Origin of the sequence: Clostridium tyrobutyricum (assembly GCF_019144085.1) — a bacterium.
GTDB classification, from domain to species: Bacteria; Bacillota; Clostridia; order Clostridiales; family Clostridiaceae; genus Clostridium_B; species Clostridium_B tyrobutyricum_A.
In genome coordinates, this window is the sequence record NZ_JAHHUY010000007.1 from 57,672 (window position 1) to 115,342 (window position 57,671).

Annotated in this window: 55 protein-coding genes and 1 other annotated feature (2 of these 56 cut by a window edge); of the genes, 54 read left to right on the forward strand and 1 reads right to left on the reverse strand. The window is 30.0% G+C overall.

Annotation, left to right across the window (positions count from 1 at the left end):
• The 29 genes from KM800_RS04935 to KM800_RS05075 form a co-directional block, all read left to right on the forward strand.
• Positions 1 to 161, forward strand: the end of a protein-coding gene (locus KM800_RS04935) for a histidinol phosphate phosphatase (protein WP_217812125.1). It extends 604 nt beyond the left edge of the window; only the last 161 of its 765 coding nucleotides appear in the window; the start codon falls outside the window, past its left edge; it ends in the stop codon at positions 159 to 161.
• Between the two features lie 85 nt (positions 162 to 246).
• Positions 247 to 1,527, forward strand: coding sequence for a replication-associated recombination protein A (locus KM800_RS04940; protein ID WP_217812067.1), 1,281 nt, complete (start codon positions 247 to 249; stop codon positions 1,525 to 1,527).
• A gap of 101 nt (positions 1,528 to 1,628) precedes the next feature.
• Positions 1,629 to 2,072: an RrF2 family transcriptional regulator gene (locus KM800_RS04945; protein ID WP_217812068.1), complete on the forward strand. Its 444-nt coding sequence runs from the start codon at positions 1,629 to 1,631 to the stop codon at positions 2,070 to 2,072.
• Positions 2,073 to 2,182: 110 nt separating this feature from the next.
• Positions 2,183 to 2,629, forward strand: a complete 447-nt coding sequence (locus KM800_RS04950; RefSeq protein ID WP_217812069.1) for a PRC-barrel domain-containing protein — start codon at positions 2,183 to 2,185, stop codon at positions 2,627 to 2,629.
• A 12-nt stretch (positions 2,630 to 2,641) separates the two neighbouring features.
• Positions 2,642 to 3,685 carry an AI-2E family transporter gene (locus KM800_RS04955; protein ID WP_217812070.1) on the forward strand — a complete coding sequence of 348 codons (1,044 nt, stop codon included), beginning with the start codon at positions 2,642 to 2,644 and terminating at the stop codon, positions 3,683 to 3,685.
• A 51-nt stretch (positions 3,686 to 3,736) separates the two neighbouring features.
• Positions 3,737 to 3,920: a binding site (T-box leader), on the forward strand.
• A 57-nt stretch (positions 3,921 to 3,977) separates the two neighbouring features.
• A complete protein-coding gene (gene alaS, locus KM800_RS04960) occupies positions 3,978 to 6,617 on the forward strand; it encodes an alanine--tRNA ligase (protein WP_217812071.1) in 2,640 nt (879 codons plus the stop codon).
• 62 nt (positions 6,618 to 6,679) lie between these two features.
• Entirely contained in the window at positions 6,680 to 6,931 is a 252-nt protein-coding gene (locus tag KM800_RS04965) for an IreB family regulatory phosphoprotein (RefSeq protein ID WP_217812072.1), read from the forward strand.
• Between the two features lie 146 nt (positions 6,932 to 7,077).
• Positions 7,078 to 7,485 carry a Holliday junction resolvase RuvX gene (ruvX, locus tag KM800_RS04970; RefSeq protein WP_217812073.1) on the forward strand — a complete coding sequence of 136 codons (408 nt, stop codon included), beginning with the start codon at positions 7,078 to 7,080 and terminating at the stop codon, positions 7,483 to 7,485.
• 53 nt (positions 7,486 to 7,538) lie between these two features.
• Positions 7,539 to 7,805, forward strand: a complete 267-nt coding sequence (locus KM800_RS04975; protein WP_217812074.1) for a DUF1292 domain-containing protein — start codon at positions 7,539 to 7,541, stop codon at positions 7,803 to 7,805.
• Between the two features lie 193 nt (positions 7,806 to 7,998).
• The gene (locus KM800_RS04980; protein ID WP_217812075.1) at positions 7,999 to 8,463 is read left to right on the forward strand and encodes a Fur family transcriptional regulator; all 465 of its coding nucleotides are present in this window, start codon (positions 7,999 to 8,001) and stop codon (positions 8,461 to 8,463) included.
• A 21-nt stretch (positions 8,464 to 8,484) separates the two neighbouring features.
• Positions 8,485 to 10,152, forward strand: coding sequence for a ribonuclease J (locus tag KM800_RS04985; protein WP_217812076.1), 1,668 nt, complete (start codon positions 8,485 to 8,487; stop codon positions 10,150 to 10,152).
• Between the two features lie 30 nt (positions 10,153 to 10,182).
• Positions 10,183 to 10,536, forward strand: a complete 354-nt coding sequence (locus KM800_RS04990; RefSeq protein WP_217812077.1) for a YlbF family regulator — start codon at positions 10,183 to 10,185, stop codon at positions 10,534 to 10,536.
• A 170-nt stretch (positions 10,537 to 10,706) separates the two neighbouring features.
• Positions 10,707 to 12,530 carry a translational GTPase TypA gene (typA, locus tag KM800_RS04995; protein ID WP_217812078.1) on the forward strand — a complete coding sequence of 608 codons (1,824 nt, stop codon included), beginning with the start codon at positions 10,707 to 10,709 and terminating at the stop codon, positions 12,528 to 12,530.
• Between the two features lie 37 nt (positions 12,531 to 12,567).
• Positions 12,568 to 13,218 carry an O-methyltransferase gene (locus KM800_RS05000; RefSeq protein WP_217812079.1) on the forward strand — a complete coding sequence of 217 codons (651 nt, stop codon included), beginning with the start codon at positions 12,568 to 12,570 and terminating at the stop codon, positions 13,216 to 13,218.
• Between the two features lies 1 nt (position 13,219).
• Positions 13,220 to 14,449, forward strand: a complete 1,230-nt coding sequence (locus tag KM800_RS05005; protein ID WP_217812080.1) for a peptidase U32 family protein — start codon at positions 13,220 to 13,222, stop codon at positions 14,447 to 14,449.
• Positions 14,450 to 14,510: 61 nt separating this feature from the next.
• The gene (locus KM800_RS05010) at positions 14,511 to 16,181 is read left to right on the forward strand and encodes a penicillin-binding transpeptidase domain-containing protein (RefSeq protein WP_217812081.1); all 1,671 of its coding nucleotides are present in this window, start codon (positions 14,511 to 14,513) and stop codon (positions 16,179 to 16,181) included.
• 70 nt (positions 16,182 to 16,251) lie between these two features.
• The gene (sigK, locus tag KM800_RS05015) at positions 16,252 to 16,959 is read left to right on the forward strand and encodes an RNA polymerase sporulation sigma factor SigK (RefSeq protein ID WP_217812082.1); all 708 of its coding nucleotides are present in this window, start codon (positions 16,252 to 16,254) and stop codon (positions 16,957 to 16,959) included.
• A gap of 123 nt (positions 16,960 to 17,082) precedes the next feature.
• Positions 17,083 to 18,132 carry a type IV pilus twitching motility protein PilT gene (locus tag KM800_RS05020; protein WP_017750702.1) on the forward strand — a complete coding sequence of 350 codons (1,050 nt, stop codon included), beginning with the start codon at positions 17,083 to 17,085 and terminating at the stop codon, positions 18,130 to 18,132.
• Positions 18,133 to 18,227: 95 nt separating this feature from the next.
• Positions 18,228 to 19,502, forward strand: coding sequence for a glycosyltransferase family 2 protein (locus KM800_RS05025; RefSeq protein WP_217812083.1), 1,275 nt, complete (start codon positions 18,228 to 18,230; stop codon positions 19,500 to 19,502).
• A 174-nt stretch (positions 19,503 to 19,676) separates the two neighbouring features.
• A complete protein-coding gene (gene ftsA, locus KM800_RS05030) occupies positions 19,677 to 20,945 on the forward strand; it encodes a cell division protein FtsA (protein ID WP_217812084.1) in 1,269 nt (422 codons plus the stop codon).
• Between the two features lie 16 nt (positions 20,946 to 20,961).
• Complete coding sequence (gene ftsZ / locus KM800_RS05035; protein WP_217812085.1) at positions 20,962 to 22,095, forward strand: cell division protein FtsZ; 1,134 nt, start codon at positions 20,962 to 20,964, stop codon at positions 22,093 to 22,095.
• Between the two features lie 202 nt (positions 22,096 to 22,297).
• Positions 22,298 to 23,083, forward strand: a complete 786-nt coding sequence (gene spoIIGA / locus KM800_RS05040) for a sigma-E processing peptidase SpoIIGA (protein ID WP_217812086.1) — start codon at positions 22,298 to 22,300, stop codon at positions 23,081 to 23,083.
• Between the two features lie 75 nt (positions 23,084 to 23,158).
• Positions 23,159 to 23,866 (forward strand): RNA polymerase sporulation sigma factor SigE, encoded by a 708-nt coding sequence (gene sigE / locus KM800_RS05045; protein ID WP_217812087.1) that lies wholly within the window; start codon positions 23,159 to 23,161, stop codon positions 23,864 to 23,866.
• Between the two features lie 73 nt (positions 23,867 to 23,939).
• Positions 23,940 to 24,713, forward strand: a complete 774-nt coding sequence (gene sigG, locus KM800_RS05050; RefSeq protein ID WP_017750696.1) for an RNA polymerase sporulation sigma factor SigG — start codon at positions 23,940 to 23,942, stop codon at positions 24,711 to 24,713.
• A 43-nt stretch (positions 24,714 to 24,756) separates the two neighbouring features.
• Entirely contained in the window at positions 24,757 to 25,047 is a 291-nt protein-coding gene (locus tag KM800_RS05055) for a YlmC/YmxH family sporulation protein (protein ID WP_254906468.1), read from the forward strand.
• Positions 25,048 to 25,199: 152 nt separating this feature from the next.
• The gene (gene nrdR, locus KM800_RS05060) at positions 25,200 to 25,655 is read left to right on the forward strand and encodes a transcriptional regulator NrdR (RefSeq protein WP_217812088.1); all 456 of its coding nucleotides are present in this window, start codon (positions 25,200 to 25,202) and stop codon (positions 25,653 to 25,655) included.
• Between the two features lie 284 nt (positions 25,656 to 25,939).
• Complete coding sequence (locus KM800_RS05065; RefSeq protein ID WP_217812089.1) at positions 25,940 to 26,221, forward strand: hypothetical protein; 282 nt, start codon at positions 25,940 to 25,942, stop codon at positions 26,219 to 26,221.
• Between the two features lie 274 nt (positions 26,222 to 26,495).
• On the forward strand, positions 26,496 to 28,292 hold the full coding sequence (locus tag KM800_RS05070) for a GGDEF domain-containing protein (RefSeq protein WP_217812090.1): 1,797 nt from the start codon (positions 26,496 to 26,498) through the stop codon (positions 28,290 to 28,292).
• Between the two features lie 25 nt (positions 28,293 to 28,317).
• Complete coding sequence (locus tag KM800_RS05075; RefSeq protein WP_217812091.1) at positions 28,318 to 30,396, forward strand: methyl-accepting chemotaxis protein; 2,079 nt, start codon at positions 28,318 to 28,320, stop codon at positions 30,394 to 30,396.
• Positions 30,397 to 30,445: 49 nt separating this feature from the next.
• On the opposite strand, the gene KM800_RS05080 is transcribed toward KM800_RS05075, so the two are convergent.
• Positions 30,446 to 31,609 carry a YibE/F family protein gene (locus tag KM800_RS05080; RefSeq protein WP_217812092.1) on the reverse strand — a complete coding sequence of 388 codons (1,164 nt, stop codon included), beginning with the start codon at positions 31,607 to 31,609 and terminating at the stop codon, positions 30,446 to 30,448.
• A 243-nt stretch (positions 31,610 to 31,852) separates the two neighbouring features.
• Between KM800_RS05080 and KM800_RS05085 the strand changes: the two genes are divergently transcribed.
• The 25 genes from KM800_RS05085 to rsmB all read left to right on the forward strand — a co-directional run.
• Entirely contained in the window at positions 31,853 to 34,720 is a 2,868-nt protein-coding gene (locus tag KM800_RS05085) for a cell wall-binding repeat-containing protein (RefSeq protein WP_217812093.1), read from the forward strand.
• A 203-nt stretch (positions 34,721 to 34,923) separates the two neighbouring features.
• Positions 34,924 to 35,631, forward strand: a complete 708-nt coding sequence (gene pgeF, locus KM800_RS05090; protein ID WP_217812094.1) for a peptidoglycan editing factor PgeF — start codon at positions 34,924 to 34,926, stop codon at positions 35,629 to 35,631.
• A gap of 49 nt (positions 35,632 to 35,680) precedes the next feature.
• Positions 35,681 to 36,376, forward strand: coding sequence for a response regulator transcription factor (locus KM800_RS05095; RefSeq protein WP_217812095.1), 696 nt, complete (start codon positions 35,681 to 35,683; stop codon positions 36,374 to 36,376).
• 10 nt (positions 36,377 to 36,386) lie between these two features.
• Complete coding sequence (pnpS, locus tag KM800_RS05100; RefSeq protein ID WP_217812096.1) at positions 36,387 to 38,090, forward strand: two-component system histidine kinase PnpS; 1,704 nt, start codon at positions 36,387 to 36,389, stop codon at positions 38,088 to 38,090.
• Between the two features lie 296 nt (positions 38,091 to 38,386).
• Complete coding sequence (locus KM800_RS05105; protein WP_217812097.1) at positions 38,387 to 39,280, forward strand: phosphate ABC transporter substrate-binding protein; 894 nt, start codon at positions 38,387 to 38,389, stop codon at positions 39,278 to 39,280.
• Between the two features lie 101 nt (positions 39,281 to 39,381).
• Positions 39,382 to 40,275 (forward strand): phosphate ABC transporter permease subunit PstC, encoded by an 894-nt coding sequence (pstC, locus tag KM800_RS05110; protein WP_217812098.1) that lies wholly within the window; start codon positions 39,382 to 39,384, stop codon positions 40,273 to 40,275.
• Positions 40,275 to 41,162, forward strand: coding sequence for a phosphate ABC transporter permease PstA (gene pstA, locus KM800_RS05115; protein WP_217812099.1), 888 nt, complete (start codon positions 40,275 to 40,277; stop codon positions 41,160 to 41,162). The genes pstC and pstA overlap by 1 nt, the downstream gene beginning before the upstream one ends.
• Before the next feature lie 12 nt (positions 41,163 to 41,174).
• Positions 41,175 to 41,924 (forward strand): phosphate ABC transporter ATP-binding protein PstB, encoded by a 750-nt coding sequence (pstB, locus tag KM800_RS05120; RefSeq protein WP_217812100.1) that lies wholly within the window; start codon positions 41,175 to 41,177, stop codon positions 41,922 to 41,924.
• Positions 41,925 to 41,960: 36 nt separating this feature from the next.
• Positions 41,961 to 42,617 (forward strand): phosphate signaling complex protein PhoU, encoded by a 657-nt coding sequence (gene phoU, locus KM800_RS05125; RefSeq protein ID WP_217812101.1) that lies wholly within the window; start codon positions 41,961 to 41,963, stop codon positions 42,615 to 42,617.
• Positions 42,618 to 42,783: 166 nt separating this feature from the next.
• Entirely contained in the window at positions 42,784 to 43,407 is a 624-nt protein-coding gene (locus KM800_RS05130) for a DUF47 domain-containing protein (RefSeq protein ID WP_217812102.1), read from the forward strand.
• Positions 43,400 to 44,398, forward strand: coding sequence for an inorganic phosphate transporter (locus KM800_RS05135; RefSeq protein WP_217812103.1), 999 nt, complete (start codon positions 43,400 to 43,402; stop codon positions 44,396 to 44,398). Before KM800_RS05130 ends, KM800_RS05135 begins: the two co-directional genes overlap by 8 nt.
• 151 nt (positions 44,399 to 44,549) lie before the next feature.
• Complete coding sequence (locus KM800_RS05140) at positions 44,550 to 45,890, forward strand: DUF512 domain-containing protein (protein WP_217812104.1); 1,341 nt, start codon at positions 44,550 to 44,552, stop codon at positions 45,888 to 45,890.
• Positions 45,891 to 45,918: 28 nt separating this feature from the next.
• Positions 45,919 to 47,238 carry a ribosome biogenesis GTPase Der gene (der, locus tag KM800_RS05145; RefSeq protein WP_217812105.1) on the forward strand — a complete coding sequence of 440 codons (1,320 nt, stop codon included), beginning with the start codon at positions 45,919 to 45,921 and terminating at the stop codon, positions 47,236 to 47,238.
• Positions 47,239 to 47,240: 2 nt separating this feature from the next.
• On the forward strand, positions 47,241 to 48,236 hold the full coding sequence (locus KM800_RS05150) for an NAD(P)H-dependent glycerol-3-phosphate dehydrogenase (RefSeq protein WP_217812106.1): 996 nt from the start codon (positions 47,241 to 47,243) through the stop codon (positions 48,234 to 48,236).
• Between the two features lie 82 nt (positions 48,237 to 48,318).
• Positions 48,319 to 49,797: a stage IV sporulation protein A gene (gene spoIVA, locus KM800_RS05155; protein ID WP_217812107.1), complete on the forward strand. Its 1,479-nt coding sequence runs from the start codon at positions 48,319 to 48,321 to the stop codon at positions 49,795 to 49,797.
• Between the two features lie 203 nt (positions 49,798 to 50,000).
• On the forward strand, positions 50,001 to 50,879 hold the full coding sequence (locus tag KM800_RS05160) for a YicC/YloC family endoribonuclease (RefSeq protein ID WP_217812108.1): 879 nt from the start codon (positions 50,001 to 50,003) through the stop codon (positions 50,877 to 50,879).
• A gap of 13 nt (positions 50,880 to 50,892) precedes the next feature.
• On the forward strand, positions 50,893 to 51,171 hold the full coding sequence (gene remA, locus KM800_RS05165; protein WP_217812109.1) for an extracellular matrix/biofilm regulator RemA: 279 nt from the start codon (positions 50,893 to 50,895) through the stop codon (positions 51,169 to 51,171).
• Entirely contained in the window at positions 51,171 to 51,800 is a 630-nt protein-coding gene (gmk, locus tag KM800_RS05170; RefSeq protein ID WP_217812110.1) for a guanylate kinase, read from the forward strand. Before remA ends, gmk begins: the two co-directional genes overlap by 1 nt.
• Positions 51,781 to 51,999 carry a DNA-directed RNA polymerase subunit omega gene (gene rpoZ / locus KM800_RS05175; RefSeq protein ID WP_217812111.1) on the forward strand — a complete coding sequence of 73 codons (219 nt, stop codon included), beginning with the start codon at positions 51,781 to 51,783 and terminating at the stop codon, positions 51,997 to 51,999. Before gmk ends, rpoZ begins: the two co-directional genes overlap by 20 nt.
• Positions 51,999 to 53,189, forward strand: coding sequence for a bifunctional phosphopantothenoylcysteine decarboxylase/phosphopantothenate--cysteine ligase CoaBC (coaBC, locus tag KM800_RS05180; protein WP_217812112.1), 1,191 nt, complete (start codon positions 51,999 to 52,001; stop codon positions 53,187 to 53,189). The genes rpoZ and coaBC overlap by 1 nt, the downstream gene beginning before the upstream one ends.
• A gap of 96 nt (positions 53,190 to 53,285) precedes the next feature.
• On the forward strand, positions 53,286 to 55,484 hold the full coding sequence (priA, locus tag KM800_RS05185) for a primosomal protein N' (protein WP_217812113.1): 2,199 nt from the start codon (positions 53,286 to 53,288) through the stop codon (positions 55,482 to 55,484).
• A gap of 21 nt (positions 55,485 to 55,505) precedes the next feature.
• Positions 55,506 to 55,961, forward strand: coding sequence for a peptide deformylase (gene def / locus KM800_RS05190; protein WP_217812114.1), 456 nt, complete (start codon positions 55,506 to 55,508; stop codon positions 55,959 to 55,961).
• 3 nt (positions 55,962 to 55,964) lie between these two features.
• On the forward strand, positions 55,965 to 56,900 hold the full coding sequence (fmt, locus tag KM800_RS05195) for a methionyl-tRNA formyltransferase (protein WP_217812115.1): 936 nt from the start codon (positions 55,965 to 55,967) through the stop codon (positions 56,898 to 56,900).
• Positions 56,901 to 56,955: 55 nt separating this feature from the next.
• Positions 56,956 to 57,633 (forward strand): zinc metallopeptidase, encoded by a 678-nt coding sequence (locus KM800_RS05200; RefSeq protein ID WP_217812116.1) that lies wholly within the window; start codon positions 56,956 to 56,958, stop codon positions 57,631 to 57,633.
• 16 nt (positions 57,634 to 57,649) lie between these two features.
• Positions 57,650 to 57,671, forward strand: the start of a protein-coding gene (rsmB, locus tag KM800_RS05205) for a 16S rRNA (cytosine(967)-C(5))-methyltransferase RsmB (protein ID WP_217812117.1). Its footprint extends 1,307 nt past the window's final position; the window shows 22 of its 1,329 coding nt (coding positions 1-22); it begins with the start codon at positions 57,650 to 57,652; the stop codon falls past the right edge of the window.

The window sequence follows — 57,671 nt, forward strand, 5'->3', positions numbered from 1 at the left end:
TTTATAAAAGGTATAGTGAACTTGGAGGCAAGTATATAACTTTAGGTTCAGATGCCCACACCCCGGATTCCATAGGAAATAATTTTGATATAGGTTTAAATATAGCAGAAAAATGCAATTTAAAAATAGTGCATTTTCTGGATAGAAAAATGGAATATTGATTGGATACTTAAATAGGAGTGCTGACAGTGCTCCTATTTTCAACTGATATTTATAAAAACTATATAGAAAAAAGAAGGTGTTGTTGTGAAGCCATTAGCAGAAAGGTTAAGACCTAAAAACATAGGGGACGTAATAGGGCAGAAACATATACTTGGAAAAGGCAAACCTCTATACAATATGATCAAAAACAACAAAATTATGAATATGGTTTTTTACGGACCGCCAGGCACAGGTAAGACTACTACTGCAAATATAGTTGCAAATTCTATAGATAAGAAGTTGTATAAGTTAAATGCTACTAATGCATCTGTATCTGATATTCAGAAAATAGTTAAAAGTTTAGATACATTTATAGGATATAAGGGAGTAGTATTGTATCTAGATGAAATACAAAACTTTAATAGAAAACAGCAGCAGTCTCTTTTGGAATATATTGAAGATGGAAGGATAACATTAATTGCAAGCACTGCTGAAAATCCATATCACTGTATTTATAGTGCTATACTTAGCAGATCTATAGTATTTGAATTCAAGCCTCCTGAAGAGAAAGAGATAGTACGTGCACTGGAAAGAGCAGTGAAAGTTATAAAATTGGAGGATAATATAGGTATAGTTTTGGAGGATGATGTACTTAAATGCATAGCTGGAATGTCCAGTGGTGATGTTAGAAAGGCAATTAACTTTTTTGAATTGGCTTTATATTTTAAAAATGACAATTTACAAAATAAGATTCATCTAACTGTACAGGATATTGAGGAATTGATTCAGGAAAAAGGCTTTAACTCTGATAAAAGTGGAGATTATTATTATGACAGTATAAGTGCATTTCAAAAGAGCATAAGGGGAAGTGATGCTGATGCAGCTATATATTATACTGCTGTTTTGATAAAAGGAGGACATTTAAGAGAAATTTGCAGAAGACTTCTTGTAATAGCCTCAGAAGATATAGGACTTGCATATCCACAGGCTGCAAGTATAGTCTATTCACTAGTCCAAAGTTCACTTTATATTGGACTTCCAGAAGCTAGAATCCCAATTTCTCAAGCTGTTATTCTTTTAGCCACAAGTCCTAAATCAAATTCTGCTGTAAAAGCTATAGATGCAGCTATTTCTGATATAGAAAATGGAAAATTGGGAGAAGTACCTTCTCATTTAAGAGATGGTCACTATACTGGTTCAAAAAAGTTGGGTAGAGGTTTAAATTATAAATATCCTCATATGTATGAAAATAATTATATAGATCAGCAGTATCTCCCGGATAATAAAAAAAATGCAATTTATTATATGCCAGGGAAAAATAAAATGGAAACAGCTGCAGATAATTATATGAAACGAATAAAAGGAAATCATAAAAACAATGTTTAAAATTCTTGAATATGTTTTCATTATTGTTGACAATTTTACTCGGATTTGATACCATAATAATTAGATAATAATAGAAGTTGAGTGTCAAAGGAAGTGGTTAATTGAAACTATCCACAAAGGGAAGATATGGAGTAAAGGCTATGGTGGATCTTGCTATTCATTACAGCGATGAACCATTATCTATAAAAAGTATTTCAGAAAGACAGGATATATCAGAATATTATTTGGAACAATTGTTTTCTCCCCTTAGAAAAGCAAAGCTGATTAAAAGTATAAGAGGAGCACAGGGAGGCTATATCTTAAATAGGCATCCAAAGGATATAAAAGTAGGAGATATAATGAAAGTTCTTGAGGGACCTATAGAAATATCTGAGTGTATAGATGATACTGATGGAAATTCCTGCAATAATATCGAATGTTGTGCCACTAGACTTCTATGGTCTAAAATTAAAGATAGTATAGACAAAGTTATGGAATCCACTACATTGCAGGATATTGTAGATGACTATAATAGCATGAACAAGAAGAACAAAATAGTTAAATAAGTATACTCACATATAATATAACTTCAGTAAATTTATTGAAGTTATATTTTTTTGCTCCCTGGGCACAATAAGTGTAGTAATCAATTGTGAATTGATAAAGAGGTGCCAATTTGTACAGGATAAGAAATTTCATTTTTACAGAGGTTATGAATTTAAATGGCAAGAATCTTGGGTTTGTAGGAGACTTGATTATAGATTTTAATTTTAAGCTGGTAAAAGGATTTAACGTAATTTCAAATAGCATTTTGAAAAAGGATATAAATGTGTATGTAGAGGATATAATGAGCTTGAATCCAGTAATTATAGCTATAAAATCAAAACAAGGGGATGTATTAAAGTTTAATGATATAAGGAATATAGATGTTGTGGACAACGCAGGAAATACTCTAGGAAGACTTGAGGATATAGTATTCTATAAAGGAACATTTCGCATAAGAGCATTTATTATATCAAGAGGATTTTTTTATGATATTGCTCATGGTAAAAGAATATTACCAGCAAAAGATTTGATCTTAGGTGAAAAAAATATTTTATATAGAAGAATTCATAGAATATGAAGGGAAATAAATATGAAAATTAATGGAAAAGATATATCAAAAAAATATATAATAAAATACAGTTTGATATTTTTTATATTAATTGCAGCTGCTATATTTTTTATACACAATCCAATATTAAAGGAAATAAGTTATTTAATAATAATATCCTTCTTAGTAGCATATACATTAAAACCATTTCAAAAAAAATTAATAGATATAGGTATAAACAAATCAATATCAGGTTTAATACTCATAGGTGGAATTATATTTGTAGTTGCAGGAAGTTTATTTGTAATAATACCATATTTTATGAAAGATAATTTAAATATACGAAATGCATTGAATAGCATACAAAATCTAATAGATGCTATATATATCAAGTTAAAACCTGCTAAGAACAATGATACTACCTTTTATATAATTAGCAGTAATTTATACGATAAATTAAACACTGTTATACAAAAATTATCTGTTAAAATTTGTGATACTGCTGTAAATTTAAGTGGAAGTCTATTATATTTGATAATAGTTCCAATAATTGTGTATTATTTTTTGGCTGATGGAAAACATATAAAGCATAGTTTGTTAAGTCTATTCCCCGTAAAAAGTAGAAGTTCAATAGTAAAAATAGGATGTCATGTAGATAAAATACTTGGAAGATACATATTGAGTCAGTTGATTTTAAGTTTGTTTGTTGGGATAGTTACATTTATTATATTAATACTGCTGAAAGTAGATTTTCCATTTATATTGTCTTTAATAAATGCATTTTTTAATATAATTCCTTATTTTGGTCCTATATTCGGAGCCATTCCTGCAATTTTCTTGGCATTTACAAATTCACCGAAGACTGCAGTTGAAGTTATAATATGTCTTTATGTACTTCAACAGTTGGAAGGAAATATATTGTGTCCAAAAATAACTGGAGATAGTATAAGCATGCATCCACTTACAGTAATTATATTGCTTCTCTTGGGTGGGAAGATCGCTGGATTTATTGGAATGGTAGCTGCAGTTCCTTTGGGGGCTGCAATAAAGGTAATATATAAGGATTTAAACTATTATATATTCTAAAATTTATTGACATTAAACTTTATTTTATTTATAATTTTATAGTAAATGAATATTTGAACGATGATTGGAATTAGTAGGCATATTTGTATATATAGAGAGGAAGTGGAAGGTGAAAACTTCTTAATGAATTTGCTGAAGCTATCTATGAGTTTTTTAATGAGAGTGACATAGACAGTTTTTAAGTTTTATGTTTATGTAATTAGGGTGGTACCACGGAATGGCTTTCGTCCCTTTAGGGATGTAGGCTTTTTTATTTTGCCGTGGATACTTAATATAAAAGAGGGAGATATATATGGAAAAGTTAGGATTAAATAAAATTAGAGAAATGTATTTAAGCTTTTTTGAAAGCAAAGGACATTTAATATTGCCAAGTTTTTCTTTAGTTCCTAAGCAGGATAAAAGCTTGCTTTTGATAAATGCAGGAATGGCACCTCTTAAACCATATTTTACAGGGCTTCAAGTACCTCCGAGGAAGAGAGTTACAACCTGTCAGAAGTGTATAAGAACTGGTGATATAGAAAATGTAGGAAAAACTTCAAGACATGGTACGTTTTTTGAAATGCTCGGAAATTTTTCTTTTGGAGACTATTTTAAAAATGAAGTTATACCCTGGGCCTGGGAATTTATAACAGAAGTTATGAAATTACCTAAAAATAGACTATATGTTACTATATACTTGGATGATGATGAAGCATATGATATATGGACTAAAAATACAGATATTGATCCATCTAGAATTTTTAGACTAGGCAAGGAAGATAATTTTTGGGAACATGGGTCAGGTCCATGTGGACCATGTTCAGAAATCCATTTTGATAAAGTTGAAATGAACATAAATAGTGCTGAAGAATTTGTTAAGGCTGGAGACGAAGACAAGGTTGTTGAATTGTGGAATTTGGTATTTACACAATTTGATAAAGATGATGATGGAAATTATAATAAACTTCCAAATCCAAATATAGATACAGGCATGGGATTGGAAAGAATAGCAACGGTAATGCAGGGAAAAGACAGTATTTTTGAAGTGGATACTATACAGAATATATTAAAGGCAATATGTAAAATTTCAAAGAAACAATATGGAGTGGATAAAAATTTTGATATATCATTAAGAGTTATAACAGACCATATAAGGAGTATCACTTTCATGATAAGCGATGAAATATTGCCATCAAATGAAGGAAGAGGATATGTTCTAAGAAGACTTTTAAGAAGAGCTGCAGTTCATGGAAAATCTCTTGGTATAGAAGGATCTTTTTTATATGAATTGACTGATGTGGTTATAAATAATTCATTTGAAAATTATCCTGAATTAAAAGAAAAAAGTAGTTATATAAAAAAGATAATAAAACTTGAGGAAGAAAGATTTGATGAAACTATAGACAGTGGTATGTCCATACTTGATTCTTACATGAAGGACATTGAAGATAAAAAAGAAAAGAATCTTTCTGGAAAAAAAGCATTTAAATTATATGATACATATGGATTCCCTATAGAACTTACAGAGGAAATATTGGAAAAAAATAATATAGGAATAGAATTGGCAGATTTTGAAGAAGAAATGCAGAAGCAAAGGCAAAGGGCTAGATCAGCTAGAGAAGAAACCAATTATATGGGGTCTGAAGATACTATATTGAATAAAATTCCTCTTGATATTGATACAAAATTTGATGGGTATACAAAATTAGAGTTGGATTCAAAAGTTAAAATTATTGTAAAAAATGAAGAAGTGGTATCGGAGTTGTCTCAGGGGGATAGCGGTGTAATAGTTACAGAGGTTACTCCTTTTTATGCTGAAATGGGAGGTCAGGTAGGAGATACTGGAGTAATATATAATGATAAATTTAAAGCTGAAGTATTAAATTGTAAAAATAATGTAGCTGGAAAAATACTTCACTTTGTTAAGATAATGCATGGAAAAGTAAGTGTTGATGACACTGTAAGTTTAAGCGTAGATGAAATTAGAAGAAATTATATAAGAAAGAATCATACGGCCACTCATATTTTGGATGAAGCCTTGAGAAAAGTTTTAGGGACTCACGTTCATCAATCAGGATCATATGTTGACGATAAAAGGTTAAGATTTGACTTTAATCATTTTGAACCTGTAAGTTATGAACAATTAATTGAAATAGAGAAATTAGTAAATAAAATTGCTATGGAAGCAGCTAATGTAAAAACTGATATTATGTCTCTAGATGAAGCAAAGAAAAGTGGAGCTATAGCACTATTTGATGAAAAATATAAAGAAAAAGTAAGAGTGGTTTCTGTAGGAGATTTTAGCCGTGAACTCTGCGGTGGTACTCATGTAAGTAATTCTGGAAAAATAGGATTATTTAAAATAATATCTGAATCTGGAGTTGCATCTGGAATAAGAAGAATAGAGGCAGTTACAGGAAAATATGCGCTTGAATATATAGAAGCTAAAAGTGATATACTAAAAAATATAGTAGATAAATTTAAATGCTCCGAAAAAGAAATACTTCATAAATTGGATATTTTAATGGAAGAACAAAAGCAGAGACAGACAGAAATAGAACAACTGAAATCAAAGCTTGCAGGCAATTCCGAAGATGACATATTGAATAGTGAAAAGAATATAGGGGATATTAAAGTATTTACTGGAATACTAAATGATGTAGATGGGAATGCACTTAGAGATTTGGCTGACAAGATAAGAGATAAATATGAAAAATCAGTTATAGTATTGGGAAGCAATGTAGATGGAAAAGTTAAATTACTTGCCATGGCATCCAAGGCTGCAGTAAAAGATGGAATTCACTGTGGAAAAATAATAAAAGAAATAGCAGCTATCTGCGGCGGAGGCGGCGGAGGAAGAGCAGACATGGCTCAAGCTGGTGGAAAACTTCCTGAAAAGTTAGAAGAGGCTATAGATAAATCTTTATGTATTATACAAAACACAGTTAAATAGTATACATTTTATGAAATATGTTTTATAATATAATTAATAGAATTATTAGCGGGGTGATATAAATGAGTGACGATAATACTATTCAGTTCGATATTTCAGAAAGCAAGAAGGCATTGACAAAGGAGATATTAACTGAGGTTTATGATTCGCTAATTGAAAAGGGATATAATCCAGTAAATCAGCTTGTTGGATATTTGATTTCTGGAGATCCCACATATATAACTAATTATAATGGCGCAAGGGCATTGGTTAGAAAGCTTGAAAGAGATGAGATATTGGAAGAAGTATTAAAGACGTATTTGAATATAAAATAGAATGCCTTTATATTTCTCTGCAAGTATGAGTTGGCAAGCATATTGTGGTAAAAGCTAGAAGTAAATCTGTGAAATTGAAATCAGTACCCCCCATCTAAAAAAGATGGGGTGAGTTAGCTTTAAATAATTAAATACGGGAGATTAGAATGAGAATACTGGGATTGGATATAGGAGACAGAACTATTGGAGTAGCTGTATGTGATCCACTTGGGATTACAGCTCAGGGAATAACTACTATAAGAAGAAAAAATGAAGATGTTGATATAGAGCAACTAAAAGATATATGTAATAAGTACGATGTAGAATCCATTGTATCTGGTCTACCTAAAAATATGAATGGAACACTTGGACCGCAGAGTAAAAAGGTAATTGAATTTTGTAAGGTCATAGAAGAAAAAATCAAACTTCCAATAAAGATGTGGGACGAGAGATTGACAACGGTAGCAGCAAATAGAGCTATGCTTGAAGCAGATTTGTCAAGAAAAAAACGAAAGAAAATAGTTGATAAAATGGCTGCTACATACATATTACAAGGATATCTGGATAGTATTTAAACTACTATTTTTAATATATTCTGTGAAAGTTTATAATCGGAGTGAATTCTATTATGAAAATTGATTTGAAAAACATAGTACTTGAAGATGAATCAGGAAATAAATGCAAGTTTGAGCTGGTTACCAAATTTGATATAGAAGATAGAGAATATGTGATTGTAGTTCCAAAAGACGATAGAAACTCTGGTGAAGCTATAGCACTTAGAATAGACAAAGATATTGATGGAAATGATATATTATTGACTGTAGAAGATGAGGAAGAATTTTCTTCTGTAGTTAGTGAATATGAAATGCTTTTTAAAGATGATATGCCAAATTAATTATTAAATACTTATTTAATTAATATCAAAATTAAAAGCTATGATATCATAGCTTTTAATTTTGATATTAATTGATTTTCAATTGACTATTACTTTTTATAGTATTACACTAAAATATAAATAGAGTTTTGAGTAATGTTAAATATAATATTATGAGCTATTTAAAAAATTTTAATTGAAATGAGGTATTATAATGTCAAAGCTTTCGTCTGGAGAAATAGAAAAATTAAAGAATAGTTTAAAAGAAAAGGGATATAAGCTTACACCGCAAAGACGAGCTATTGTTGATATGATAATAAGAAATGAAGGCAAACATCTTACAACAGAAGAAATATATGATTTGGTAAAGAAAGATTGCCCGGAAATAGGATTGGCAACAGTATATAGAACAGTACAGTTATTAGAAGATATCGGAGTAATATGCAAACTTGATTTAGATGATGGATGCAGTAGATATGAAATAGTCCATGAAAAGGAAATTCACCATCATCACCACCTTATATGTACTAAATGCTCAAAGATAATAGAGGTTCCAGATCATCTTTTGGAGGATTTGGAATCACAAATAGAAAAAAACTATAATTTTAAAATTTTAAATCATAGTCTAAAGTTTTACGGAGTATGTAGTGAATGTTTAAAAAAATCTAAGAAAGTGTAGCATAAAGAAAGGAGGATTTTTTTGCGTAAAGAAAGAGATAAAGTGAAAGTTATTCCACTAGGCGGTCTAGGTGAGATAGGCAAAAATATGACGGCTATAGAATATAAAGACGATATAATAGTTATAGATTGTGGATTAAAGTTTCCAGATGATGAAATGTTGGGGGTGGATTTGGTTATACCGGACATTACTTATCTTAAGAAAAACATTGAGAGAGTGAGAGGTATATTTTTAACTCATGGACATGAAGATCATATAGGAGCACTTCCATATGTACTTAAGGAAATAAATGTACCAGTATATGGTACAAAATTAACTCTCGGTATAGTAGAAACTAAATTAAAGGAACATAGAATCCTTAGTAAAGTTAAACTTAATTGTGTTAAACCGAAAGATATTATAAGACTTCAGAATATGTCAGTAGAGTTTATAAGAACAAGTCACAGTATAGCTGATTCAACCGCAATAGCTATACACACACCTCTTGGAGTAATACTTCATACAGGAGATTTTAAAATAGATTACACGCCTATTGATGGAAGCTTGATTGATTTAGCAAGATTTGCCGAGCTAGGCAAGAAGGGTGTTCTTCTTATGCTCGCAGATAGTACAAATGTTGAAAGACCTGGATATACCATGTCTGAAAGGACAGTTGGAGAGACATTTCAAAAGTTCTTTGCAACTGCAAAAAATAGAATAATTGTAGCTACATTTGCTTCAAATATTCATAGAATACAGCAAATAATAACTGCAGCAGAAAAATATAGTAGAAAAGTTGCTATATCTGGAAGAAGTATGGAAAATATAATGGATGTAGCTATGAAACTTGGATATATTAATATAAATAAGAATACACTTATAAATATTGATAACATAAATAAGTACCCTAACAATAAATTAGTTATAATAACTACAGGTAGTCAGGGAGAGCCTATGTCTGCGTTATCAAGAATGGCTGCATCAGAGCATAAAAAAGTAAATATAATTCCAGGTGACAGAATAATAATTTCAGCAAGTGCTATACCTGGAAATGAAAAATTAATATCTAAGGTAATAAATCAGCTATTTAAAAAAGGTGCAGAAGTAATATATGAAGCATTAGCAGATGTTCATGTCTCAGGTCATGCTTGTCAGGAAGAATTAAAGTTAATTCATACTCTGGTAAAACCTAGATTTTTTATGCCTGTTCATGGAGAATACAGACATTTGAAGCAGCATGCTGATTTAGCTATGAAGCTTGGACTTCCAGCTAATCATGTTATTATAGGAGACAATGGTGATGTTATAGAATTAACAAGGAATTCTATAAAAAGAGCTGGTACTGTAATTTCAGGTCAAGTATTTGTGGATGGACTTGGAGTTGGGGACGTAGGCAATATAGTACTTAGAGATAGAAGACATCTATCTCAAGATGGGATACTTACTGTAGTTGTTACAATTGATAAGGGAAGTGCAAGCGTTATTGCAGGACCTGATATAATTTCAAGAGGTTTTGTATACGTAAGGGAATCAGAAGATCTTATGGAAGAAGCAAAAGAGCTTGTTCGTGGTGTGCTTAAAGAATGTGAAGAAAAGCACATAACTGAATGGGCAAACATAAAATCTAATGTTAAGGAAGTTCTAAGATCATTTTTATATGAGAGAACAAAGAGAAAACCTATGATTCTTCCTATAATTATGGAAATATGACAATGCTTGTTGTAGAAAGGATATTTTATTATGAGTATATATGATAAGGCAAATGAACTGGCAGAAGAATTGAAAAATTCAAAAGAAGTTGTTGATTTAAGAGAAGCCAACAAGAATATAGAGGGCAATGAGCTAAATAAAAAGGTACTAGATGATTTTAGAAATATACAGATGAATGCTTATTCAGAGCAAATGAAAGCTGGAAAGGTATCAGACGAAACCATGAAGAAATTCAATGATATAGGAGCAAGAATATCAAATAATGAATCCGTAAGTCAATATATACAGTTAGAACAAAAGTTTACTGTTATGTGGCAGGAAATATTAAAAATATTAAATGATGCTATAGGTATAGATTTTTCATTTGGAGGATCTAAAAAATAATTTTAAGCAAAATATTTAAATTAATTCTATGTAAGTTGACTTTTTTAGACTATGATATTAAAATAGATATGTTAACTTTAATTGGATACTAAAAGTATCCAATTTTTTTGAATGTTTAGTATGATTTTAATACATTTGATTAGTTTAAGTGTAAAATTGGAGGAATAATAATGAATTTATTTACAAGAAACGATATAAGAAATGTGGCAATAATTGCCCATGTAGATCACGGTAAAACCACATTGGTAGATGCATTGCTTAAACAAAGTCATGTATTTAGAGATAATGAAAAAGTTCAAGAGAGAGTTATGGACTCAAATGCCCTTGAAAAAGAAAGAGGTATAACTATACTTTCAAAGAATACTTCCGTTATGCACAACGGAATTAAGATAAATATTGTAGACACACCTGGACACGCTGATTTTGGTGGAGAAGTAGAACGTGTTCTTGAAATGGTAGATAGTGTACTTCTATTAGTAGATGCTTATGAAGGACCTATGCCTCAGACAAAGTTTGTTTTGAAGAAGGCACTTGAATTACACTTGAATCCAATAGTTGTTATAAATAAGATAGATAAGCCTAATGCAAGACCAAATGAAGTATTGGATGAAATATTTGATTTATTTGTAGAACTTGGTGCTAATGATGAACAACTTGATTTTCCTGTAGTATATTGTTCAGCTAAAGCTGGATTTGCAAAATTGGAAATGGATGATGAATCTACAAATATGGATCCATTATTTGAAACTATAGTTAAAAATGTTTCAGCACCGGAGGGATACCTTGACATGCCGCTTCAAATGCTAATCACTACTATAGATCACAATGAGTATGTAGGTAGAATTGGTGTCGGTAAAATAAAGAGAGGATCAATAAAGAAGAATCAACAGGTAGCACTTATAAGAAGAGACAACAAAATAGAAAATGTAAGAGTATCGAATTTATTCCAATACAACGGACTTAAAAAAGAAGAAACAGATGAAGCAAAACTTGGAGATATAGTGGCTATTTCAGGAATTCCAGATATAAATATAGGAGAAACTATAGCAGATGTAGCAGAACCTGAGGCACTTCCATTTGTAGCAATAGATGAGCCTACTCTTAGTATGTATTTTATGGCTAATGATTCACCTTTTGCAGGTCAGGATGGTGAATTTGTAACATCAAGACATTTAAGAGACAGACTATTTAAGGAATTAGAGACAAATGTATCTCTTAGAGTTGAAGAAACTGATTCGGCAGACTGTTTTAAAGTAAGTGGAAGAGGAGAACTTCATCTTTCAGTACTAATAGAAACTATGAGAAGAGAAGGATATGAACTTCAGGTTTCAAAACCAACAGTTATATACAAAGAAGAAAGTGGAAAAAAACTTGAACCTATTGAGTATCTTACTATAGATGTTCCAGAAGAGTTCATGGGAACTGTTATGGAAAAGCTTGGACCTAGAAAAGCTGATATGGTGAATATGACTTCAGCAGTTAATGGATATACAAGATTGGAATTCAGAATACCTGCAAGGGGACTTATAGGATTTAGAAGTGAATTCATGACTGATACAAAGGGAAATGGAATAATGAATCATGTACTTGATGGTTATGAGCAATATAAAGGTGATATACCTGAGAGAACTAAAGGTTCTCTTGTAGCATTTGAAGCAGGTGTTTCCATAACTTATGGACTGTTTAATGCCCAGGAAAGAGGAATACTTTTTATTGGAGCCGGAGTCGATGTTTATCAAGGTATGATAGTTGGAGAATGTTCAAGAGCTGATGATATAGATGTAAATATATGTAAGAAAAAGCATCTTTCAAATACTAGATCTTCAGGAGCTGATGATTCACTTAAATTGGTGCCAGTTACACCAATGAGTCTGGAAAATTCACTGGAATTTATATCATCTGATGAATTGGTTGAAATTACCCCTAAAAATATAAGATTGAGAAAGAAAATACTGAACGCTGATTTAAGAAAAAAGGCCATGAGAAGAAAATAGTATATAATTGCTCAAAAATAGTTATTTGGAGGAAAAAATGAGTAGTGGTGTTAGTCTTGAATATATAGACAATTATATAAAATCTTTAACTGGAGAAAGTTCAGGTATATTGAAAGAACTAGAGGATTATGCTAAAGAGAACTCTGTACCTATAGTACAAAAAGAAATTGGAAATTTTTTGGACTTATTGATAAACATAAAGAAGCCTAAAAAGATACTTGAACTTGGAACTGCTATAGGATATTCTTCTATACTTATGAGTTTAAGCTCTAAAAATAATAGTAACATTACTACTATTGAGAGAAATGCTGATATGCTAAGTATAGCTAAGCATAATATAGAAAAGTATGGCTTCCAAAAAAACATAAATCTAATAGAGGGTGACTGTCTCGAGGTTCTTTCAAATTTGAGAGACAAATATGATATTATATTCATAGATGCAGGAAAAGGACATTACAATCATTTTTTACCGCATTGTCTAAGACTTCTTGAAGATAGTGGAATAATAGTCTCAGATAATGCACTATTTAGAGGAATGGTAGCATCTGATAAATTAGTTGTCAGAAGAAAGATAACTATAGTTAAAAGAATGAGAAAATATTTAGAAATGGTATGTGACAATAAAAAATTTATAACCTCTGTTATACCAATGGGTGATGGAATTTCCATTACAGTTAGGAGAGATTGATATGAAAAAACCTGAACTTTTGGCTCCAGCAGGGAATATCGAAAAATTAAAAACTGCTATAAATTTTGGAGCTGATGCAGTTTATCTTGGGGGAAGTAAGTTAAATTTAAGGGCATTTGCAGATAATTTTACAGATGAACAACTTAAAGACGGAGTCGAATATGCACATTGTAGAAATAGAAGAGTTTATGTAACTGTAAATGTATTTCCACATAATAAGGATTTCATAGGGCTTCCAGATTATCTAAAAAAACTACAAGAAATGAAAGTAGATGCCTTAATTGTATCTGATCCTGGAATAATAATGACTGCCAGTGAAGTTATACCGGATATGGAACTTCATTTAAGTACTCAAGCTAATAATGTAAATTGGAAGTCTGCTCAATTTTGGTACCAACAGGGAATAAAGAGGATTGTTGCAGCTCGAGAGTTATCATTTGATGATATTCAATTCATGAAATCAAATTTGCCAGAGGATTGTGAGATAGAGGCTTTTGTACATGGATCCATGTGCATGTCGTACTCAGGTAGATGTGTTATATCAAACTATATGACCGGAAGGGATGCCAATAGAGGAGCATGTGCTCAGCCCTGCAGATATAAGTATTATCTAATGGAGGAAAAGAGACCAGGAGAATATTTTCCGGTATTTGAAGATGACAAAGGTGCATATATATTAAATTCAAAGGATTTATGTATGATAGAACATATTCCAGAACTTATGAATTCCGGTATTGATTCTTTCAAAATAGAAGGACGAATGAAAAGTTCATATTATGTAGCTGCAGTAGTAAAGTCCTATAGGCAGGCTATAGATACATATTTTAGTAATCCCCAAAATTATGTTTTTCAACAAAAATGGCTGGATAATCTAATGAAAGTAAGTCATAGAGTGTATTCTACAGGATTTTATTTTGGAAAACCGGATGCTCAGATATATGAAACGTCTTCATATATAAGAGATTATGATATAGTTGGTATAGTCAAAGAATATGATAGAAAAAGTAGAATTGCAGCTATAGAACAGAGAAATAAAGTATATGATGGAGACAAGGTTGAAATATTAAGTCCTAGAGGAGATAACTTTTATATATATTTAAATGATATGAAGGATGACAGTGGTCAAAAAATAAATTCAGCACCTAGAGCTCAAATGATGTTTACAATTAAGTCTGACAATGATTTAGAACCAGAAGATATGGTTATAAAAGTTAAAGAAAAAAATAAATAGTTATTTACTTGAATAAAATGCCTCATTTTGGACAGAAATTAGTCTAGGTGAGGTGTTTTTTATGTTTGAAATAGATAGAAATAGAATAAGTAAAAGACAATTGAAAATTTTTATAATAATTGCTGTTGCATTTTTCATTTTAGTATTTAAAGTAGTAAAAATTCAACATTTAGATTATGGTGAATTGAGTGTTATGGCTAATTCTCAATATTCATATAATGAAAATACAATCGATGCAAATTTTATATTGTTCGATTCAAAGGGAAAGCAACTGTTGGATTATAATAAAAAGTATTATGCTGTAATATGTCCAGATATATTTGTAGGAGATAACGAGAATATAAAATCTGAAAAAATTCTCACCTTAATATATACTCTTAGAAATTATAATAAAGAGTATGATCTTTCAAAAATCGGAACTCTAAAGACAAGTCAAAAATTGTATTATGAAATAGATGAAAGCACCTATAACAAGGTAAAAAATTTGAAGGGAATAAAAGGATTTTATGCTTATAAATATACTCCTGTCAAAAAAGAAGGTGCGTGGAAACTTGAAAATTTACTTATAAACCCAAATAGAACTCAAGATGATTCTAAGAAGTCTAAAGATTCTATTGAGACACAGTTGTACGATAAAACTAAAAATAACAAAACATCTCAAATTGTTTTTCAAAAAGATGTAAATAATAATATAATAGGTCAGACAAACAAGATAAACAAAAACAATATAAATGTAAGACTTACGCTTGATAGAAATATTCAAGATAATATAAAGACAATATTAGATAGCTATGGTAATAAAAATTTTAGCCAGGTTGGGGTAATTCTGATGGAGGCAAATACTGGAGATATAAAAGCTGTAGTACAAAAAGATGATAGCAAGCCAAATGTAAATTTAGGAGTTTCTACAAACAATGGATTTTTTCCAGGTTCTATATTCAAAATTATTGTAGAAGAAGCAGGATTGGATGAAAACACAATATCACCTTTTGATAAATTCAAATGTACGGGTATTTATGAAAAGAAAGATGAATTGCGTTATGGAAGTATGACACCAGAAGAAGCTTTGACAGTTTCACGTAACGATATTTTTGCTCAAATAGGTACTAAAGTTGGATTTAAGAGCTTATTTAAAAATGCTAGAAGCCAAGGGCTATTTGATAAAGTATTGGATTTTGACGGTGAAAAGTCAGGAGCATTTGAAGTAAAAGAACCTAAAAATTCTGATGGAAGCTTGGGATTGACTTCTATAGGTCAAAATATAAGGATAACTCCAATTGAGGCGATAAGTATACCAAATACAGTAGTGAATTCAGGTATATATGTAAAACCACACATAATTGATGCATATGTAGATAATAACAATAAAACATTAGAAAAATTAACATATAACAGCAATCAACTGCTGAAAAAGTCAACTGCAGATGAAATGAAAAGGCAGATGATAAGTGTAGTAAAAAATGGTACGGGTATGGCAGCTGATTTAAAGGGTGTTGAAATAGGCGGAAAAACTGGAAGTACTGAAAGAATGGAAACCACGGGTAAAGACAAATCAATACAAGAGCATTCTGATGGTTGGTTCGTAGGCTTCTTTAATATAGGTGGAAAAGATTATTCGATGGTAGTATTTGTTCAGGATATAAATAAAGATGATGAAAGTGGAGGAAATACAGCGGGACCTATTTTTAGAGATATAGTTTTAAATTTAAAACAAAATATGACAAAAAATTAATTATATATATATGCACTTTTTTAAAAGCACCTTCATAATATATTAATAAGCACTATTAGGAGGAGCAGCTGTGTTTTTAACAAATTGCTTATTGGATATTATTAACAACATGTTATTTATGACTGCTTATGTTACAAATAACAATTCATTTCCACAACCTCTAAATAATGAGGAGGAAAAGCACTATTTAACAAAATTAAAAGAAGGGGATCTGTTAGCCAAAACTATCTTAGTTGAGAGAAATTTAAGATTAGTGGCTCACATTGTAAAAAAATATTCTTATCCGGGAAAGGATATAGATGATTTAATTTCTATAGGAACAGTAGGTTTAATAAAAGCAATAGATTCATTTGATCAATCCAAAGGTACCAGACTTGCAACTTATGCAGCAAAGTGTATTGAGAATGAGATACTTATGCTAATAAGAAACAATAAGAAAATAAAAAGTGAAGTATATCTTCAAGACCCTATAGGTATTGATAAAGAAGGAAATGAAATATCACTTATGGATGTTCTTGGAAGTGATGAGGATTCAATAGTTGAAATTGTAGACCATAAGATACAGGTAAGAAAATTATACTCAAAAATAAATACATGTCTTACAACTCGTGAAAAGTGTGTAGTAGAGATGAGATATGGACTTTCTGAAAGCAAGCCTAGGACTCAAAGAGAGATAGCAAAGTTACTTGGAATATCACGATCCTATGTATCAAGAATTGAAAAGAAAGCACTAAAAAAATTATATAAGGAGTTAAATTACGGTAAGAAGGGAAGTTAATATTCTTAAGATTAAAAAAATATATAAAAATTTTTCAATATCATACGAATAATAATAGTGAAATGTATTAATAATGTATGATTAGCTGAAATATATTTGTATATGGCTGAAAGGGGAAATAAAGTGGATTTACTGAAAGATTTGTTAAAAATCACTGTTGAAAAAAAAGCATCAGATTTACATTTAACTGTTGGTATACCACCAGTTATAAGAGTAAATGGAAAGTTGAATAGAGTAACAAATGAAAAATTAAAATCTGAAGACACAGAAAAATTTGCAAAGGAGATACTTGAAGACAATTATGACAATTATATTAAACATGGAGAATGTGATAGCTCATTTTCAGTATCTGGCATAGGAAGATTCAGGGTTAATGTATTTAAGCAAAGGGGAAGTACTGCAATTGCAATAAGAGTAGTAGGATTGAAAATACCAACTTTAAATGAGCTTAATTTTCCAAAAGTATTAAAAGAACTTACATCATACAATAGAGGATTAGTTTTGGTAACAGGACCAACTGGATGTGGTAAAAGTACTACACTAGCCGCAATGATAAATGAAATTAATTCAACTAGATCAGCACATATAATAACTCTAGAAGATCCAATAGAGTATTTGCATAAACACAATAAATCTATTATAAATCAAAGAGAAATAGGTAAAGATACATTTAGTTATTCTAGTGCATTAAGAGCTGTTCTTAGAGAGGATCCCGATATAATTTTAGTGGGAGAAATGAGAGATTTAGATACAATATCTATTGCTTTAACAGCAGCTGAAACTGGACATTTAGTATTTTCTACATTACATACTATAGGTGCGGCAAAAACAATAGATAGAGTTATAGATGTATTCCCTCCTTATCAACAGCAGCAAGTAAAAATACAACTAGCTGCTGTTATACAGGGAATAATATCTCAGCAGCTTATAACTAGTGCAGATGGTCAAGAAAGAATTCCAGCCTTTGAAATAATGATATCAACTCCTGCTATAAAAAATATGATAAGGGAAGGTAAAACACATCAAATTGAATCATCTATGCAAACAGGAAGAAAATACGGTATGAAAACTATGGATATATGTCTGTCAGAATTATATAAAAAAGGTTTGATATCTTCCGAGGCAGCACTTGGATATGCAGTTGATAAGGAAATGTTAAAAAGAATGCTATAAAATAACCCCTTAAATGTTTGCCAATTATTAAAATTTATATTATAGTAATTAATGAACATTTATGATAAAATAACAGTAAAGTAAGGGGGATTAGAGTGAACATCTTTAAGGAAATAATTCATAATGCCTCTCGTATTTTAACTTATGGCGTTTACATAATATCATTATATTATTTATGTATATCTTTTTTTGGATTGTGGAAAAAGAAGGATGATAAAGAAGTTAAAGCAAAATTTAGTTTTGCACTTATTGTAGCTGCTCATAATGAGGAAATCGTAATTGATGGTATTGTAGAAAGCTTAAAGGCGCTTGATTATCCAAAAGAATTATATGATATTTTTGTAGTTGCTGATAATTGTACGGATAAAACCGCAGAAAAGGCAAGAGAAAAAGGTGCCATTGTATATGAGAGATTTAATAAAGATAAAAAAGGTAAAGGATATGCCTTGGAATGGATGTTTAATAAATTATTTAAAATGAAAAAAAAATATTCCTCAGTTGCTATATTTGATGCAGATAATTTAGTCCATAAAGATTTTCTAAAAGAAATGAATAAAAAATTATGTGCAGGATATAAAGTTGTACAGGGTTATTTGGATAGTAAGAATCCTCAAGATACCTGGATTACAGGTAGTTATTCTATTGCATTTTGGACTAATAATAGAATGTTTCAACTTGCCAAGAGTAATTTGGGACTATCTACCCAACTTGGAGGAACAGGATTTTGTATAGAGACAAATATGTTAAAAAAACTAGGGTGGGGAGCTACTTGTCTTACAGAGGATCTGGAATTTACCTGTAAGCTTATACTTCATGGTTATAAAATAGGATGGGCACATAAGGCTATAGTATATGATGAAAAACCCCTTACATTAAGACAATCATGGAGACAGAGAAAAAGATGGATGCAGGGATTTACTGATGTAGCAAGCAGATATTTCTTTAAGCTATTGAAAAAGAGCGTAACAAGTTTTAGTTTTATACCTTTTGATTGTGCCTTATATAGTATTCAACCTATAGTTACAGTTTTGATAGGTATATCAGCTATAAGTGGATTAGTACAACATTTTATGGTTACGTATAATATAATATCGAATTTTAATACTGTAGTGTATTCTATAAATATAAGTCTATTTACTATTTTAACTATAGTTGCTTCTATATTTCAATATGCATATACTCCTTTTGTATTAATTTTGGAAAAAAAATTAAGCCTTAAAATATTCTTATATTATATAATATATCCATTGTATGTGTTATCTTGGTTTCCAATTTCAATTCAGGGTATTTTGAATAAAAACAACAAGGAATGGAGTCATACAGTACATACTAGAAGTGTGAAAATGAAGGATCTTAAAAAAGCTAATTAGGATTCAAGCGGATTTTAGGAAAAGGTCTTAACCTTTTCCTTTTACTATATATTGAATAATGTACTTTGATTATATTTTAGATTTTATCAAAATATGATAAAATAATAAGAGGAAATTACAATTCTTTGTTGAATATATATGTTTGATGGTTCTCTTACAGGGGGTAAATATTTGATGAGCGATTATATAATAGGAATAGACATTGGATCATTTAATATATGTGCGGCTGCCGGCAAATTAGATAAATACGGTAAAATGCAAATAATGGGAATTACATCTTCTGAGTGTAACGGAGTGAAAAAGGGAGTAGTAGTAGATATAGATAGTACTTCTGAGTCCATAAAAAAGTGTATATATGAATTAGAAAGAATGATAGATATAAAAATACAGGGAGCCTATATTGCACTTCCAGGTGGGTTAAGTGAACTTATGCAAAGTAAAGGCATAGTTGCTGTATCATCAGAGGATGGAGAAGTAAAGGAAAATGATGTTAAAAGAGTCTTAAAAGCAGCAAAAATTATTACAATTCCAAGTGACAAAGAGGTAATAGGGGTAATAGCACAGCAATATATAATTGATGGTTATGATAAGATAAAAGATCCTATAGGTATGAGTGGTGTTAGGCTGGAAGTTGATGCACAAGTAATTTTGGCACAATCCACTATAGTAAATAATCTTTTTAAAAGTGTAAATAAAGCAGGAATTAAAGTATTGGGATTAGTTTTTGAACCTATGGCCATATCAAAGGTTGTATTAAAAGAAGAAGAGATTCAAAGAGGAGTTATACTTGTAGATATGGGGGCAGATTCAGTAAATATTTATGATTATGAAGGAGGAAAAATAAACGATATAAATACAATAGGACTAGGAGGAAATACTATAACAAATGATATTTCCGTATGTTTAAAGGTTCCAATATCTTGTGCAGAAAAATTAAAGAAAAAGTATGGGACTGTTGGATATTTTAATAAAGACAAGTCATCGAAAATAGAAGTCAGCAGTGGATATAATGGTAAAACTCATATAGACTATAATATTCTTGTTGAAGTGGTAGAAGCAAGGGTAGAAGAACTGCTGCTTATGATAAATAACAAGTTGAAATTTCTTAAAAATTATGAAAGCATATCAGAAATAGTTATAGTTGGTGGTGGAATATCTCAAATAAAAGGTATAGAAGAATTTAGTAGAAAAATATTAGAGAAACCAGTTAGAATTGGTAGTCCCAATTATATAGGAGCATCTAGTCCAATATATGCTGTAGTTGCAGGTATTGTTGAAGATGCAGCTAGTTCAATGAAAGTTAAACATGAAAATAAGATTAATGAAAATAATAACAAGAAAAGTTACGAAAATTGGACAGAAGCAAGTACTAAGGAAAAAGAAAATTATGAAAATAGTGGGTTTGTATCAAAAATAAAAGAATTTTTTACAGACTTTTTCTAATAGGGAGGGTATTATTGTGCTAGATTTTGATGTTGATGTTCAACAATTTGCTCAAATAAAAGTAATAGGTTGTGGAGGCGGTGGAAACAACGCTGTAAACAGGATGATAACAGAGGGGCTGAAGAATGTAGAATTTATAGCCATAAATACAGACAAACAGGCGTTAATGCTTTCACAAGCTTCTCAGAAAATACAGATAGGAGAAAAACTTACTAAGGGCCTTGGAGCTGGGGCAAATCCTGAAATAGGACAAAAGGCTGCAGATGAGAGCAAGGATGAAATATCCCAGGCTATAAAAGGAGCAGATATGGTTTTTATAACTGCAGGTATGGGAGGAGGAACCGGTACTGGAGCTGCTCCTGTAATTGCTGAAACAGCTAAATCTATGGGCATACTTACGGTAGGGGTAGTTACAAAACCGTTTCCTTTTGAAGGAAGAAAAAGGATGATACATGCCGAAGAAGGAATAAATAATTTAAAGGATAGAGTAGATACTTTAGTTACTATTCCAAATGAAAGATTATTGTCTATAGTTGATAAAAAAACTACATTAATGGAGTCATTTAAATATGCAGATGACGTATTGAAACAAGGTGTTCAAGGTATATCAGATCTTATAACTATTCCTGGACTTGTAAACTTGGATTTTGCGGATGTTAGGACAATCATGATAGATAAAGGACTTGCCCACATGGGTGTAGGAAGGGGAAATGGAGATAATAGAGCTCAAGATGCTGCTAAGCAGGCCATATCTAGTCCTCTTCTTGAAACGTCAATAGTGGGTGCTACAGGAGTGCTTTTAAACATAACAGGTGGTGCCGATCTAGGATTGCTTGAAATAAATGAGGCTGCAGAGATTGTACAAGATGCTGCAGATCCAGATGCTAATATTATATTTGGTGCAGTTATAGATGAAGACATAAAGGATGAAATAAGAATTACAGTGATAGCTACAGGATTTGAAGAAGATAAAATCAAATCAAAAGCCAATGATAATTTAAAACAGGATTTAAATAGAAATAAATTTGATAATAGATTAGAAAATGATCATATTAACAGTAAAAACGAGGCTGCTGCCACATCTGAATATAGAGATCTTGATAATGAAGATCTTGAAATACCAGCATTTCTGAGAAGACAGAGAAAATAACAAAAAGCATGTATAGTGTAATAAACTATACATGCTTTTTTATTTGCCCATTTCTTATATACCTTTCGCATAAATTTAAATACTATGGCATATTATAGAAAATAAAAATATTGTACATGATTATAAAATGACAAAATTTTGAAGATAATAAGTATATAATAAGAATAAATATTGGAAAAAGATATAGAGGAGATGGTTTATATTGATTGTATTTCTTGATGTCTTAATTTTTATAAATATGTTGGTAAATTTTTTCCTGATGTATATAACAGCTAAAACTCTTAGAGTAAAAACTAAATTAAGATACATGTTCTTATCATCTTTTTTAGGTGCAGTTTATGTTATAACAGTAATTTATCCACGTTTTGCAATGTTTTCTAATCTGTTTTTCAAAATATTGATGGCATTTATATTAATATTAATAACATTTAGAAGTAAGAAAATTATTTTTAACTTGAAGGCTTTTTGCATATTTATAATGTATTCTATGCTTTTAGCTGGAATATGTATGTTCATCCAGTACAATACTGGTACATATAATTTATACGATTTTTCTTATAAATGGCTCTTAAGCTCTATTATGATTGTGTATATATTAATTGATAGATTAGTTATATACATAAGGGATAGAAAAACGCTGACTACTTTGATTTTTAATATTGATATCATATTGAACAATGGTAGTAAAAAAGTGAAAGCGTTTTTAGATACAGGAAATGAATTAAAAGAACCAGCTACTAATCTTCCAGTAATAATAGTTGAAAAATCAGTATTTTATAATACTAATATTGAAAATTATGATAAATTCTATATACCATACAGAGTTGTGAATGGAAAGCGGGGCAAATTAACGGGATTTAGACCAAAAGCAGTTAAAATAGATTTAGGAAGAAATACGGAGATAAGGGAAGTTATAATTGCATTTTGTGAGGACAAGCTAAGCGAATTCAGTGATTATCATGCATTATTACCTAGAGGAGTAATTTAGTAATAACTATTTGACAAAAAATAAGTTTAGACATTAGATATAGAATTAAAAACCATGATTAATTGGAGGAAAATTATGATTAAGCTAACTGTATTATTAAACAGATGCATGTTAAAATTTAAAATTTTTGTAAAAAATTTATACTACATAGGGGGAAGCGAAGTACTTCCTCCACCACTTAGTAAAGAGGAAGAACAGGATTTGGTCCTTAAATTGGTATCAGGGGATGAAAAAGTAAGATCTACATTAATTGAAAGAAATTTAAGACTAGTTGTTTATATAGCAAGGAAATTTGAAAATACTGGAATCAATGTAGAAGATTTGATATCGGTAGGCACCATAGGATTAATAAAAGCAGTAAATACTTTTGATCCTAACAAAAAAATTAAATTGGCAACATATGCATCTAGATGTATAGAAAATGAAATATTGATGTATTTAAGAAGAAACAACAAAGTAAAATCTGAAATATCTTTTTATGAGCCATTAAATGTAGATTGGGATGGAAATGAATTGTTACTGTCTGATATACTTGGCACAGATAATGATATAGTTTATGATTTAATAGAAGATGAAGTAGACAAGCAATTGCTAGTTATGGCAATGCAAAAATTAAATGAAAGAGAAAAGAAAATAGTTAATCTGAGATTTGGATTAAATGGATATACTGAAAGAACTCAAAAACAAGTAGCAGATATGCTTGGTATATCTCAGTCATATATATCCAGATTGGAAAAGAGAATAATAAAAAGATTAAAAAAAGAAATAAATAAAATGTTATGAGCATGTCTTTAGTATAAAATATAGCATCTTAGTAAATAATTAAAATGCTATATATTCTAAAGGGGCTGATTGCATGATAATTAACAAGGTTGAAATTTGTGGCGTAAATACTTCAAAACTGCCAGTTCTAAAGGAAAAAGAAATGAAGGAGCTTCTTATTAAGACTAGAAATGGAGATCTTAAGGCTAGAGAAAAATTTATAAAGGGAAATTTAAGACTTATCTTAAGTGTAATACAGAGATTTAACAATAGAGGTGAAAATGCAGATGATCTATTTCAGGTCGGATGTGTTGGTCTTATAAAGGCGATAGATAATTTTGATTTAAGTCAAAATGTAAAATTTTCTACTTATGCAGTTCCTATGATAATAGGTGAAATAAGAAGATATCTAAGGGATAACAATTCAATAAGAGTAAGTAGATCACTTAGAGATATAGCTTATAAGGCACTTCAAGCTAGAGATAAACTTATAAAGGAGAATAATAAAGAACCTACCATATCACAAATATCCAAGGAATTGAATATGCCAAGGGAAGAAGTAGTATTTGCCCTTGATGCAATTCAAGATCCAGTATCATTATTCGAACCCATATATAGAGATGGAGGAGATGCCATCTATGTTATGGATCAAATAAGTGATACTAAAAATGTTGATGAAAATTGGCTTGAGGATATATCTATAAAAGAGGCAATGAAGAAGTTAAATGATAGGGAAAAACTTATATTGAATTTGCGTTTCTTCGATGGTAGAACCCAGATGGAAGTTGCAGATGAAATAGGAATATCTCAAGCTCAAGTATCCAGATTGGAAAAGACGGCATTGAGGCATATGAAAAAATATATATAATATATTTATAGTGTAAGTAATATTAATGGGGGTTACATATAATATGGAGAATAATGAAAATAATATGGAAGAAGAGAATGTTTCATTATATTCATTGGCAAGTTTAATGGCTATGGAGATTATAGACATAAATACAGGAGCAAAGTTAGGATTTATAAAAGACTTAAAGATAGATTGTGATGAAAATAGAATTATTTCTATAATACTGCCTTCACAGACATCTAAAATTAGTTTGTTTGGAAAAAGTGAAGACATAGAGATACCTTGGGAAAATGTAAACAAGATAGGTATAGATGTACTTCTTGTAGATGGAAAAGATATTGTAAATAATTAAAGAATGAGCACAAGGATAGTATTATTATTTTCCTTGTGCTCATTCTTTTTAATATATAAAAAATATAAGAGCTCTTTAATTTGCTATATGATGAAATTAATAAGAAAAAAGTGTATAATGTATATAATTATAAAAGAAGGACGTGAAGAGAAGTGAAATGCCCTTATTGTGGTTATACAGATAGTAAAGTTATTGACTCAAGATCTACTGAGGATAGTAGAGCTATTAGAAGAAGAAGAGAATGCCTCGGTTGTAAAAAGAGATATACCACATATGAAAAAATTGAAGACTTGCCTATATTAGTTATAAAGAAAAATATGGATAGGGAATACTTTGACAGAAATAAAATATTAAATGGTCTTATAAAAGCATGTCAGAAAAGACCTGTTTCCAGAAAACAACTTGAGGGTATAGCAGACGACATTGAGAAAAAGATAAATAACAAGATGATAACGGAAATAAGTTCCACAGATATTGGAGAATTGATTATGAGAAGTCTTAAGGAAATAGATGAGGTGTCATATGTAAGATTTGCATCTGTATATAGGCAATTTAAGGATATAAATACTTTTATGGAGGAGATAAGGAAGCTTATTTCAAAAGAATAAGATATATCTAGGTGGATTTTTAATCATAATTTAACATAAACTAAATAATTTCTTGATGATTATTATGTATAATAAAAGTAATCCATTTTTATAATTAAAAAATAAGTATTGACAACTACTAGCTGCGGTTGTTGATACTTATTTTTTCCAAATTTAATGAAAATATTTTGTCTTTATTTATGTAAATTTAACATAAATACAATTCTGTTTTAATACTATAAATTTAAAATAGAATATGTAAGATAAATTAGGACCATATATTCAAATCAAAAGGGGAAATAAAAATGAATAACAAATTAGCTACATGTAAAATAATAACTAATTTAAAAAATTTCAATATATTAATTGATTTCTTTATTGAAAATATACCGTCCGAAATTGAAAAGTATAACTATATTAAGATAATTAGTTCTTTTATTACTAATAATATACTTAGTTTTGATATTACATATTCCTGTTCAGATAAAATTATAAAAAATATATTTGAAAATGTATTTAAAAATGTAATGAAACGAATAATATATAATTCACCAGAATTTACAATTGAAATTCAAAATATTAGTTAGATAAAACATATAGTATCATTTTGTCTAATTAATATTTTGAATTTTTAACTATATAAAATTAGAACACAGTTAAATTTATAAAATAATTAGATATATAAAAGATAAGCATTTAATAGTCTCTCAAGTGCTTATTTTTTAATTGAGGCAGAAATGTATTTGTTAATATATGTATTAAACAGAATTATACTGGAATTATTAAATATATTTAACAAGTAATTATTACTGTCTTAATATTAAAAATGTATATTCTTATTAAAAAGACAGTTGGTGTAAAATGAATCTAAAATATAAGTATGAACTAGAAAAGATATTAGATAATGAAAGTATTGACACTGTATTTCAACCTATTGTATCGCTTGAAAATGGATCAGTTATAGGTTATGAAGCTTTAAGTAGAGGTCCGGAAGATTCACCTTTGCATTTACCAGAGGATCTTTTCTCAACTGCAGAAGAATGTGATAGGATATGGGAACTTGAATTATTATGTAGAGTAAAAGCTATTGAAAGGGCAAAGATGATAGATAAAGATAAATTACTTTTTATAAATGTAGATCCTAAAATATTTAAAGATGAAAGATTTAGAAAGGGATTTACTAAGGAGTTCTTAAAAAAACATAATATGTCTCCAAATTTAATTATCTTTGAAATTACAGAGAAGACAGCTATAGAAGATTATCATAGTTTTAAAATAGCTTTAAATAATTATGTCAATCAAGGATATAAAATTGCAATCGATGATATGGGTACAGGATATTCGGGACTTAGGACACTAATGGAGACAAAACCACACTACATTAAAATAGATATATCGTTTATAAGTGGAATAGATAAAGATGAATTTAAACAAGAGCTTGTAAAGAATTTTGTATCATTAGCACATTTTACAAATATGAAGATTATTGCAGAGGGAATTGAAAACGAAAAAGAGCTTCTAAAATTAATAAATCTTGGAGTTTCAGCAGGTCAGGGATATTTACTTCAGAGACCATACAAAAAATTTCTTGATATATCTGAAGATATAAAGAAAAAAATAATTAAGTATAATAATATAAGGCAAAATCAACTCAAATCTGAAACAAGCTATATAGGTAATATTGTACAAAAAAATCCAACATTTCCTTTAACAGCATCTAACAAACAAGTAAAAAAATTTTTCGAATTTTCAAGTGTTACAGGTGTATGCATTGTAAAGGATAATTATCCAGAAGGTTTAATTATGCAGCATAATCTTGATTATATACTTGCTACTCAATATGGTAATTCAGTTTTTTTAAAACGTCCTGTATCATTGATTATGGATTCATCTCCATTAATAGTCGATTACTATAATACTATAAGTAATGTATCTAAAATTGCAATGTCAAGGGACTCTAAAAGAATATATGACTATGTTATAGTTACAAAAAAAAATAAATATTGCGGAATTGTGACTATTAAAAACTTGCTTGAGTATACTGTAAAATTTGAAAAAAATAATGCAAAAAATCTTAATCCTCTGACAGGACTTCCTGGAAATAAAATTATAAATAAAACCCTTAATAATATTTTGAATTGTGACAGTAACTTTTTTTTGATTTACGCTGATTTAAATAATTTTAAAGTATACAATGATACTTATGGCTTTGAAAATGGTGATAAAGTATTGAAATTTACTGCAAAACTTATACAAGAACAGATTAAATACAATTGTCCCTATAATAGTTTTATAGGGCATATAGGAGGAGATGATTTTGTGTGCATTTTTCAAATAAAAATTGAAAAATGTTATGAAATATGTAGGGAAATAATATTCCAATTTGATTTAAATGTAATTGATTTTTTTAATGAAAAAGATAAAAGTAATGGTTATATTGAATCGTTGGATCGCAAAGGTAATAAGGATATTTTTCCACTTACATCTATAGCTCTCGGATGCATGTATGGTAAATTTAATAAATTCAAGGAAATTGATGATATTGGAATATGTATGAGCAAGATTAAAAAAAAAGCAAAAGAAAATAAAAATAGTGCATATGTTGTATTTAATATCAATGATTCCAATTTTGATTTTATAGATATTGAAAATCAGTGAAAAGCCACATATTGGAGGAACTAATATGGAAAAAATCAGTAATTTTAAATTTATATATATATTTACCAAAATAAAACAATCTATAAAAATAAAAGATTTATCATTTTTACATAGTGTTTCAATAAAAATAATTGCTAAAATTAGTATATTGGTAATATTGATATGTGGAATAATAGGACTTATATCATATTATTCTTCTTATAGAGTAATGGAGCAGAATATAAATTCTTCGCTTCAGCATGAAGCTAGTGAATCATCTAAATTAATAAATGCAGTTCTTCAGCAGCATGTAAAATCTATGCTTGAAATAGCTGATAGAACAGAAATAAAATCTATGAATCCCAAAATACAGCTCCCTGTTTTAGCAGAAAGATCTGGAGAGCTAAATTATGCAAGTCTTAGTGTAATGGATTTAAAGGGATTAGCTTATATGCAAACAGGAGCAAAAACAAAAATAGATTTAGATAATAATGATTCAAAGTATCTTAAAACTGCACTAGAAGGTAAGGTGAAAATTGCTGGACCATATTTTAATGTAAATGGAGATCAGATAATAGCAATATCAGTTCCTATAAAGATCAACAATAAAGTTATTGGGGTATTGTTTTGTAATATAAGTACAAATGAGTTAAATAAACTTGTACAAAATATGAAAATTGGTGAAAGTGGATACTGTTTTATAATTGATAAGTATGGAAGTAAAGTTGCACACAAAAATTTAACTTTAGTTTTAAATAGAGATAATACTATAAAAAATGCACGACAAGATAAATCCCTTACACAACTTGCCAATTTAGAAAAAAGCATGATACTAGGTAAAAAGGGCTCAGGATATTATGAACAGAATGGAAAAGAAATGTTTTTGGCCTATTCCCCAATATCAAATATCAATTGGTATTTAGGTATTACAATGGATAAAAATGAAATATTCAATTCTGTGTATACACTTAAATACAAGATTATAGCAGCAACAATAATATTTATATTAATAGGAATTTTTATTGGAATTATTATAGCCAATCAGGTAAAAAAGCCACTTGTTAAAATTAGAAAGTATGCCCAGGCATTATCTAATTTTAATTTGGAATATAAAATGGATATAAATAGTAAAGATGAGTTTGGACAAACTGTAGATAGTTTAAATTCCGCTTTGTTAAATATAAAAAATATGATAAAGTATGTTAAAAAAGAAAGTTGTATTACTTTAGATTCAACTGAACATGTAAATCAAATGTTTATGGAGTCAGATCTTAAAATTAAAACCGTATCCAATAAATCAGAAGAGATAACTTCAAATATTCAAGCAACATTGTCATCTATTGAAGAGGTAAGATCTAGAATAATATTAGTAAAAGAAAAATCAGAAAACACTGTTAATCAGGTAAATAAAGGTTTGAAACTAGCTGATGATGTAAATAAAAAAGCTATTGATATAAGAAACAATATAGAACAATCCAAAGAAAATATCCAAAAATATTATACTACTTCTACAGAAAGATTAAAAAAGTCTTTAAAAACAATAAAGGTTGTAAATAATATCTCCAAAATGTTAAATGAAATAAAAAGTATTTCAAAAAAGACTAATATACTTGCATTGAATGCAAGTATTGAAGCTGCTAAAGCAGGTGAATATGGCAGAGGATTTATGGCAGTTGCAGAACAAGTTAAAGTACTTGGAAAACGTTCTTCAGATATGACAAATAATATAGAAAGCGATATAAAAGATATAATGATAGCTGTTGGAGATTTAGTAGATTCATCACAAAATGTATTAAATGTTATTGAAAAAAATGTAATGACTGACTATATTAAAATAATTAAAATAAGTGAGGAATATCAAAATGATGGAATGAAAATTAAATCTTATATAAAAAATTTTTATGTTCTTACTGATGATATAAATTCGTCACAGCAGCAAATTTCAAATGTAATTAACAGTATTACTGATTCTGTTGGGAAATGTACAGATGCGGCAATAAATATACTTGACAATATGAATTCAATAGAACAGAAAAATGCAGATATATCTTTAGATACTGTTGAAAATGCCAATAATGCAAAAAAACTTATTGACATAGTAGATCAATTTAAGGTTAAAAATTAAATAAAAATATGAGGACAATAGCTTAACAATAAACTATTGTCCTTTATAGTTAATTTAATGACTTTTGTTTTGAAAATCTTATAATAATTTCTGATGAGATAAATGAAACAAGTGGTACCGTAAAAATTATTGCCATACTTCCAGTTAATCCTTGAATTATTTCCAAGTTTACCATGTCCATATTGATAAGTTGATTATAACTAACATTGTAGGAATAAATTATTATAATCATGGTAAGTGATGCTCCTGCAAAAGCTAGAATCAAGGTATTTGCCATAGTACCCATCATATCTTTTCCTACATTCATTCCTGCTCTGAATAATTCTTTTTTATTCATGCTGGGATTGGACATGTATATTTCTTGTATGGAAGAAGCAATTGATATACTTAGATCCATTACAGCTCCTAAAGAGGCTATTAAAATTCCAGCAGCCAATAATTCATGTACCTTCATACCCGATACATTTGAAATCATATTCAAACTTTCCACATCAGTTAAATTGAGTCCTGATAAGTGAGTGAAATGCCCAAAGATAGCTTCAATTATACCTGCAATTATAACTCCTGATATAGTACCTAATATAGCTGACAAAGTTTTTGCACTCCAGTTATTTAATAAAAACAGTGAAACACAGCTTGTTATAATTATTATAAGAATTGCAGCTGAAATTGGAGAATATCCTTTATATAGCATAGGAATAAACAAGAATATTATGCATGCTAAAGTAAAAACGAGACCTATAACAGACCTAAACCCTTTTTTGCCACCTATTATACAAAGAGCGGCAAAGAATATAGATATGAACACATATTGTGTTGTGGCTCTATAGTAATTATATACTGTTACACTATAACTGCCTCCATTGGCTGTAGATATTTCTACTACTATTTTCATATTTGGTTTCAAATATACATTGTGTGTATCACTTAAATAATTTGTTACATTTTTGATTTCACCTTTATGCTCTCCTGTAAGAATTTTAATTTGAGATTGCTGAGTGCCAAAATGTATGTTTTTTGATTGTTTGAATTGTTTTAAATATATGTTTTTTACTGATAATACCTGTGCTTTTTCATATTTCACATAGGATTTTCCATTTTGTTTGTTGTATGTTACAGGATGACTTACATTAAAATGGTATAAAAAAATACCAAATATCAGTGCCGCTATTACAAAAATAAATATTTGAAACATTTTTGAAGATTTAATCATGATATTCCTCCGTTTTATGTTAATTTAAAAAGCTGTTCAAAAATATAATATATTTTTTAATTTTATAATAGCAATGCAAGGTAGTGATAAAGATTGTGTAAAGTTTAGGTTAAATGCAAAATGTTATTATTGTTTTACATGAATTTTACATGAACAAAACAGAAGAAATAAATAAGTGGTGATAAAATGCGTAGTGTATGGAATTAATAGATATAAGCCAAAATTATATGAGGGGGAAATTTCATGAATCAGCATCTTAAAAAATTGGTATCAAAAACAGCATCATTCATGCTGTGTTTTTTAGTCGTGTCTTCAGGTCTTATAGTTCCAATATCTGCCAAGGCAGCTGAAAATACCGAAACAAGTCAATCAGTTACATCACAAGAAATTAATCCAGATATAAAGGATATAGCCTTTGCACCTGGAGCAGACCAGTCACAGATAAACTTTGCATGGTATTCAAAGAGTACATCAGATCCACAGGTACAGATTGCATTAAAATCTGATATGACCGGAAGTACTTTCCCAGAAGACAAGGCAAAGACTTTCAATGGACAGAAATCAGAAGGAAATGATGGATACACTTCAAACAAGGTTACAGTAACAGGATTAAAGCAAGCTACAGCATATGTATATAGAGTAGGAGATGGAACTAACTGGAGTTCAGTTGACAACTACACTACACAGGATATATCCAAAGGAATCAATTTTCTATTTGCAGGAGATCCACAGATCGGTGCAAGTGGAGATATAGCTAAAGATGGAGATGGCTGGGTAGATACATTAAATAAAGCTTTAGCCAAATTCACAAATACAGATTTTATAATGTCAATAGGAGATCAGGTAAACAACGGTAAGGAATCCCAAGATGAAAGTGGAGTAGTTAAAAATGAGGGAGAATATGATCAGTTCTTCAAGCCTTCACAAATTAAAAACACACCTCTTGTAACAATTGCAGGAAACCATGAAGGATATGGACCTGGAAATAGTACGCACTTCAACTATACTAATATGTCTGATAAATACGGTATATTCAACAATAATGGCTTTGAATCAGACAAGAGTAATGGAACTACCGGAAATGACTACTACTATGTATATGGAAATACATTATTTATGATGTTAAACAGCAACGACATAAATGCAGAAGACCATAAAGCATTCATGCAGCAGGCAATAGCAGCAAATCCTAATGTAAAATGGAAGATAGTAGGAATGCATCATTCAATCTACAGTTCTGCAAATCATGAGAAAGATGATGATATAGCCCAAAGAAGACTTACACATCCAGAAGTTTTTGAGTCACTTGGAATAGATGTAGTATTGGATGGACATGACCACTGCTATACGAGAAGTAATCAGATGTTAGGTGGAAAAGCAGTTAGTGTTGAAGATTCAAAAGATGGAAAAGTTACAAATCCTCAAGGAATTCTTTATGTAACAGCAAACTCAGCAAGTGGAAGTAAATACTATGAAATAAAGGAACCTGACCAGAAAAACTACTATGAAGCTGTAAAATGGCAGGAGCATGTTCCAACATTCTCAAATGTCAGCATAGATGACAACAACTTCACAATTACAACATACAGAACTGATAATATGCAAGTTGTGGATACCTATACTATAACAAAGAAAACTTCATCAGGTGGTGGTAGCTCAAGCGGTGGTAGTAGTGGTTCAAACTCATCAATTAATGTAACTAATTCCAATAAGGATTCAGTTGTGAATGCAATAAAGAATTCAAGTGATAATGCAACTGTTACTGTAGATGTAGATAACAATAAACAGGTTGCAAAAGATATATTTGATGCAGTAAAGGGAACTGATAAAAAAGTGGTATTTACATCAAATGGAGTGCAATGGATATTTGATGGAAAAGATATGTCAGATACTACTAAAGCAGTTGATATGACAGTTGATGTTGCTAAAGTTGAAGATTCTAAGTCGCTGAATAAAACTGAAATTAAGCAGAAGACCAATAATGCAGATGTTGCCGTAGTATCTTTCGCAGATAATGGACAACTTCCTGGAAAAGCTACAGTTAAGATTAAATTGGATAGCAGCTGGCTTGAAAATAAAAATAAAAACAATATGAAAGTATATTATTATAATGAGTCAAATAAAACTATCACCAGTGTAGCGGACAATCTAAAAGTTGATTCTGATAATTATATAAGCTTTGATATAACACATAATAGTGATTATATAATATCGGATAAGGATTTGGCTTCACCTAAACAGGTAAGATTAGGTGGACAAAATAGATACGAGACTTCAGCAAAAATATCACAAAATAAATGGACTAGTGCTGATTCAGCAGTAGTGGTTTCTGGAGAAGCATTTGCTGATGCACTTAGTGCAGCACCTTTTGCAAAACAGATAAATGCACCAATATTATTAACTTCAAGCAACTCACTTGATAATAATGCATCATCAGAACTTTCAAGATTAAAAGTTAAAAACGTATATATAATTGGAGGTACTGGAGTTGTATCAAGTTCAGTAGAAAATGCTGTAAAGAAAATGAAAATAAATGTACAGAGAATATCGGGATCAGATAGATATGCTACTTCACTTGAAGTTGCTAAAAAGATAAGCAAACCTGAACAAATATTCATAGCTTCAGGACAAGGCTTTGCAGATGGGCTATCAATATCATCCTATGCAGCTTCATCGGGAAGTCCGGTACTCTTGATAAATGGAAATAAGCTAACTAATGCTACTTTGCAATATGTAAAAGACAATAGTAGTAAAATGTATGCAGTTGGTGGAACTGGAGTTGTAAGTGACAGTATAGTTAAGAGTCTGGGAGCTGAAAGAATATCAGGAGCAGACAGATATGCTACAAATCTTGCTGTATTGAATAAATTTAATGATAAATACGACTTATCAAATATTTATCTTGCATCAGGAAATGGTTTTGCAGATGCTCTCTGTGGTTCTTCTGCAGCAGGCAAGGAAAGTGCACCAATCATATTACTTAATAGAGATGGCAATTCAAATGATTTAAAAAATTATATTAAATCAGGATTAGTAAATGCCAATCAAATCTATGTTCTTGGTGGAGAAGGAGTAGTATCTCAAAATACTGTTGATAAACTTCTACAGTAAAAAATCAATTTAATAAAAGGGCATTTACCCTATAAGTAAGTATAGTAAATAAGCTGTGCTTACTTATAGGGTTTTTTATTATATTTCATATGTTAAATTTAGGTTAATAAATTTAAATTATATATATAAAGTGTAATTCATAAATAAATAATGTTAAAATATTGATTGAAGTATTAATTAATCATAAATTTTGGAGGATAAAGATGGAAAACATTTTAATCGAGGGATATGAATTTATAAAAATAGATTTAGGCGGAGCAACGGCTGTATTTTCAACGGCTAAAAATAATTTAGACTTTAATAAGGCAACAGTTTCAGGTAGAAGAAATATGGAAAATTTAAAAAAGTGGTTTAAATTAAAAGAGGTAGGTTATTTAAATCAGGTTCATGGAGATAAATTGATTGTATATAAAAATAAAATCGAAGATGCAGATGGAATATTTACCCGAGAGATTAATACAGCAGTTGGAGTATTTAATGCAGATTGTGTTCCAATTCTTTTGTATGACAAGGAGCAAAGTATAATTGCTGCCGTACATAGTGGTTGGAGGGGAACACTTAATCTTATACTTGCTAAAGCTATTGAAAAATTAGAAAAAGAATATAAAAGTAATGTTGAGAATATTAAGGTATATATTGGACCACATATAGGTGTGTGTTGCTATACAGTTGGTGAGGAATTAGTTGCTGAATTTAAAAATTCAATGTTTTATAAAAATAAGGATATATTCGTGAATAATAATTTGGATTTAAAAAAATGTTTGTTGTATCAACTAAAGGATAAAGGAATTAAAGATAGAAATATAAATTGCTTGGATATATGTACATCTTGTAGCAATGAATATAAATTACATTCTTATAGAAAAAATAAAAAATGCGGCAGACAATTTTCATTCCTGTATTTAAATTAAATTATATAAGCAAGGCAAATTTTGGAATTGATATAAACGGAGGTATATTATGTCACAAGATAAAATATTAATAGTAGATGATGAAGAACATATATGTGAATTAATCAAATTCAATCTCGAAAATAATGGATATAAAACCATAATATCCTATAACGGAGTGGATGCAATATCAAAAGTGGAAAAAGAGATGCCCAACTTAATATTGCTTGATGTAATGTTGCCTGGGATGGATGGATATGATGTGTGTAAAGAAATAAAAAGAAATCCTAACTTATCTTCCATTCCTATTATAATGATAACTGCCAAGGGAGAGGAATTTGATAAAGTACTGGGATTAGAACTTGGAGCAGATGACTATGTTACTAAACCTTTTTCTGTAAGAGAATTGTTAGCCAGGGTGAAAGCAGTACTTAGAAGAACTATAGTAAAAGAAATAAATAAATGTTATGCTTTTGATAATATACATATAGATTTTGAAAAACATGAAGTATTGAAAAATAGTGCAAAGGTAGAATTAACTCTTAAAGAATTTGAACTTTTGCAAATTCTTATAAAAAATAAAGGAAGAGTTATGACACGAGATTTTCTTCTGGATAAAGTATGGGGTTATGAATATGTAGGTGAGACAAGAACTGTAGATGTTCATATAAGACATATAAGACAGAAGATTGAGGATGACGATAGAAATCCTAAGTATATTGAGACTATCAGAGGAATAGGATATAGATTTAATTCTGAAAATTAGTGGTGATGTTATGAAAAAAAAATTAATGATATATATGCTTGGAACACTTGTAACTAGTCTTGTTATAATGACTATCTTGTTTATAATAATTCAAAATCATGAATATGTAGAAAATATGAAACGTACTTTGAAGATAAACAATCAAATTATAATAAATACTCTTGAAATGAAAGATGATAAAGATAAAAGTGAATTCTTAAAAAATAATTTTAAAAATGGAATTATAAGAGATACCTATATAAATAGAAATGGAAAGGTAATAAGTGATTCAGTAGCACATGAACAATATATGGAGAATCATAATTCAAGAAAAGAAATAGAAGAAGCTAGAAAAAATGGAACTGGATATGACATAAGAATAAGTGCAACTACTAAAAAAAATACACTCTATTTTGCAACTAGGATGAAAGATGGATATATAGTTAGAAGTTCTATGACAATGCAGGTGGTAAAGGCATTTGAAAATGCATATCTTAAATACTATATTATAATAATGATGCTTTCTATAGTTATATCTATACTACTTTTAAATAAGTTTTCTAAATCTATAGTTGAACCTGTTAAGAAGCTTCAAGAAATAACCTTTAATATGGCTAATGGTCAATTAGATAGGAGAGTCAATATAAAAAGTAAAGATGAAATCGGAAAATTGGCTAATACTTTTAATAATATGGCGGATAGACTTGAATTAATATTAAATGATTTTGCATCTCAAAATAACCAGCTTGAGGCTATATTGAAAAGTATGGATAGTGGAGTTATTGCAGTAGACACTAATAATAAAATAATAATGATTAATCCTTATGCCAAAGATATGTTTAGAATAAATAGAGATATAATAGGAGAAAATTTAATGGACAGTATAAGAGATTTTGAATTGGAAGATATATTTAAATATGACGATACAGATTATAGGGAAATAAAAATGTTGTGGCCAAAAGAAAGAATTTTGAGAGTGAAAACTGCAAATATAATAAACAGGGATTATGATAGAATCGGTACAGTGGCAGTAGTTCAGGATATAACAGATATTAAGAAGCTAGAAAATATGAGATCTCAATTTGTAGCTAATGTTTCTCATGAATTGAAAACGCCATTGACTTCCATAAGAGGCTTTTCTGAAACACTGCGATATGTGAAAGATGATAAGAATAAAAATAAGTTTTTAGATATAATAGATGATGAAACCAATAGATTAACAAGACTTATAGATGATATTTTAACACTTTCCAATATAGAGAACAATAAAGAAGTTGTAAAAGATAGAATTGATATAAATTCTGTAATAAAAGATGTATGTTGTCTTATGGAAAGGTCTGCTAAAAAGAAAGATATATATATAGAAACTAATATTTTAGAGTTACCTGACATTTATGGAGATAAAGACAGATTTAAACAGATGATAATAAATCTGGTAGATAATGCAATTAAATATTCTGATAATGGTGGTAGAGTAAAAATAGGTACAAAATTTAATATGAATAAGTCCATAATATGGGTAGAGGACAATGGAGTTGGGATATCTGAAGAACATAAGCAAAGATTGTTTGAAAGATTTTATAGAGTAGATAAAGCTAGGTCAAGAAGTCAAGGTGGTACAGGACTAGGACTTGCTATAGTTAAACATATTGTAATTTCTTTTAATGGAAAAATAAAAGTTGAAAGTAAGATTGGAGTAGGCAGTAAATTTATTGTACAAATCCCAGTAAGTTAATAGTTCTAATATAGATCTAGCTTAATTCATAGTTAGAATTAGTTTTTGCAATCAAAAACTTAAAATAAAAAATAACTTTAAATAGAAATAATCTTTTATATTCATACAAATAAATGGCTAAAACACTTGCCTTATAGAAGTATGCAGAATTTTTGGGAAGAGTCAAGCCCCTGCCATTGTTAAATTTAATTAACATAGCAATAATAAATCATTAACTTTTGTGTAATAATATTATATATGTACTAACTATGGTTATAAAATATTCCAATGCAAATTTGAGGAGGTCTATAATTATTATGAAGAAAAAAAGTTTGAAAGCTCTTGTTGCAGCTATGGCAATTACAGTATTGGCTGGAGCCTTTACGGGATGTGGATCCACTTCTACTAGTAAAGATGGGGGAACTAATGAGACAAAAAAATTATCAGGATCAATAACATTGGCAGGCTCTACTGCACTACAGCCATTGGCAGAACAATTGAGCAAAACTTTTATGGATAAAAATTCAGGTGTTACTGTAAATGTACAAGGTGGTGGAAGTGGTACTGGATTAAACTTGGCATTAAATGGAACAGCTGATATTGGTAATTCTGATGTGACCGCAGAATCAAAATTACCTCAAGATAAGGCAAAACAGTTAGTAGACAATAAAGTTTGTGGTATAGGATTTGCTGTAGTTGTAAATTCTTCTACTAAAGTTGATAGCTTAACTAAAGATCAGATTCAGAAGATATTTACAGGACAAATAACAAATTGGCGTCAAGTTGGAGGAGAAAATATTCCTATACAGGTTATTAATAGGACTAAGTCATCTGGTACTAGAGCTACATTTAAGGATACTGTAATGGATGGAAAAGATGAAAAAGAAGGTCTTGGTACAACACAGGATTCTAACGGAAATGTAGAAAATGCTATAAAAACTACAAAAGGATCTATAAGTTATTTAGCATTGTCATACTTGTCAGATGCTGTTAAACAAAACGTAAAACCTTTAAAGATAGATGGTATAGAAGCTACTAATGAAAATATAGAAAGTGGAAAATATCCATTTTGGTCTTATGAACATATGTATACAAAAGGGGAGCCAAAAGGTATTTCAAAGGCATTTATAGAGTATGTACTAGATGATGCCAATAAAGAAACAATAACTAAGCTTGGATATATTCCAATGAGTGATATTAAAGCAAAATAATAATTTGCTGTAGGTTGACTGTGTTTAAAAACAGTCAACCATTTGTTGAGTTCTTCTAAATTATTACAACATATAATAAAATTAAATTTGAGGTTGATTAAATGAGAAAAAAATCTTTATGGAAGAGTTTGAAAAATGAATATATAGGAAGGGCATTTTCTACATTCTGCGGATTTTTAATTATAATATTAACTCTTTGTATTATAGCTTTTATAGTATCCAAGGGATTAAACACTTTTATAAAACACGAATATTCAATAACTGAATTTTTATTTAAATCTTCATGGAATCCAGATGCTACTCCTCCTAAACTTGGTGCTCTTGTATTTATTGCAGGATCCACACTTGTTTCTTTGGGAGCAGTTATAATAGCTGCTCCAATAGGTATCTCACTTGCCATATTTATGCACTATATATCTCCAAGATTGGGTTCAAAAGTAATTCAGCCTGCAATTGAATTATTTGTGGGTATTCCATCAGTAGTATATGGATGGGTCGGTTTTAGTGTCTTGATTCCATTGTTAAAATCAGGATTTGGTGGTATAGGTTTTAGTTTGATTGCAGGTATAATTGTTCTGAGTATAATGATATTACCCACTATTACCAGTATATCTGCAGATGCAGTTAAAGTTGTACCTAAAACTTATGTTGAAGGCTCTTATGGATTGGGGGCTACAAGATGGCAGACTATATCCAAGGTAATAATACCATCAGCTAAAAATGGAGTGCTTACAGGGGTTGTATTAGGTCTTGCTAGGGCTTTTGGAGAGGCTTTGGCAGTACAAATGGTAATTGGTAATGCAATAAAGTTTCCTCATGGACTATTGAGTCCAACAGCAACTTTAACTAGCATACTTACTATGGACATGGGTAATACTGTATCTGGAACTGCCTGGAATGATGCACTTTGGTCACTAGCATTATTATTACTTATAATATCTTTTGTATTTATTATTATTATAAGATTAATTGGAAAAGGGAGTGAAATTAAGTAATGAAAGCTAAGCTCAAAGATAAAATCTGGACCAAAGTTTTATATGTAATATCCGGTTTTGTAATAGTACTCTTATTTGCTTTGATAATATACATATTATTTAAAGGTGTTGGATTTTTCAAGCCATCCTTCCTATTTGGAAATGCTAAATATGGTGAAGTTGGAGGAGGTATAGGTCCTCAACTTTTCAATTCCTTTTATATGCTTGTTGTAGCACTTGTTATAAGTGTGCCGTTAGGAGTTGGAGCAGGAATATATCTAGCTGAATATACAAGAAAAGGAATAATATTAAATATAATAAGACTTTGTATAGAAACAATGTCATCCCTTCCTTCTATAGTAGTAGGATTATTCGGACTCCTTGTATTTGTCAGCATGACTAATTGGGGCTTTACTCTTTTATCAGGTGCATTGGCAATATCTGTACTCAATCTTCCAGCTCTTACTCGTGTAAGTGAGAATGCCATAAGAGAGGCCTCAAAGCCTGTGAAAGAAGCTAGTCTTGGATTAGGAGCAACAAGGTGGCAAACTATATCAAAAGTAGTTCTTCCATCTGCAATACCTGAAATTTTGACTGGAATAATACTGGCTTCTGGAAGAATATTTGGAGAAGCTGCCGCACTTTTATATACTGCAGGTATGAGTGCACCAAGACTGAATTTTGCAGTTGACAATTTGGCAAGCAGTACATCACCATTTAATTTGTTTAGACCTGCTGAAACTTTGGCAGTTTATATATGGAAATTGAACTCAGAAGGTATGGTACCTGATGCTGCACAAATTGCAAATAAAGCTTCAGCAGTTTTAGTAATAATGGTACTGCTGTTTAATCTTCTAGCTAGAATATTGGGTAAGAAGATATATGAATCATATACAGGTAAGAAATAAGGAGGAAAGTTTATGTATACAATATATACTAAAGACTTGGATTTATATTATGGAAATACCCAGGCACTTAAGAAAGTAAATTTAAATGCAGAGAAGAATTCTGTAACAGCATTAATAGGTCCATCTGGATGTGGCAAGTCTACTTTTTTAAGAACTATCAATAGAATGAATGATCTTATAGATTCAGTGAGAATTGAAGGTGAAGTTTTTTTTGAAGACAAGGATATATATAAGGATTATGACGTAATAGAATTAAGAAAAAGGATAGGTATGGTATTTCAAAATCCTAATCCTTTTCCCATGTCAATATACGATAATGTAGCTTATGGACCAAAGGTACATGGAATGAAAAACAAAAACACATTAGATGAAATTGTTGAGAAAAGTTTAAAAGGTGCAGCAATATGGGATGAGGTAAAAGATAGATTAAACAGAAGTGCACTTGGACTTTCAGGTGGACAGCAGCAGAGACTATGTATAGCACGAACACTGGCTGTAGAACCAGAAGTGCTCCTAATGGATGAACCAACTTCTGCATTGGATCCTATATCAACGTTAAAAATAGAAGAGCTTATGGACATACTCAAGAAAAAATATACTATAATAATAGTAACACATAATATGCAGCAGGCAGGTAGAATATCAGATTATACTGCGTTTTTTTTAAATGGAGAAATAGTAGAGGACGGGAAAACTGAAGAAATATTTTACAAACCAAAAGACAAGAGAACAGAAGATTATATAACTGGAAGATTTGGATAAGATATATAGTATAAGTTAAATAGGGGATGTGATTATATGACAAGGAAAGTTTTTGATTATGCATTGGAGGAAATGCATAATGATGTTTTAAGAATGGGAAGTATAGTAGAAAAACAAATTCATCAGTGTATAGAATCATTGGTACATCAAGATGAGAATTTAGCTAGACAGGTTATAAAAAATGATGATATGGTAGATGACCTTCAGAAGGAAATTGAGGATAAATGTATAAAACTAACAGGAAAAGAACAACCGCTTGCTATAGATTTAAGAACTATATTTACTACATCTAAATTAGTTACAGATTTAGAGAGAATGGCTGATCATTCTGTTGATATCGCTAAGATAACTCTTAGAATTAAAAATGAGAAATATGATGTTAATTCAATAAATATATCAGAAATGTCTTCAATGGTTAACAAAATGATAAAGATGGCCCTTGATGCCTATGTGTCCAGGGACATAGAAGATGTATATGCAGCATGTGAAATGGATGATAAAATAGATGCAGTTTTTAAAAATACATTTTCTAAAATACTTGAAATAATGAGTAAGGATAATACAAAAATAAATCAGATGACATATTTCTTATTTGTACTTAAATACTTAGAGAGAATAGCCGATCATGTAACAAATATATGCGAAGGAACTGTTTATTTAGTTACAGGAGAGCAAAAAGATCTAAATGATTAAATATTATATTTCAAAGGTTCAGCTTTATATTAAATATAGCTGAATTTTTTTATGCCATGAAAAACATGTACTTTTTTCGACAAAATAGGTTATTTTATTATTTATTTACTTTATGGTATAATTTATAAGGTTGCAACAAATATTTTCAATAACCGGGAGGGATATAATGTTCAGTTTTACTCCAAAAGAAGACAAGTTTTATGAATTTTTTGAACAGAGTGCCAATATAGTATATAAAGCAGCTAATTCATTGGTAGAATTTTTAAATGATCTTAAAAATTCAGAAGTAAATATGAAAAAAATAAAGGATATAGAACATGAAGGAGATAAGAAACAACATGAAATATTAGCCGAATTGAATAAAACATTCATTACTCCAATTGATAGGGAAGATATCTATCTTATAGCAAAAGATATGGATGATATTGTCGATTTGATAGAATCTTCTGCAAGTAGATTTGTTCTTTTGAATGTGAATGTTTGCACGGATGAGGCAAGAAAACTTGCACAAATGATTTTAGAATCATGTAAAGTTATTATAGAAATAATGAAAGAACTGAAAAATATGAAGACAAGCAAAACACTTTCTGAAAAAATAATAAAGGTAAATGGAATAGAAGAGAATGGGGATATAATTTCCAGAACAGCTATTAAACAAATTTTTAGAAGCGATATGGAAGTTATTGATATTATAAAATGGAGAGAAATATATCAATATTTAGAAGATACGTTGGATTCTTGTGAGGATTTAGCCAATGTCGTTGAAGGAGTAGTAATGAAAAATGCTTAGTAATACTTTTATATTAACTATTGTAATAATTATAATTTCAATGATATTTGATATAATAAATGGTTTTCATGATAGTGCAAATGCAATAGCATGTTCCGTTTCTACTCGAGTGTTGTCATTGCAACAGGCTGTAGCTATTTCAGCCGCACTTAATTTTACAGGAGCTTTTATGAGTGTAAAAGTTGCGGAGACTATAGGAAGTGGAATAATTTATCCTGCTGATATAACACAAAAAGTAATTATAGCAGCTTTAATAGGGGCCATAATATGGAATTTAATAACTTGGTATTTTGGAATACCAAGTAGTTCATCGCATGCCCTTGTAGGTGGCTTAATTGGCTCAGCTGTCGTGTACAAAGGTACCTTTCTTATTGTAAATTGGTCAAATCTTTTTTGGAAGGTCATACTATGGCTTATATTATCCCCTATAATAGGATTTATAGTAGGATTTATTTTTATGAATATAATAAATGCATTCCTGGCAAATAAAAGACCATCTACTGTTACAAAAATATTTTCAAAAGCTGAAATTTTCTCCACCATGTTTTTAGCCTTAAATCATGGAGGAAATGATGCACAAAAAACTATGGGAGTTATAACAATGACATTGATAAGTGCTGGATTTATCAAGGAATTTTCAGTACCTTTGTGGGTAAAGATAAGTTGTGCTCTTGCTATGGCACTTGGGACAGCACTTGGGGGTAAAAGAATAATTAAGACTATGGGTTCTAAAATGGCAAGGATAGTACCTGTAAATGGATTTGCGGCAGAATTGGGTGCTTCAAGTGTTATACTAACAGCTACCATGTTTCATGCACCAGTAAGTACAACTCATATAATAACTACTGCAATAATGGGTGTTGGAGCATCAAAAAGATTTTCTTCAGTAAGATGGGCTATAGTAAAAGATATTCTCATAACTTGGATATTTACTATACCAGGTTGTGCTGTTATTTCAAGTTTAGTTATAACTTTTATAAATCTATTTTAATATTTTTATGACTTTTGCCATTTAGTAGTTTAATAAATAAAGCAAAAGTCATTTTAATATTAAATTAATTTAGCGCTACATTGACTAAATGGGAGTATTACGGTATATTCTATAAGTAAGTATGTAATAAATCAACACTAGGAGTTTTTAAATGAAAAATGAAATATCAGCAGTAGCACCTGGGAGTATTGCAGAAGAAATGGAAATAGAAGCGGGAGATCGTATTTTAAGTATTAATGAAAAAGAAGTTAAGGATATTATAGATTATAAATTTTTGATAAGTGGTGACTATGTAAAGGTTGAAATAGAAAAAAATGATGGTGAGATATGGGACATGGAAATAGAAAAGGAATATGATGAAGATCTAGGTGTGGAATTTAAGGATTTTATCCTTGATAAACCTAAAAGCTGTCATAACAAATGTATATTTTGCTTTATAGACCAGTTGCCAAAAGGTATGAGAGAAACTCTTTATTTTAAAGATGATGATTCAAGATTGGCTTTTCTTCAGGGAAATTTTGTAACTCTTACAAATATGGGTGACGATGATATAAATAGAATAATTAAATATAAAATAAGTCCTATAAATGTGTCCGTTCATACCACCAATCCGGAACTTAGAATAAAAATGACCAATAATAGATTTGCAGGGAATCTATATAAAATATTAGAGAAACTGACATCTTCAGGAATAAACATAAATTGTCAAATAGTTTTATGTCCTGGAATTAATGATAATGAAGAATTGGAAAGAACTATTGAAGATCTATATAAACTATATCCTCAAGTTGAAAATGTATCTGTAGTTCCCGTGGGAGTTACTAAATATAGAACAGGTCTTTTTAAAATGAAATTGTATGATCAGCACTCATCAGCAGTTCAACTTGATAGAATGAAAAGACTTCAAAATAGATACATCTCTCAGATGAGTAAACCTTTTGTAAGAATGTCTGATGAATTTTATGTAATAGCAAAACGTGATGTTCCTGATACCGATTTTTATGATGGATTTGGACAATTGGAAGATGGAATAGGAATGATAAGAATATTTAGAGACAATATAGAAAATAGTTTAAAAATGGTTGAAGATGGTTTTTTTAAATTAAAAGGATCATTTACACTTATTACAGGAAAATCTGCCTATGTTGAAATTAAGAACGCTGTAGAAAAGATAAGAGAGCTTAATGAAAAAATATATATAGACATTAAAGGTATAGTAAATAATTTTTTTGGCAATACAATAACTGTAGCAGGGTTGATTACTGCTGCTGATATTATGGAGCAGACAAGAGACACCATACTAGGGGATAATATTATTATTCCAGATTGTATGCTTAGAAAAGGATATGAACTTGGTTCTGATAAGAGAAGAGTATTTTTGGATAACATAACAGTAGAACAATTAGAAAATAAATTGGATAGAAATATCCTCGTATGTGAATATAGCGGCGAGGATTTATTAGATATTATAATACAAAACTGTATATCATAAATTAATTAGTAATAAGGGAGGAATACTTATGGGAAAACCAATAGTAGCTATAGTAGGAAGACCTAATGTTGGAAAATCTACTCTATTTAATAAATTGGCAGGTAAGAGAATATCTATAGTAGAGGATACACCAGGGGTAACAAGAGATAGAGTTTATGCACAGGCAGAGTGGCTTAAATATAACTTTACCATAATAGATACAGGTGGAATTGAACATGAGAGCAGTGATGTTATTGTTTCTCAAATGAGAAGACAGGCACAGATAGCTATAGAAACGGCCAATGTAATAATATTTATAGTGGATGGAAGAGAGGGACTTACTGCTGCGGATAAAGAAGTAGCCCAAATGCTTAGAAAGAGTGGAAAATCCATAGTACTTGTGGTAAATAAAATAGATAACTTAAAGCTTGAAGAAAATTCTTATGAATTTTACAATTTGGGAATAGGAGAACCTATTACCATATCAGCATCTCAAGGATTAGCGTTGGGAGATATGCTGGATGAGGTAGTAAAACATTTTGAAGATGATGATAGTGACTCAAAAGATGCTGAATATATAAAAATAGCTTTCATAGGAAAGCCAAATGTTGGAAAATCTTCATTGATAAATAAGTTATTGGGAGAAGAACGTGTAATTGTCAGCGATATACCTGGAACTACAAGGGATGCCATAGACAGCTACCTTGAAAGAGATGGAGATAAGTTTCTATTGATAGATACTGCAGGAATTAGAAGAAAAAGCAAAGTCAAGGCTGAAATTGAAAAGTACAGTGTTATAAGAAGCTACACTGCAATAGAAAGAGCTGATACATGTATATTATTGTTGGATTCTACTGAAACAATAAGTGATCAAGATGAAAAGATAATAGGATATGCACATGAAATGAACAAGGCTATAATTGTAATAGTAAATAAATGGGATTTAGTAGAAAAAGATACAAAGACCATGAATAATTTCAAGACCATGATAGGTAAAAGTTTATCTTTTATGCCATATGCACCATATTTATTTATATCTGCAAAGACAGGCCAGAGAGTAAATAAGGTTTTAGATACTGTAAAAAAATGCTATGACAACTATAACAGACGCGTGAAAACTGGAGTCTTAAATGATGTAATCAATAAAGCTATTATGATGAAAGAACCTCCGGTAATTGGACTTAAAAGATTAAAAATCTATTATGTTACACAAACAGGAGTTCAGCCACCAACTTTCATATTCTTTGTAAATGATATTTCTTGTGTTCACTTTTCATATAAAAGATATCTAGAAAACCAACTTAGAGATAATTTTGACTTTACAGGAACTGGCATAAAGATAGAATTTAGAGAAAAGAAGGATGCCTAATTATGAATAAGGACATATGTTTTTTAGGTGCAGGAAGTTTTGGAACAGCGTTATCAATAATATTAGCGGAAAAGGGAAAGAAAGTTATACTTTGGGACAGAAATCACGACTTGATTGATTCTATAAATTCTACTAGGGAAAACAAAAAATATGTTAAAGGAGTAAAACTGCCACAATCTATAGAGGCATCTTTTGATTTAAAAAATACGGTTAAGAATTGTATGTATATAGTTTTGGCAATCCCTTCTCATGCTATTAGAGATATGTGTAAAAATATAAGAGATTACCTAAGAAATGACCAAATTATTATAATTATAGCTAAAGGAATTGAAGAAGATACGGGAAAAAGATTGTCTGAAGTCATAAAAGAAGAATTACCCGAAAATGAAGTTGTAGTTATTTCAGGTCCAAGTCATGCTGAAGAAGTTGCTAGGAAGTTGCCAACTACAGTTGTAGTTTCTTCAGAAAATATGGATATAGCAAGAAATGTACAGGATGTTTTTATGACAGATAAATTTAGAGTATATACAAATTCAGATATAAGAGGTATAGAAATAGGAGGGGCTGTCAAAAACATAATTGCACTGGCAGCAGGAATATCTGATGGAATTGGATATGGTGATAATACAAAAGCAGCTCTTATGACAAGGGGAATTAGTGAAATATCACGCATAGGAGTTAAACTTGGAGGAGAAAAGGAAACCTTTTCTGGACTTACAGGAATAGGAGATCTCATAGTTACTTGTACTAGTATGCATAGTAGAAATAGAAGAGCTGGAATACTAATAGGAAAGGGAAAATCTGCAGAAGAAGCGGTTGAGGAAGTTGGAATGGTAGTTGAAGGTATAAAAGCCTGTAGGGCCTTCTATAAATTAAAAAACAAGCTAAATGTACAAATGCCTATAACTGATTCTCTATATAAAGTACTATTTCAAAAAAAAGATGCAAAACAGGCTGTATATGAGTTGATGACTAGAGATAAAAAAGATGAAAATTAATAAATTTTTATAATATATGAATAATATGCAATTCCTATAAATATATATATATTGTTATTATTAGAATCTTGGGGGGTATACTTTGGATAACTTTGATATATACAAGGACATATCAGAAAGGACACAAGGAGATATATATGTAGGAGTTGTAGGACCAGTTAGAACTGGAAAATCCACTTTTATAAAGAGATTTATGGAACTTATGGTTTTACCTAATATGGATAATTCCTATAAGAAACAGAGGGCTAAAGATGAATTGCCTCAGAGTTCATCAGGAAAGTCCATTCATACAACAGAACCTAAATTTATTCCTAATGAGGCTATAGAAATAAGTTTAAATGAAAATACTAAATTTAAAGTAAGAATGGTAGACTGTGTAGGATATATTGTTAAAACTGCATTGGGATATATGGAAGGGGAAGAAGCCAAAATGGTATCTACTCCTTGGTATGACTATGAGATACCTTTTGAAGAGGCGGCTGAAATAGGTACTAAAAAGGTAATAGATGAACATTCTACAATAGGACTTTTAGTAACTACAGATGGTTCTATAGCAGATATACCTAGAGAAGATTATTTAGAACCTGAATCTAGAGTAGTAGAAGAATTAAAGTCTATAAATAAACCTTTTATAATAATACTTAATTCAAAACATCCTTATGATCCTGAAACTATAGATGTTAAAAAATCTATGGAAGAAAAGTATGATGTTCCTGTTCAAATAATGGATGTTATGAATATGAAAGAAGAAGATGTAACTAATGTTTTTCAGCGAATTTTAAAAGAATTTCCTATAAAAGAAATAAACATAGATATACCAGAATGGATTGAAAAATTGGAACTTTCCCATTGGCTAAAGATAGATTTTATAAATCTTGCAAGAGATATGTGCAAAAACATATATAAAGTGAGAGATATAGAAAGGTCTTTAGATGGTTTTAGTGATGTAGAATTTATAGGAAAATCCATAATAAAGGAAATAAATATGGGACAAGGTACGTCCAGAATCGAAATCAAACCAAAACAGGATTTATTCTATAAAATATTAAGTGAGGTTTGTTCTGAGGAAATTCAAAGTGAAAGTGATCTTTTAAATGCTGTAATTGAGATGCATAGTGCAAAAGTTGAATATGACAAAGTATCTGATGCATTAAAAGATGTAAAGGAGAATGGCTATGGATTAGTAGCTCCACAGCTTTCGGAAATGAAATTAGAGGAGCCTCAGATAGTTAGACAGGGAAATAGATTTGGGGTTAAATTAAAAGCCAGTGCACCATCTCTACATTTTATAAGAGCTGATATAGAAGCTGAAATATCACCTATAATGGGAACAGAAAGAGAAAGTGAAGAAATGGTAAAATCACTTCTTGAACAGTTTGAAAGTGATCCATCTAAAATATGGCAGAGTAATATGTTTGGCAAGTCTCTTGAAATACTTGTAAAAGAGGGACTCCAAAATAAGCTCTACAAGATGCCGGAAGATGTACAGGTTAAAATACAAAAGACACTCCAAAAAATAATAAATGAAGGAAATGGCGGGCTAATATGTATAATACTTTAAATCAATAACACTAATTTATCATATAGACACACCTTTAGAAATAGTATAATATTTCTATTGGTGTGTCTATTATGAGTATTTTATGGTATAATCGTTTTAAAATGTGATTTAAGCTGAAATATTAATATATATCTTGAAATTGTAATTGGTATTCGCTTATAATTAATAATGGCTTATTATTGAGTGTGGAAGGATGAATTTCAATGATTAGGAGCATGACTGGATTCGGAAGAGGAAGTATAGATAATCCCAAAGGCAGTTTTGTAGTGGAGATAAAAACAGTAAATCATAGATATTGTGATTTAAATATAAGAATGCCAAAAAGTTTTATGCCAATTGAAGATAGAATGAGAAAATTGGTTCAAGAGTCAGTAAAACGGGGTAAAGTAGATATATTTATTACTCAAGGTAATCATGAGAATAAAAATGTTAAGGCTGTATTGGATCAAGAACTTGCTGATAGTTATGTTGAATGTCTAAAAAAGATAAAAGAAAGATATAATATAAAAGAAAGCATATCTTTAGGACTTATTTCAAAGTTTCCTGATGTAATTACTGTAAAACAGACAGAAGAGAATTTGGATGAAATTTGGGACATATTAGAATCTGCTTTTAATGAAGCTATACATATGCTTTTAAATATGAGAGAAAAAGAAGGAATTAAACTTAAAAATAATGTTATTTTAAAATGTAATTCTATTAAAAAAAGTTTAGAAGGTATAAATGATAAATCTGATATAATAGTGGAAGAATTTAGAGATAAACTCAATAATAGATTAAAAGATTTAATAAATGGCAATGAGCTAGATGAAACTAGAATTGCAATGGAAGTAGCGATATTCGCAGATAAATCCTGTATTGACGAAGAAATAGTAAGATTATCCAGTCATATAATGCAATTCAAAGATACTCTTGAACTGGATGAACCTATTGGTAGAAAATTGGATTTTATATTACAGGAAATGAATAGAGAAGCTAATACTATAGCTTCCAAATCTACCAATTTAGAAATAACTAAATTAACTTTAAACATAAAAAATGAAATAGAAAAGATAAGAGAGCAAATTCAAAACATAGAATAAGAGGAGGAAACATATGGGCATAAAGTTAATAAACATAGGCTTTGGAAATATAGTATCGGCAAATAGATTGGTGGCAATAGTAAGTCCGGAGTCTGCCCCAATAAAGAGAATAATACAAGAGGCGCGAGATAGGGGAATGCTTATAGATGCAACTTATGGAAGAAGGACTCGTGCTGTAATAATAACAGATAGTGATCATGTAATACTTTCAGCGGTGCAGCCTGAAACAGTAGCACATAGATTGTCATCCAATAAAGACATGGAGGAAGATATAGTAGAGGTTGATGAATAATGAAAAAAAAAGGACTTTTAATAGTAGTATCGGGACCATCAGGTGCTGGCAAAGGAACAGTTTGTTCAGCTCTTCTCAAAAAAAATGATTTTTGGATGTCTATTTCTGCTACCACAAGGAAGCCAAGAGTTGGTGAGCAAGATGGAGTCAATTATCACTTTTTGACAAAAAAAGATTTTGAAAGTAAAATAAAAAGCGAAGATTTTTTAGAATATGCTAGAGTATATGGAAATTATTATGGAACTCCAAAGGAATATGCCTTGGAGGCTATAGAACAAGGGAAAGATGTAATACTTGAAATTGATATTCAAGGTGCACTTAAGGTAAAGGAAAGCTATCCTCAAGGGGTGTTTGTATTTATTTTACCTCCATCTATGAAAGAATTAAAACATAGAATAATATCAAGAGGAAGTGAAACTCCAGAATCTTTGATGACTAGATTTAAATCCGCTTATAAAGAAATAAATTATGTGTCAAAGTATAATTATGCTGTTATAAATGATACCGTTGAAAATGCAGTGGAAACAATACAATCCATAATTGTAGCCGAAAGGTGCAGAGTGGATAGAGTAAAAGATGAAATATTAAATTCTAAGGAGGGTATTATAAATGAGCAACTCTATGATTAATCCATCTATTGTAGATTTATTAAAAAAAGTAGATAACAGATACACTTTGATTACAATAACAGCTAAAAGGGCAAGGCAGTTGATTGAAGGCTCAGAGCCCATGGTTGACATAAAGTCTACTAAACCAGTTACAATAGCTATAAATGAAATTGATAAAGGACTAGTAGATTTTGAAACTGTAATAGAAGGTATAAAATAATGAATAAGTGTAAAAAGACAGTGGTTGTTGGAGTAACTGGGGGAATAGCTGTTTATAAGGCACTTGATGTAATAAGTAAACTAAAAAAAAAGAATTTTGATATACATGTAGTAATGACAGGGTCAGCAATGGAGTTTGTGACTCCTTTGACTTTTCAAACTATTAGTCAAAATATAGTAAACTCGGATATGTTTTCAGAACCACGTGCATGGGAAATACAGCACATTTCCCTGGCAAAAAAAGCTGACTTGATGCTGATTGTTCCAGCTACTGCGAATATAATAGGAAAGGTTGCATCTGGAATAGCAGATGATCTGTTATCTACTACTATTATGGCTACAAAAGCACCAGTAGTATTTGCACCAGCAATGAATACAAACATGTATAACAATCCTATAGTTCAGCAGAATATAGATAAACTATCAAAATTAGGATATGAATTTATAAAACCAGATAGTGGAAGGCTTGCATGCGGTGATATAGGAGAGGGAAAACTACCGGATACTTCTTTTATATCAGCAATAATAGAAAGCATGTTGTATGATAAAAAAGATTTAAAAGGTAAAAATGTTCTTGTAACTGCAGGACCAACTTTAGCCTGTATAGATCCAGTAAGATATATAACCAATAAATCATCAGGTAAAATGGGTTATTGTATTGCTGAAGAAGCTAGAGATAGGGGAGCAAAAGTTACATTGATTTCAGGACCTACAAAATTGCCACTTCCATTTGGAATAAATTATATAGGTGTCAATACAAATAGAGAAATGTTAGATGCTGTATTGGATAATTTTAATTCACAGGATATAGTTGTAAAAGCTGCAGCAGTGGCTGATTATAAGCCAAAAGCATATTCTGATATTAAAATAAAGAAGTCAGAAGATGAACTTTCATTGAATTTTGTAAAGGATACAGATATATTGAAGAGACTTGGTGAAATAAAAACCAAACAGATACTTGTAGGATTTGCGGCAGAAAGTAACGATTTGATTAAAAATGCTGAAGGAAAATTGAAAAGAAAAAATTTAGATTATATAGTTGCAAATAATATAACTGCTGTAGATACAGGTTTTGCTTCAGATGACAATAAAGTCACAGTATTGTCAAAGACGGGTGAAAAAATGGATTTACTCAAGATGAGTAAAAGACAGCTAGCTAGAAAGTTATTTGACATAATTGATTTAGTATAATTGCAAAGATATATTTCAACAAAATTAAAGATTTATTAAGAGGGGTTGGTTAGCAGGCCTCTCTTATTTGATGTATAAGCTAAAAAGGGTGATAAGGTGAATTATGCAGGTGTAATTGTAAATAAGACATCTATTAATTTAGATAAAATTTTTACGTATAAAATACCAGATTCCATGCAGAAAAATATATGCATAGGTTGTAGAGTAAAAGTTCCTTTTGGAAACGGAAATAGAAGTATAGATGGTTTTGTATTAAGATTATATAATGAAATAAATTTAAATAATAAAATCAAAAGTATAATATCTATATGTGATGATTTTCCACTTTTCACAGAAAAAGATTTAAGTCTGATTGAAAAAATGAAAAGAAGATATTTGTGTACTTATTTGGAATGTATAAAAGTATTTATTCCTACAGGATTGTTTACTGGAATGAAAGATAAAAGTGAAATACGACTTTACAAAGGTGGCAATTTAACAGGAAGATTTTTAAAGGAACCTTATACGCATATTTATGATATAGTAAGCAATAATGAAGGTATGTATACAAAAAATTTCATTAGTAAAAAATATGCAGTATCCCTATCATCAATGAATACAATGATTAAACAAGGTTTTATAATAACTCAAAAAAAAGTTGTAAGTAGATATGACAAAAAAAAGTATGAAGTATATTCCAGAAAGAAGTTAAATTATGAACAGGAAAAAGCAGTTAAATCAATACTAAATTCTAAAAAAAGTGAATTTCTTATATATGGTGTCACAGGAAGCGGTAAAACTGAAATATATATGCATATAGTAGATGAGATGATTTTAGAGGGAAAGGATGTTATAATATTAGTTCCTGAAATAGCTCTTACACCTCAGATGGTAGAAAGATTTAAGGGGAGATTTGGAAACAATATAAGCGTATTTCATAGTAAACTTTCAAAAGGCGAAAGATATGATGAATGGATGAGAATAAAAAGAGGCGAAATAAAAGTAGCCATAGGTGCCAGGTCTGCTATTTTTTTACCATTTAATAATCTTGGAATGATAATAGTAGATGAGGAACATGAGGAAAGTTATAAATCTGATAGTAATCCTAAATACAATGTTAGAGAAATTGGTAGAATGAAATGTAATGAGTACAGCTGTAAAATGGTACTTGGATCTGCTACTCCTTCAATTGAAACTTACAGTAAATGTAAAACTGGGGATATAGAGCTTATAAGAATAAAAAACAGGGCAGATGGAGCGTCTATGCCAGAAACAAAAGTTGTTGATATGAGAGAAGAGTTATTGAATAATAACAAGTCCATGTTTAGCAGGGAACTATATGATTTGATTTCTGATAGATTAAATAAAAAAGAACAAACAATATTATTCTTAAATAGAAGAGGGTTCTCTACATTTGTATCTTGCAGAAAATGTGGATATATATTTAAATGTAATAATTGTGATATATCTCTTACTTATCATCATGACATAAAAAAATTAGTTTGTCATTATTGTGGAAGTAAGATAAACGTACCTAAAGTTTGTCCTAGATGTGGAAGTAGATATGTAAAATATTTTGGAATAGGTACAGAAAAGATAGAAAAGGAAGTTAAAAAAGAATTTCCACAAGCCAAAGTTTTAAGGATGGATTTTGACACAACGAGAACTAAACATTCTTATGAAAATATCTATAATATATTTAAAAATCATAAAGCTGATATTTTAATAGGAACTCAAATGGTGGCTAAAGGACTTGATTTTAGAAATGTCACTCTTGTGGGAGTTATAGCAGCGGACTTATCATTAAATTTACCTGATTTTAGGTCAGCCGAAAGAACGTATCAGCTCATAACTCAAGTTTCAGGAAGAGCTGGAAGAGGAAGCAAACAGGGTAAAGTCATAATTCAAACGTATAGTCCCGAAAACTACAGTATAAAATATGCAGCAGCTGGTGATTATGAAAATTTTTATGAAGAAGAGATAAGTATAAGGCGCAGTATGTATTATCCACCATTTTCACATATATTGCTTATAAATATGAGCAGTAAAAATGAGAATATATTAATAAAAAACATACAAAGAGTTGCTATATTATTAAAAAATAAACTGGAAGACCATGATAAAATTGAAGTAATGGGACCATGTCCATGTATTATATCAAAAATAAAAGAAATGTTTAGATGGCAGATAATGATTAAGGGAAAAATTGATTTGGATATAGCACAAAATGTCAAGAAAACAGTGTATAATTTAATTAAAGATGCCTATAGTGATATAAAGATAAGCATAGATATTAATCCTAATAGTACTATTTAAATTGGAGAGGAGCAATAAAAAATGGCTTTAAGAAATATAAGAAAATACGGTGATGAAATACTTAGAAAGAAAAGTAGAAAAGTTGATAATATAAATGACAGAATAACTACACTCTTATCAGATATGGAAGAAACACTCTATAATGCCAATGGAGTTGGACTTGCAGCTCCACAAGTTGGAATATTGAAAAGAGTTATAGTAATAGATATAGGTCAAGGTATAATTAAACTTATAAATCCAGAAATAATAGAAACAGAAGGCAGTTATATAGATGAAGAAGGATGTCTAAGTATACCTGGTAAACAGGGAAAAGTAGAAAGACCATATAAAGTAAAAGTAAAGGCACTTAATGAAAAAGGTGAGGAAATAATGGTAGAGGGAGAGGAACTTTTGGCAAGAGCTTTATGTCATGAAATAGATCACTTGGATGGAATACTTTATGTAGATAAAGTTATAAATCAAAGGGGAGAAGATTAATATATGGATATAGTTTTTATGGGAACTCCTGATTTTGCAGTACCTTCTTTGAAAGCCCTAATAGATAAATTTAATGTCAGTGCAGTTTTCACACAGCCTGACAGACCAAAAGGAAGAGGAAAAAAAATTTCTCAATCTCCTGTTAAGGAAACTGCAGTATCCTATGGGATAAAAGAAATATATCAACCGGAAAAATTAAAAGAAGATAAGTTTTCCATACAAAAATTGAAATCAATAAATCCTGATTTTATTGTAGTAGTAGCTTATGGACAAATACTTACAAAAGAGGTACTTGACATACCTAAATATGGATGCATAAATCTTCATGCCTCTCTTTTACCAAAATATAGAGGAGCAGCTCCTATAAATTGGTGCATAATAGATGGAGAACAGGAAAGTGGAAATACTACAATGCTTATGGACGAGGGACTTGATACTGGAGATATTCTCTTTAGTAATAGAGTTGAAATTACAGAGAATATGACAGCTGGATCATTGCATGATATATTGATGGAAGATGGAGCTAATCTTATTATCAAAACTTTAGAAAAATTCAAAGATGGTACTATAATTAGAAAAAAACAGGGTAAAACATGTACGAATTATGCTAAAATGTTAGATAAGAATATAGCAAAAATAAACTGGAGCTCAGATGCAAAAGATATAAAAAATCTTATAAGAGGATTGAATCCATGGCCAGTTGCCTATACTAATTATGGACAAAAAAATATGAAGATATATAAGTGTGAAGTTACAGATGAAATTTCAAATATGGAGCCTGGAACTATAGCTGATGTGTGTGAAAATGGTATAAAAGTATGTTGTAAGGACAAAATACTCTTGATTGAAGAAATACAATTTCCTGGGAAAAGGTGTATGAGCGTAGATGAATATATAAGAGGAAATTCTATAGAAAAAGGTGTGATCCTAGGAAAATAATCTACTCAATACAATTCAAAATTAATTTCAATCTAAAAAGAAAGGAGTTAAAAATATGTTGTTTGACAGAAGTTTTATCATATTGATTCCGGCACTTGTAATTGCAGCCTATGCACAATATAAAGTATCGGCTACCTTCAATAAATATTCAAAATATCGAAGCAAAAATGGATATACTGGAGCGCAGGTAGCAAGAATGCTCTTAGATTACAGCGGATTGAATTATGTCCCAATTGAATTGATACCAGGACATTTAAGTGACCATTATGATCCTTCCAAGAGAATTATGAGATTATCGGAAAGTGTATATTATGGTAATTCTGTAGCATCTATTGGTGTGGCAGCACATGAAACAGGTCATGCTATTCAGCATAAAGAAAAATACATTCCTTTGATTTTTAGAAATAGTATAGTACCTTTTGCAAACTTTGGATCAAGTGCATCATGGATACTATTTATATTGGGATTTATGTTTGGCATAAGAGGGCTTGTTAGTATAGGAATAATACTTTTTACTGCAGTTGTAGTATTTCAAATAGTAACTCTTCCTGTAGAACTTAATGCATCCAGTAGAGCACTTAAAATACTTGATAGAAGAGCAATATTATATCATGATGAATTAAGAGGAGCAAGAAAGGTTCTTGGAGCAGCGGCTATGACTTATATAGCAGCGGCACTTACATCTATAGCCAATCTTCTTAGATTGATTTATATAAGCAGAGAAAGAGATTAATGATATAGGAGAAAAAATGAATAATTCTAGATTTGTGG

Coding starts and splice junctions, on each gene's coding strand:
- sigE (WP_217812087.1), top strand. CDS start 23,159: ATGATTAAGCTAACTGTATTATTAAACAGATGCATGTTAAAATTTAAA.
- KM800_RS05200 (WP_217812116.1), top strand. CDS start 56,956: ATGTTGTTTGACAGAAGTTTTATCATATTGATTCCGGCACTTGTAATT.
- phoU (WP_217812101.1), top strand. CDS start 41,961: ATGACAAGGAAAGTTTTTGATTATGCATTGGAGGAAATGCATAATGAT.
- KM800_RS04990 (WP_217812077.1), top strand. CDS start 10,183: ATGAGTATATATGATAAGGCAAATGAACTGGCAGAAGAATTGAAAAAT.
- gmk (WP_217812110.1), top strand. CDS start 51,171: ATGAAAAAAAAAGGACTTTTAATAGTAGTATCGGGACCATCAGGTGCT.
- KM800_RS05080 (WP_217812092.1), bottom strand. CDS start 31,609: ATGATTAAATCTTCAAAAATGTTTCAAATATTTATTTTTGTAATAGCG.
- rpoZ (WP_217812111.1), top strand. CDS start 51,781: ATGAGCAACTCTATGATTAATCCATCTATTGTAGATTTATTAAAAAAA.
- KM800_RS05135 (WP_217812103.1), top strand. CDS start 43,400: ATGCTTAGTAATACTTTTATATTAACTATTGTAATAATTATAATTTCA.
- KM800_RS05005 (WP_217812080.1), top strand. CDS start 13,220: ATGAAAAAACCTGAACTTTTGGCTCCAGCAGGGAATATCGAAAAATTA.
- KM800_RS05070 (WP_217812090.1), top strand. CDS start 26,496: ATGAATCTAAAATATAAGTATGAACTAGAAAAGATATTAGATAATGAA.
- ruvX (WP_217812073.1), top strand. CDS start 7,078: ATGAGAATACTGGGATTGGATATAGGAGACAGAACTATTGGAGTAGCT.
- alaS (WP_217812071.1), top strand. CDS start 3,978: ATGGAAAAGTTAGGATTAAATAAAATTAGAGAAATGTATTTAAGCTTT.
- KM800_RS04975 (WP_217812074.1), top strand. CDS start 7,539: ATGAAAATTGATTTGAAAAACATAGTACTTGAAGATGAATCAGGAAAT.
- fmt (WP_217812115.1), top strand. CDS start 55,965: ATGGATATAGTTTTTATGGGAACTCCTGATTTTGCAGTACCTTCTTTG.
- ftsA (WP_217812084.1), top strand. CDS start 19,677: ATGAGCGATTATATAATAGGAATAGACATTGGATCATTTAATATATGT.
- KM800_RS04965 (WP_217812072.1), top strand. CDS start 6,680: ATGAGTGACGATAATACTATTCAGTTCGATATTTCAGAAAGCAAGAAG.
- KM800_RS04955 (WP_217812070.1), top strand. CDS start 2,642: ATGAAAATTAATGGAAAAGATATATCAAAAAAATATATAATAAAATAC.
- KM800_RS05160 (WP_217812108.1), top strand. CDS start 50,001: ATGATTAGGAGCATGACTGGATTCGGAAGAGGAAGTATAGATAATCCC.
- pstC (WP_217812098.1), top strand. CDS start 39,382: ATGAGAAAAAAATCTTTATGGAAGAGTTTGAAAAATGAATATATAGGA.
- KM800_RS05010 (WP_217812081.1), top strand. CDS start 14,511: ATGTTTGAAATAGATAGAAATAGAATAAGTAAAAGACAATTGAAAATT.
- KM800_RS05075 (WP_217812091.1), top strand. CDS start 28,318: ATGGAAAAAATCAGTAATTTTAAATTTATATATATATTTACCAAAATA.
- KM800_RS05085 (WP_217812093.1), top strand. CDS start 31,853: ATGAATCAGCATCTTAAAAAATTGGTATCAAAAACAGCATCATTCATG.
- pgeF (WP_217812094.1), top strand. CDS start 34,924: ATGGAAAACATTTTAATCGAGGGATATGAATTTATAAAAATAGATTTA.
- KM800_RS05055 (WP_254906468.1), top strand. CDS start 24,757: ATGGAGAATAATGAAAATAATATGGAAGAAGAGAATGTTTCATTATAT.
- KM800_RS05140 (WP_217812104.1), top strand. CDS start 44,550: ATGAAAAATGAAATATCAGCAGTAGCACCTGGGAGTATTGCAGAAGAA.
- remA (WP_217812109.1), top strand. CDS start 50,893: ATGGGCATAAAGTTAATAAACATAGGCTTTGGAAATATAGTATCGGCA.
- pstA (WP_217812099.1), top strand. CDS start 40,275: ATGAAAGCTAAGCTCAAAGATAAAATCTGGACCAAAGTTTTATATGTA.
- KM800_RS05000 (WP_217812079.1), top strand. CDS start 12,568: ATGAGTAGTGGTGTTAGTCTTGAATATATAGACAATTATATAAAATCT.
- KM800_RS05150 (WP_217812106.1), top strand. CDS start 47,241: ATGAATAAGGACATATGTTTTTTAGGTGCAGGAAGTTTTGGAACAGCG.
- KM800_RS05130 (WP_217812102.1), top strand. CDS start 42,784: ATGTTCAGTTTTACTCCAAAAGAAGACAAGTTTTATGAATTTTTTGAA.
- def (WP_217812114.1), top strand. CDS start 55,506: ATGGCTTTAAGAAATATAAGAAAATACGGTGATGAAATACTTAGAAAG.
- KM800_RS05065 (WP_217812089.1), top strand. CDS start 25,940: ATGAATAACAAATTAGCTACATGTAAAATAATAACTAATTTAAAAAAT.
- KM800_RS05105 (WP_217812097.1), top strand. CDS start 38,387: ATGAAGAAAAAAAGTTTGAAAGCTCTTGTTGCAGCTATGGCAATTACA.
- coaBC (WP_217812112.1), top strand. CDS start 51,999: ATGAATAAGTGTAAAAAGACAGTGGTTGTTGGAGTAACTGGGGGAATA.
- sigG (WP_017750696.1), top strand. CDS start 23,940: ATGATAATTAACAAGGTTGAAATTTGTGGCGTAAATACTTCAAAACTG.
- KM800_RS04980 (WP_217812075.1), top strand. CDS start 7,999: ATGTCAAAGCTTTCGTCTGGAGAAATAGAAAAATTAAAGAATAGTTTA.
- typA (WP_217812078.1), top strand. CDS start 10,707: ATGAATTTATTTACAAGAAACGATATAAGAAATGTGGCAATAATTGCC.
- pstB (WP_217812100.1), top strand. CDS start 41,175: ATGTATACAATATATACTAAAGACTTGGATTTATATTATGGAAATACC.
- der (WP_217812105.1), top strand. CDS start 45,919: ATGGGAAAACCAATAGTAGCTATAGTAGGAAGACCTAATGTTGGAAAA.
- pnpS (WP_217812096.1), top strand. CDS start 36,387: ATGAAAAAAAAATTAATGATATATATGCTTGGAACACTTGTAACTAGT.
- KM800_RS05095 (WP_217812095.1), top strand. CDS start 35,681: ATGTCACAAGATAAAATATTAATAGTAGATGATGAAGAACATATATGT.